The sequence below is a fragment of the Aeromonas veronii bv. veronii genome (assembly GCF_000820225.1).
GTDB classification, from domain to species: Bacteria; Pseudomonadota; Gammaproteobacteria; order Enterobacterales; family Aeromonadaceae; genus Aeromonas; species Aeromonas veronii.
The window spans coordinates 1-57,671 of sequence record NZ_CDDK01000048.1; the positions used below are offsets into that span (position 1 = coordinate 1).

General features: G+C 59.6%; 52 protein-coding genes (1 of these 52 running past the window's edge). 23 read left to right on the forward strand and 29 right to left on the reverse strand.

Going from position 1 to position 57,671, the window contains the following annotated elements; all coding sequences use genetic code 11:
* Positions 1-313 precede the first annotated feature (313 nt).
* The 16 genes from BN1139_RS19790 to BN1139_RS19865 all read left to right on the forward strand — a co-directional run bounded on the left by BN1139_RS19790 (position 314) and on the right by BN1139_RS19865 (position 19,734).
* Positions 314-718 carry an NADH-quinone oxidoreductase subunit A gene (locus BN1139_RS19790; protein ID WP_005344919.1) on the forward strand — a complete coding sequence of 135 codons (405 nt, stop codon included), beginning with the start codon at positions 314-316 and terminating at the stop codon, positions 716-718.
* 29 nt (positions 719-747) lie between these two features.
* Positions 748-1,422 (forward strand): NuoB/complex I 20 kDa subunit family protein, encoded by a 675-nt coding sequence (locus BN1139_RS19795; RefSeq protein ID WP_005344917.1) that lies wholly within the window; start codon positions 748-750, stop codon positions 1,420-1,422.
* Between the two features lie 2 nt (positions 1,423-1,424).
* Complete coding sequence (gene nuoC, locus BN1139_RS19800; protein ID WP_005351115.1) at positions 1,425-3,230, forward strand: NADH-quinone oxidoreductase subunit C/D; 1,806 nt, start codon at positions 1,425-1,427, stop codon at positions 3,228-3,230.
* A gap of 80 nt (positions 3,231-3,310) precedes the next feature.
* Positions 3,311-3,853: an NADH-quinone oxidoreductase subunit NuoE gene (gene nuoE / locus BN1139_RS19805; RefSeq protein ID WP_005344912.1), complete on the forward strand. Its 543-nt coding sequence runs from the start codon at positions 3,311-3,313 to the stop codon at positions 3,851-3,853.
* Positions 3,850-5,235 carry an NADH-quinone oxidoreductase subunit NuoF gene (nuoF, locus tag BN1139_RS19810; RefSeq protein WP_005351112.1) on the forward strand — a complete coding sequence of 462 codons (1,386 nt, stop codon included), beginning with the start codon at positions 3,850-3,852 and terminating at the stop codon, positions 5,233-5,235. Before nuoE ends, nuoF begins: the two co-directional genes overlap by 4 nt.
* Before the next feature lie 41 nt (positions 5,236-5,276).
* Positions 5,277-8,033, forward strand: coding sequence for an NADH-quinone oxidoreductase subunit NuoG (gene nuoG, locus BN1139_RS19815; protein ID WP_013723831.1), 2,757 nt, complete (start codon positions 5,277-5,279; stop codon positions 8,031-8,033).
* The gene (gene nuoH, locus BN1139_RS19820) at positions 8,030-8,998 is read left to right on the forward strand and encodes an NADH-quinone oxidoreductase subunit NuoH (protein ID WP_005337244.1); all 969 of its coding nucleotides are present in this window, start codon (positions 8,030-8,032) and stop codon (positions 8,996-8,998) included. The genes nuoG and nuoH overlap by 4 nt, the downstream gene beginning before the upstream one ends.
* Before the next feature lie 10 nt (positions 8,999-9,008).
* Positions 9,009-9,551, forward strand: a complete 543-nt coding sequence (nuoI, locus tag BN1139_RS19825) for an NADH-quinone oxidoreductase subunit NuoI (RefSeq protein ID WP_005337245.1) — start codon at positions 9,009-9,011, stop codon at positions 9,549-9,551.
* Positions 9,552-9,561: 10 nt separating this feature from the next.
* Positions 9,562-10,113, forward strand: a complete 552-nt coding sequence (gene nuoJ, locus BN1139_RS19830; RefSeq protein ID WP_005337246.1) for an NADH-quinone oxidoreductase subunit J — start codon at positions 9,562-9,564, stop codon at positions 10,111-10,113.
* Positions 10,110-10,418 carry an NADH-quinone oxidoreductase subunit NuoK gene (gene nuoK, locus BN1139_RS19835; RefSeq protein WP_005337247.1) on the forward strand — a complete coding sequence of 103 codons (309 nt, stop codon included), beginning with the start codon at positions 10,110-10,112 and terminating at the stop codon, positions 10,416-10,418. Before nuoJ ends, nuoK begins: the two co-directional genes overlap by 4 nt.
* Positions 10,415-12,262, forward strand: a complete 1,848-nt coding sequence (gene nuoL / locus BN1139_RS19840) for an NADH-quinone oxidoreductase subunit L (protein WP_013723832.1) — start codon at positions 10,415-10,417, stop codon at positions 12,260-12,262. The genes nuoK and nuoL overlap by 4 nt, the downstream gene beginning before the upstream one ends.
* 98 nt (positions 12,263-12,360) lie before the next feature.
* Positions 12,361-13,905, forward strand: coding sequence for an NADH-quinone oxidoreductase subunit M (gene nuoM / locus BN1139_RS19845; protein WP_005351073.1), 1,545 nt, complete (start codon positions 12,361-12,363; stop codon positions 13,903-13,905).
* Positions 13,902-15,365 (forward strand): NADH-quinone oxidoreductase subunit NuoN, encoded by a 1,464-nt coding sequence (nuoN, locus tag BN1139_RS19850; RefSeq protein WP_005351071.1) that lies wholly within the window; start codon positions 13,902-13,904, stop codon positions 15,363-15,365. The genes nuoM and nuoN overlap by 4 nt, the downstream gene beginning before the upstream one ends.
* A gap of 232 nt (positions 15,366-15,597) precedes the next feature.
* Positions 15,598-16,734, forward strand: a complete 1,137-nt coding sequence (locus BN1139_RS19855; protein ID WP_013723833.1) for an FIST C-terminal domain-containing protein — start codon at positions 15,598-15,600, stop codon at positions 16,732-16,734.
* Positions 16,731-18,188 (forward strand): HD-GYP domain-containing protein, encoded by a 1,458-nt coding sequence (locus tag BN1139_RS19860; RefSeq protein ID WP_005351068.1) that lies wholly within the window; start codon positions 16,731-16,733, stop codon positions 18,186-18,188. Before BN1139_RS19855 ends, BN1139_RS19860 begins: the two co-directional genes overlap by 4 nt.
* A 1-nt stretch (position 18,189) precedes the next feature.
* Complete coding sequence (locus tag BN1139_RS19865; RefSeq protein WP_005351067.1) at positions 18,190-19,734, forward strand: HD domain-containing phosphohydrolase; 1,545 nt, start codon at positions 18,190-18,192, stop codon at positions 19,732-19,734.
* 63 nt (positions 19,735-19,797) lie between these two features.
* Here BN1139_RS19865 and purL read toward each other — a convergent pair whose 3' ends face one another.
* Positions 19,798-23,721, reverse strand: a complete 3,924-nt coding sequence (purL, locus tag BN1139_RS19870; protein ID WP_005351065.1) for a phosphoribosylformylglycinamidine synthase — start codon at positions 23,719-23,721, stop codon at positions 19,798-19,800.
* Between the two features lie 149 nt (positions 23,722-23,870).
* Here purL and mltF point away from each other — a divergent pair, with 149 nt between their 5' ends.
* Positions 23,871-25,355: a membrane-bound lytic murein transglycosylase MltF gene (gene mltF, locus BN1139_RS19875; protein ID WP_005344877.1), complete on the forward strand. Its 1,485-nt coding sequence runs from the start codon at positions 23,871-23,873 to the stop codon at positions 25,353-25,355.
* A gap of 372 nt (positions 25,356-25,727) precedes the next feature.
* On the opposite strand, the gene BN1139_RS19880 is transcribed toward mltF, so the two are convergent.
* From BN1139_RS19880 to trmJ, 20 genes are all read right to left on the reverse strand, one after another.
* Entirely contained in the window at positions 25,728-25,952 is a 225-nt protein-coding gene (locus BN1139_RS19880; protein ID WP_005333789.1) for a zinc ribbon domain-containing protein, read from the reverse strand.
* A gap of 131 nt (positions 25,953-26,083) precedes the next feature.
* Positions 26,084-27,580, reverse strand: a complete 1,497-nt coding sequence (gene der / locus BN1139_RS19885; RefSeq protein WP_005333794.1) for a ribosome biogenesis GTPase Der — start codon at positions 27,578-27,580, stop codon at positions 26,084-26,086.
* A 74-nt stretch (positions 27,581-27,654) separates the two neighbouring features.
* On the reverse strand, positions 27,655-28,839 hold the full coding sequence (gene bamB, locus BN1139_RS19890) for an outer membrane protein assembly factor BamB (protein ID WP_005333796.1): 1,185 nt from the start codon (positions 28,837-28,839) through the stop codon (positions 27,655-27,657).
* Entirely contained in the window at positions 28,832-29,482 is a 651-nt protein-coding gene (locus BN1139_RS19895; protein ID WP_005351053.1) for a YfgM family protein, read from the reverse strand. The genes bamB and BN1139_RS19895 overlap by 8 nt, the downstream gene beginning before the upstream one ends.
* A gap of 3 nt (positions 29,483-29,485) precedes the next feature.
* Positions 29,486-30,763: a histidine--tRNA ligase gene (hisS, locus tag BN1139_RS19900; protein ID WP_005351051.1), complete on the reverse strand. Its 1,278-nt coding sequence runs from the start codon at positions 30,761-30,763 to the stop codon at positions 29,486-29,488.
* 138 nt (positions 30,764-30,901) lie between these two features.
* On the reverse strand, positions 30,902-32,017 hold the full coding sequence (gene ispG, locus BN1139_RS19905) for a flavodoxin-dependent (E)-4-hydroxy-3-methylbut-2-enyl-diphosphate synthase (RefSeq protein WP_005351050.1): 1,116 nt from the start codon (positions 32,015-32,017) through the stop codon (positions 30,902-30,904).
* A 10-nt stretch (positions 32,018-32,027) separates the two neighbouring features.
* Positions 32,028-32,996 carry a cytoskeleton protein RodZ gene (rodZ, locus tag BN1139_RS19910; protein WP_005351048.1) on the reverse strand — a complete coding sequence of 323 codons (969 nt, stop codon included), beginning with the start codon at positions 32,994-32,996 and terminating at the stop codon, positions 32,028-32,030.
* On the reverse strand, positions 32,986-33,777 hold the full coding sequence (tapF, locus tag BN1139_RS19915; RefSeq protein ID WP_085942042.1) for a PilW family type IVa pilus biogenesis/stability lipoprotein TapF: 792 nt from the start codon (positions 33,775-33,777) through the stop codon (positions 32,986-32,988). The genes rodZ and tapF overlap by 11 nt, the downstream gene beginning before the upstream one ends.
* An 11-nt stretch (positions 33,778-33,788) precedes the next feature.
* A complete protein-coding gene (rlmN, locus tag BN1139_RS19920) occupies positions 33,789-34,892 on the reverse strand; it encodes a dual-specificity RNA methyltransferase RlmN (protein WP_005344856.1) in 1,104 nt (367 codons plus the stop codon).
* A 167-nt stretch (positions 34,893-35,059) separates the two neighbouring features.
* Positions 35,060-35,488, reverse strand: a complete 429-nt coding sequence (ndk, locus tag BN1139_RS19925) for a nucleoside-diphosphate kinase (RefSeq protein WP_005333805.1) — start codon at positions 35,486-35,488, stop codon at positions 35,060-35,062.
* A 267-nt stretch (positions 35,489-35,755) separates the two neighbouring features.
* Positions 35,756-37,039, reverse strand: coding sequence for an aminopeptidase PepB (pepB, locus tag BN1139_RS19930; RefSeq protein ID WP_005351035.1), 1,284 nt, complete (start codon positions 37,037-37,039; stop codon positions 35,756-35,758).
* A complete protein-coding gene (gene pepB / locus BN1139_RS19935; protein WP_005351034.1) occupies positions 37,036-38,340 on the reverse strand; it encodes an aminopeptidase PepB in 1,305 nt (434 codons plus the stop codon). Before pepB (BN1139_RS19935) ends, pepB (BN1139_RS19930) begins: the two co-directional genes overlap by 4 nt.
* Before the next feature lie 173 nt (positions 38,341-38,513).
* A complete protein-coding gene (gene fdx / locus BN1139_RS19940; protein ID WP_005333808.1) occupies positions 38,514-38,852 on the reverse strand; it encodes an ISC system 2Fe-2S type ferredoxin in 339 nt (112 codons plus the stop codon).
* 1 nt (position 38,853) lies between these two features.
* Positions 38,854-40,701 (reverse strand): Fe-S protein assembly chaperone HscA, encoded by a 1,848-nt coding sequence (gene hscA / locus BN1139_RS19945; RefSeq protein ID WP_005351033.1) that lies wholly within the window; start codon positions 40,699-40,701, stop codon positions 38,854-38,856.
* A gap of 28 nt (positions 40,702-40,729) precedes the next feature.
* Positions 40,730-41,248 (reverse strand): co-chaperone HscB, encoded by a 519-nt coding sequence (hscB, locus tag BN1139_RS19950; RefSeq protein ID WP_005351031.1) that lies wholly within the window; start codon positions 41,246-41,248, stop codon positions 40,730-40,732.
* 118 nt (positions 41,249-41,366) lie between these two features.
* Positions 41,367-41,690: an iron-sulfur cluster assembly protein IscA gene (gene iscA / locus BN1139_RS19955; RefSeq protein ID WP_005333812.1), complete on the reverse strand. Its 324-nt coding sequence runs from the start codon at positions 41,688-41,690 to the stop codon at positions 41,367-41,369.
* 15 nt (positions 41,691-41,705) lie between these two features.
* Positions 41,706-42,089 (reverse strand): Fe-S cluster assembly scaffold IscU, encoded by a 384-nt coding sequence (iscU, locus tag BN1139_RS19960; RefSeq protein ID WP_005333813.1) that lies wholly within the window; start codon positions 42,087-42,089, stop codon positions 41,706-41,708.
* 41 nt (positions 42,090-42,130) lie between these two features.
* Complete coding sequence (locus tag BN1139_RS19965; protein ID WP_013723838.1) at positions 42,131-43,345, reverse strand: IscS subfamily cysteine desulfurase; 1,215 nt, start codon at positions 43,343-43,345, stop codon at positions 42,131-42,133.
* 53 nt (positions 43,346-43,398) lie between these two features.
* On the reverse strand, positions 43,399-43,902 hold the full coding sequence (gene iscR, locus BN1139_RS19970; protein WP_026035025.1) for a Fe-S cluster assembly transcriptional regulator IscR: 504 nt from the start codon (positions 43,900-43,902) through the stop codon (positions 43,399-43,401).
* A 92-nt stretch (positions 43,903-43,994) separates the two neighbouring features.
* Positions 43,995-44,717, reverse strand: a complete 723-nt coding sequence (gene trmJ / locus BN1139_RS19975; protein WP_005351026.1) for a tRNA (cytosine(32)/uridine(32)-2'-O)-methyltransferase TrmJ — start codon at positions 44,715-44,717, stop codon at positions 43,995-43,997.
* Between the two features lie 188 nt (positions 44,718-44,905).
* Here trmJ and BN1139_RS19980 point away from each other — a divergent pair, with 188 nt between their 5' ends.
* Positions 44,906-45,322, forward strand: a complete 417-nt coding sequence (locus BN1139_RS19980; protein WP_005351023.1) for a hypothetical protein — start codon at positions 44,906-44,908, stop codon at positions 45,320-45,322.
* On the opposite strand, the gene ubiT is transcribed toward BN1139_RS19980, so the two are convergent.
* Positions 45,275-45,808: a ubiquinone anaerobic biosynthesis accessory factor UbiT gene (gene ubiT, locus BN1139_RS19985; protein ID WP_005351022.1), complete on the reverse strand. Its 534-nt coding sequence runs from the start codon at positions 45,806-45,808 to the stop codon at positions 45,275-45,277. The genes BN1139_RS19980 and ubiT overlap by 48 nt on opposite strands.
* A 189-nt stretch (positions 45,809-45,997) precedes the next feature.
* Here ubiT and ubiU point away from each other — a divergent pair, with 189 nt between their 5' ends.
* Both ubiU and BN1139_RS19995 read left to right on the forward strand, forming a co-directional pair.
* On the forward strand, positions 45,998-46,993 hold the full coding sequence (gene ubiU, locus BN1139_RS19990) for a ubiquinone anaerobic biosynthesis protein UbiU (protein WP_005351020.1): 996 nt from the start codon (positions 45,998-46,000) through the stop codon (positions 46,991-46,993).
* A gap of 11 nt (positions 46,994-47,004) precedes the next feature.
* Positions 47,005-47,877 (forward strand): U32 family peptidase, encoded by an 873-nt coding sequence (locus BN1139_RS19995; protein WP_005351018.1) that lies wholly within the window; start codon positions 47,005-47,007, stop codon positions 47,875-47,877.
* Between the two features lie 65 nt (positions 47,878-47,942).
* On the opposite strand, the gene nlpI is transcribed toward BN1139_RS19995, so the two are convergent.
* The 7 genes from nlpI to queA all read right to left on the reverse strand — a co-directional run bounded on the left by nlpI (position 47,943) and on the right by queA (position 54,912).
* Positions 47,943-48,887 carry a lipoprotein NlpI gene (gene nlpI, locus BN1139_RS20000; RefSeq protein ID WP_005351017.1) on the reverse strand — a complete coding sequence of 315 codons (945 nt, stop codon included), beginning with the start codon at positions 48,885-48,887 and terminating at the stop codon, positions 47,943-47,945.
* 90 nt (positions 48,888-48,977) lie between these two features.
* Complete coding sequence (locus BN1139_RS20005; RefSeq protein ID WP_005351016.1) at positions 48,978-49,346, reverse strand: rhodanese-like domain-containing protein; 369 nt, start codon at positions 49,344-49,346, stop codon at positions 48,978-48,980.
* Positions 49,347-49,430: 84 nt separating this feature from the next.
* The gene (gene secF, locus BN1139_RS20010) at positions 49,431-50,378 is read right to left on the reverse strand and encodes a protein translocase subunit SecF (RefSeq protein ID WP_005337322.1); all 948 of its coding nucleotides are present in this window, start codon (positions 50,376-50,378) and stop codon (positions 49,431-49,433) included.
* 10 nt (positions 50,379-50,388) lie between these two features.
* Positions 50,389-52,242 (reverse strand): protein translocase subunit SecD, encoded by a 1,854-nt coding sequence (gene secD, locus BN1139_RS20015; RefSeq protein WP_005337324.1) that lies wholly within the window; start codon positions 52,240-52,242, stop codon positions 50,389-50,391.
* An 18-nt stretch (positions 52,243-52,260) separates the two neighbouring features.
* Positions 52,261-52,596 (reverse strand): preprotein translocase subunit YajC, encoded by a 336-nt coding sequence (gene yajC, locus BN1139_RS20020; protein ID WP_005337327.1) that lies wholly within the window; start codon positions 52,594-52,596, stop codon positions 52,261-52,263.
* A 52-nt stretch (positions 52,597-52,648) separates the two neighbouring features.
* Positions 52,649-53,785, reverse strand: a complete 1,137-nt coding sequence (gene tgt / locus BN1139_RS20025; protein ID WP_005337329.1) for a tRNA guanosine(34) transglycosylase Tgt — start codon at positions 53,783-53,785, stop codon at positions 52,649-52,651.
* Between the two features lie 74 nt (positions 53,786-53,859).
* Positions 53,860-54,912, reverse strand: coding sequence for a tRNA preQ1(34) S-adenosylmethionine ribosyltransferase-isomerase QueA (queA, locus tag BN1139_RS20030; protein WP_005351015.1), 1,053 nt, complete (start codon positions 54,910-54,912; stop codon positions 53,860-53,862).
* Positions 54,913-55,124: 212 nt separating this feature from the next.
* Between queA and BN1139_RS20035 the strand changes: the two genes are divergently transcribed.
* The 3 genes from BN1139_RS20035 to ahpF all read left to right on the forward strand — a co-directional run.
* The gene (locus BN1139_RS20035; RefSeq protein WP_013723842.1) at positions 55,125-55,571 is read left to right on the forward strand and encodes a CBS domain-containing protein; all 447 of its coding nucleotides are present in this window, start codon (positions 55,125-55,127) and stop codon (positions 55,569-55,571) included.
* Between the two features lie 689 nt (positions 55,572-56,260).
* Positions 56,261-56,827, forward strand: a complete 567-nt coding sequence (gene ahpC, locus BN1139_RS20040; RefSeq protein ID WP_005337335.1) for an alkyl hydroperoxide reductase subunit C — start codon at positions 56,261-56,263, stop codon at positions 56,825-56,827.
* Positions 56,828-56,951: 124 nt separating this feature from the next.
* Positions 56,952-57,671: the beginning of an alkyl hydroperoxide reductase subunit F gene (gene ahpF, locus BN1139_RS20045; protein ID WP_005351013.1), read on the forward strand. It continues 861 nt past the right edge of the window; the window shows 720 of its 1,581 coding nt (coding positions 1-720); it begins with the start codon at positions 56,952-56,954; the stop codon falls past the right edge of the window.

The window sequence follows — 57,671 nt, forward strand, 5'->3', positions numbered from 1 at the left end:
CTTGCCGCCCCCCCTACCTCACCCGCCATCACGCTCTTCTCCCGCCTGGGCCCCCTGCCCGCGATACCGACCTGATCTTGCTTCGCACGCGACATACCCCTTTCAGGTGATGACGAGGAGCAGCTCTCTGCGCTTTCCAGGCCTTTCTCGCCCGCCATAACCAACAAAAAAGTGCGCTTCTTAACAAAATTTAATTACCGGTTAACCGATTAATAATTAACCCGTAAAAATGACATGTAAATCAGTGCGAAAGTGTCATAATGCGTAACATTATTGTTAAGTCGCTTGATTAATTTGGTTAGGAAAAACCTCTATGTTTGCTGATATTTCTGCTCAACATTGGGCTTTTGCCATTTATGTCATCGGTGCCATCACCATCTGTCTGGTGATGATAGGCCTCGCCGCCCTGCTGGGAGGTCGCGCCTACGGCCGCACCAAGAACAAGCCATTTGAATCTGGTGTCGACTCGGTCGGCAGTGCCCGCCTGCGTTTTTCCGCCAAGTTCTATCTGGTCGCCATGTTCTTCGTCATCTTCGACGTCGAGGCGCTCTACCTGTTTGCCTGGTCTGTCTCCGTGCGGGAGAGTGGCTGGGTCGGCTTTATTGAAGCCACCATTTTCATCGGACTGCTGCTTATCGGCCTGATCTACCTCTGGCGCATCGGCGCACTGGACTGGTCACCGCGCAAACCGCAGTTGAACAACAAAAACAGTGATTGAACCACAGACCCTTTCCTTGAGGTTGCACCATGAAGTACACCCTGACCCGGATTGACCCGGATGCACCCGTTGAGCGCTACCCCCAGGAGCAGCGCCAGACCGTCGATGACCCACTGGCGCAAGAAGCGACGCGCGGCATCATGATGGGCCGTCTCGAGGAGGTGCTGCAAGACACAGTCAACTGGGGCCGCAAAAACTCCCTCTGGCCTTACAACTTCGGCATCTCCTGCTGCTACGTGGAGATGTGTACCGCCTTCACCTCCCCCCACGATGTGGCCCGCTTCGGCGCCGAAGTTATCCGCGCTTCGCCCCGTCAGGCCGATTTCATGGTGATTGCAGGGACCCCCTTCATCAAGATGGCACCGGTGATTCAACGCCTGTATGAACAGCTGCTCGAACCCAAGTGGGTGATCTCCATGGGCGCCTGTGCCAACTCAGGCGGCATGTATGACATCTATTCAGTGGTGCAGGGGGTAGACAAGTTCCTGCCGGTCGACGTCTACATTCCGGGTTGCCCGCCCCGTCCCGAAGCCTTTTTGCAAGCCCTGATGCTGCTGCAGGACTCCATCGGCAAAGAGCGCCGCCCCCTCTCCTGGGTAGTGGGCGATCAGGGGATCTACCGTCCCCAGATGCAGGCCGAAAAAGAGCGCAAGCGCGGCGAACGGATCAATGTGACCAACCTGCGTACGCCGGATGAGATCTGACCATGAAACTGACTCGTGATTTTCCCAGCAATTACGCCATGGCCCAGTGGCAGCCCAGCGACCACAAGGATGCCAAAGTGATTGGCGAACTGTTTGCCCACTTCGGGGCCGAGCACTTCACCGTGCAGACCACGCGCACCGGCGTGCCGGTGGTCTGGCTCCCCCGCGAACTGCTGCAGGATGTGATGGGCTTTTTGCGCAAGGTGCCCTCCCCGTTCGTGATGCTCTTCGATCTGAGTGCGACTGACGAGCGGCTGCGCAGCCATCGCGACGGTCTGCCCCAGAGCGATTTCACCGTCTTCTATCACCTCATCTCCATCGAACGTAACGCCGATGTGATGTTGAAAGTTGGGCTGGCCGAGAGTGACCTGCATCTGCCCACCATCACCAACCACTTCCCCAATGCCAACTGGTACGAGCGGGAAGTGTGGGATCTGATGGGCATCACCTTCGACGGTCACCCCCATCTGACCCGCATCATGATGCCCAAGAGCTGGCAGGGTCACCCGCTGCGCAAGGATTACCCGGCGCGCGCTACCGAATTTGATCCCTTCATGCTCGATGCCGCCAAACAGGACATGGAGCAGGAGAACCTGCTGTTCAAACCGGAAGAGTGGGGCCTGGCCCGCGGCAACGAGAATGAGGACTACATGTTCCTCAACCTCGGCCCCAACCACCCCTCTGCCCACGGTGCCTTCCGGTTGGTGTTGCAGCTCGATGGCGAGGAGATCCGCAACTGCGTGCCCGACATCGGCTACCACCATCGCGGTGCCGAGAAGATGGGCGAGCGCCAGTCCTGGCACAGCTACATCCCCTATACCGACCGGGTCGAGTATCTGGGCGGGGTGATGAACAACCTCCCCTATGTGCTGGCGGTCGAGAAGCTGGCCGGCATCAAGGTGCCGCAGCGGGTCGACATGATCCGGGTGATGATGGCGGAGCTGTTCCGCATCCAGAGCCACCTCTTGTTCCTCGGGACCTATATCCAGGACGTGGGGGCCATGACCCCAGTCTTCTTCACCTTCACCGACCGGCAGAAGATCTACACCATCATCGAAGCGATCACCGGTGCCCGCATGCACCCGGCCTGGTTCCGTATCGGCGGTGTGGCCCACGACCTGCCGAAGGGATGGCAGCGGCTGGTGCAGGACAACCTGTTGAGCTGGTTGCCCAAACGTCTGATGGATTACGAAAAAGCGGCGATGCGCAACAGCATTCTGCGCGGTCGCACCATAGGCGTCTCTGCCTACACCACCGAGCAGGCGTTGTCCTGGGGCACCACGGGGGCCGGATTGCGCGCCACCGGCCTCAACTTCGACGTGCGCAAGTGGCGCCCCTACTCCGGTTACGATCAGTTCGACTTTGAAGTGCCAGTCGGCAGCAATGGCGATGCCTACGACAGAGCCACCGTGCGGATCGAGGAGATCCGCCAGAGCATGTCGATCATCGAGCAGTGCATGAAAAACATGCCGGAGGGCCCCTTCAAGGCGGATCACCCCCTCACCACACCGCCGCCCAAAGAGCGCACCCTGCAGCACATCGAGACCCTGATCAACCACTTCCTGCAAGTGTCGTGGGGCCCGGTGATGCCCGCTGCCGAGTCGTTCCAGATGATTGAGGCGACCAAGGGGGTCAACAGTTACTACCTGACCAGTGACGGCTCCACCATGAGCTACCGGACCCGGATCCGCACCCCAAGCTTTGCTCACCTGCAGCAGATCCCCTCGGTGATCAAGGGCAGCATGGTGTCGGACCTCATCGTCTATCTGGGCAGTATCGATTTTGTTATGTCGGATGTGGACCGTTAAGTGATCCGCCCTCCCGGCCATGGCCGGGAATCGGGATCGCCGGACGAGCAGTAAAAGGACAAGCCACCAAAGGTCAAGTCATGAGCCAGCAATGTCAGTGTCACAATAATCAGACCCCACAGGGGCAAGGGGCATGCAGCAGCAAACAGGACGACTTCGTTCTGAGCCAGGCTGAACGCGATGCCATCGAACACGAGAAACACCACTACGAAGATCCCCGCGCCGCCAGCATCGAAGCGCTCAAGATCGTGCAGCAGGCCAGAGGCTGGGTCCCCGACGGTGCCATTCACGCCATCGCGGCCGAGCTCGGCATTCCCGCCAGCGACGTGGAGGGGGTCGCCACCTTCTATAGCCAGATCTTCCGCCAGCCGGTGGGGCGTCACATCATCCGCGTCTGCGACAGCATGGTCTGCTACATCAATGGCCATGAAGAGCTGATGGCCGGTCTCAAGGAGGTGATGAACCTCGGCCCCGGTCAAACCACCCCGGATGGCCGCTTCACCCTGCTGCCGGTCTGCTGCCTTGGCAACTGCGACAAAGGGCCAGCCATCATGATCGATGACGACACCTATGGCGGCCTCGATCCGGTGACATTGCTGAAAACGCTGGAGGCTTACCCATGAGCCTGCCGCAGAACAAGATCCTCGCCTCTCTTGGCACCGCCAACCGCACGGCCCGCACCGCCGAGACCCACCCGCTCACCTGGCGGCTGCGGGACGACGGCCAGCCGGTGTGGCTGGAGGAGTATCAGGCCAAACAGGGCTATGAAGCCGCCCGCAAGGCGCTCGGCCAGATGAGCCCGGACGAGATTGTCAGCACCGTCAAGGATGCCGGCCTCAAGGGGCGCGGCGGTGCGGGCTTCCCCACTGGCGTGAAGTGGGGGCTGATGCCCAAAGACGAGAGCATGAACATCCGTTACCTGCTCTGCAACGCCGACGAGATGGAGCCCAACACCTGGAAAGATCGCCTGCTGATGGAGCAACTGCCCCATCTGCTGATCGAGGGGATGATCATCAGTGCCCGGGCGCTCAAGGCCTATCGCGGCTATATCTTCCTTCGCGGCGAGTATGTGGATGCTGCCATCCACCTGCGCCGTGCGGTGGAAGAGGCCAAGGCCGCCGGTCTGCTGGGCAAGAACATTCTGGGCTCCGGTTTTGATTTCGAGCTGTTCGTCCACACCGGCGCCGGCCGCTACATCTGTGGTGAAGAGACGGCGTTGATCAATTCGCTGGAAGGGCGCCGCGCCAACCCGCGCGCCAAACCCCCCTTCCCCGCCGTCTCCGGCGTCTGGGGCAAACCCACCTGCGTCAACAACGTCGAAACCCTCTGCAACGTCCCCGCCATTATCGGCAACGGAGTCGCCTGGTATCACGGGCTGGCGCTGCCGGGCTCGGAAGATCACGGCACCAAGCTGATGGGCTTCTCCGGCAAGGTGAACAACCCCGGGGTCTGGGAGCTGCCGTTTGGCATCACCGCCCGCGAGCTGTTTGAAAATTACGCCGGCGGGATGAAGAGCGGCTATCGCCTGAAAGCCTGGCAACCGGGCGGCGCGGGCACCGGCTTCCTGCTGCCAGAGCACCTCGATGCCCAGATGTATACCGCCGGTATCGGCAAGGTCGGCACCCGGATGGGGACCGGCCTCGCCATGGCGGTGGATGACTCCATCAGCATGGTGAGTCTGCTGCGCAACATGGAGGAGTTCTTCGCCCGCGAGTCGTGTGGCTGGTGCACGCCCTGTCGCGATGGCCTGCCCTGGAGCGTCAAGCTGCTGCGGGCACTGGAACGTGGCGAGGGGCAATCCGGCGATCTGGCGACTCTGGAACAACTCTGCGGTTTCCTTGGCCCGGGCAAGACATTCTGCGCCCACGCACCGGGCGCCGTCGAGCCGCTGGCCAGCGCCATCAAATATTTCCGCTCCGAATTCGAGGCCGGGATCAAAGGCAGCGGTGATAACCGCAAGCCGGTCAAAGGGATCCAGCCCAATCTGCTGGGCGAGCGCTGGTAACGACACCACAGATTTCACAAAACAGGTTTCAGGGAAGTTGTATGGCAACCATTTATGTAGACGGCAAAGAGTACGAGGTAGACGGGGCAGATAACCTGCTGCAAGCCTGTCTGTCGCTGGGTCTGGACGTCCCCTATTTCTGCTGGCATCCGGCGCTGGGTAGCGTTGGCGCCTGCCGCCAGTGTGCGGTCAAACAGTATCAGAATGCCGATGACAAACGCGGTCGTCTGGTCATGTCCTGCATGACCCCGGCCACCGATGGCAGCTACATCGCCATCGAGGATGAAGAGGCTAAAGAATTTCGCAAGAGCGTGGTGGAGTGGCTGATGACCAACCACCCTCACGACTGTCCGGTGTGTGAAGAGGGCGGCGCCTGCCACCTGCAGGACATGACGGTGATGACCGGCCACAACAGCCGTCGCTACCGTTTCACCAAACGCACCCACCAGAATCAGGAGCTGGGCCCCTTCATCGGTCACGAGATGAACCGCTGCATCGCCTGCTACCGCTGCGTCCGTTACTACAAGGATTATGCCGGTGGCGAGGATCTCGGGGTCTACGGTGCCCACGACAACGTCTATTTCGGGCGGGTCGAGGATGGCACCCTGGAGAGCGAATTTTCCGGCAACCTGGTGGAGGTCTGCCCCACCGGCGTCTTCACCGACAAGACCCACTCCGAGCGCTACAACCGCAAGTGGGACATGCAGTTTGCCCCCAGCATCTGCCAGCAATGTTCCGTGGGCTGCAACATCAGCCCGGGTGAGCGTTATGGCGAGCTGCGCCGTATCGAAAACCGCTTCCACGGCAGCGTCAACCACTCCTTCCTCTGTGACCGTGGCCGCTTTGGCTATGGCTACGTCAATCTGGCCGACCGCCCGCGCCAACCGCTGCTCAAAGATGGCAACAACCAGCTGACCATCACAGTCGATGGCGCCCTCAACCGCGCCGCAGATGCCCTGCGCAGTGCCCGCGGCCTCATCGGCATCGGCTCGCCCCGCGCCTCGCTGGAGAGCAACTTTGCCCTGCGCGCGCTGGTGGGGGAAGCCAACTTCTACGCAGGCGTCGAGCAGGCCGAATGGGCCTGTCAGCTGAAGATGCTGCAGATCCTGCAACAGGGCGGCGTGCCGACCCCGAGCCTGCGGGACATGGAAGAGGCTGACGCAGTGCTGGTACTGGGTGAAGATGTCACCATGAGCGCCGCTCGTATCGCGTTGGCGCTGCGCCAAGCCGTCAAGGGCAAGGCTCGCGAGCTGGCCCGCAAGATGAAGGTCGATCTGTGGCAAGTCGCCGCCGTTCAGACCCTGGGTCAAAACGAGCGCTACCCGCTGCTCATCACCAGCCTCGACACCACCCGTCTGGACGATGTGGCAGCCGACAAGCTGCACGCCCCCTATGCCGATCAGGCGCGCATTGGCTTTGCCATCGCCAACCTGCTCGACCCGGCCGCACCGGCCGTGAGCGACCTCTGCCCCGAACAGCAGGCACAAGCGGCTCGCTGGACCGAGCTGCTCGGCAACGCCAAAAAGCCGCTCATCATTGCAGGCTCCAGTGCCCGCGATGTGGCGCTGCTTGAGGCGGCCAGCAACATTGCCCGCGCCCTGAAAGGCCGTGGACAGGAAGCCAACATCGCGCTGGTTGGCCAAGAGGCCAACTCGCTGGGGCTGGCCATGCTGGGCGCTCAAACCTTGTCAGACAAGCCGCTCGAAGCCGCCCTTGCGCGTATCGAGGCCGAAGAGGGGTTGGCGCTGGTCACCTTGGAGAACGATCTCTACCGCCGCGCACCGCGCAACCGGGTGGATGCTGCGCTGGCACGGCTGCAGCACCTGCTGGTCATCGACCATCAGGCGACCCCGACCGCCAACAAGGCAGATCTGGTGCTGCCAGCGGCCAGTTTTGCCGAGGCCGATGGCACGCTGGTGAACATGGAAGGGCGCGCCCAGCGCTTCTTCCAGGTCTATGCGCCCGCCTTCTACAACGCCGATATTCAGGTGCGTGAAGGGTGGCGCTGGCTAGCGGCGCTGCAAGGGGCGATCGAACGCAAGCCGCTGCGCTGGCAGAACTTCGACCAGGTCAACCATGACTGTGCCACCAGCAATCCGCTGCTGGCTACCATGCTGGAAGCGGCGCCCAACGCAGGCTTGCGGATCCGTGGCATGCGACTGGCCCGTGAGCCGCATCGTTACAGCGGTCGCACCTCCATGCTGGCGGATCAGAACGTCAGCGAGCCGCGGGTAGCGCAAGATCCCGACTCCCCCTTCAACTTCTCCATGGAAGGGTATGCCGGAGCCCGTCAGCCGCTGCCGCAAGTACCGTTCGCCTGGGCGCCGGGCTGGAACTCTCCCTCCGCCTGGAACAAGTTCCAGGATGAAGTGGGTGGCAAACTGCGTGCTGGCGATCCGGGTCGCCGTCTGCTGGAAGCAACAGACCCGCAGGCAGAAGGCAAGGAGCTGCTCGGCTGGTTCACCACCATCCCCGCCCCCTTCAAGGCCGCAGAGGCGCTGCAAGTGGTCAATTATGCCCAGCTGTTTGGCGGCGAGGAGCTCTCCGCTCGCAGCCCGGTCATTCAGGCCCGGATGACCGAACCCGAGCTGGTGCTCAATCCCCTTGATGCGCAGCGTCTGGCCCTCCACGGGGGCAGTCAGGTCTCCTTCTCCTGGGGCGGTAGCCACTGGCAACTGCGTCTGCGGCTGAGCGAGCAGCTGAGCGCCGGTCTGGTGGGGCTCCCCCTTGGGGTGAACGGCCTGCCGACGGCCCTGCAACAAGCCTCAATCACTAACCTGCAGGAGGTGATCGCATGAGCGAGTCGCTGATCGATCTGTTGCTGGAGGTGGGCAAGGCACTGATCGTGCTGGTGGGGATCGTGGGGGCTGGCGCCTTCATGAGCTTCATCGAGCGCCGTCTGCTGGCCCTGTGGCAGGATCGCTACGGCCCCAACCGGGTGGGGCCGTTTGGTCTGCTCCAGCTGGCCGCCGACATGATCAAGATGTTCTTCAAGGAGGACTGGATCCCGCCGTTCGCTGATCGGCGGATCTTTATCCTGGCCCCCATCATCGCCTTCACCGCCTTTATTCTGGCGTTTGCGGTGGTGCCCATCACCCCCACCTGGGGCGTGGCGGATCTCAATGTGGGGCTGCTCTACATCCTGGCCATCGCGGGGCTGGCGGTCTATGCGGTGCTGTTCGCCGGCTGGTCGAGCAACAACAAATACTCATTGCTCGGCAGCTTGCGCGCCTCGGCCCAGACCCTCTCCTACGAGGTGTTTCTCGGGCTATCCCTGATGGGAATTGTGATCCAGACCGGCAGTTTCAACCTGCGGGATATCGTCGAGGCACAGGCAGACTTGTGGAACGTGGTGCCCCAGATCCTGGGCTTTGTCACCTTCCTGTTTGCCGGTGTCGCCGTCACCCACCGTCACCCGTTTGACCAGCCGGAAGCCGAGCAGGAGCTCGCCGATGGCTATCACATCGAGTATGCGGGGATGAAGTGGGGTCTGTTCTTCGTGGGCGAATATATCGGCATCGTGCTGATCTCCTCGCTCATCGTGACCCTCTTCTTCGGTGGCTGGCACGGCCCCTGGCTGCCCCCCTTCATCTGGTTTGCCCTGAAGACCGCCTGTTTCATGGTGTTCTTCATCCTGCTGCGGGCCTCCCTGCCTCGCCCGCGCTTTGACCAGGTGATGTCGTTTGGCTGGAAAGTCTGCTTGCCGCTGACCCTGATCAATATGCTGGTCACCGCGGCAGTTGTACTGATAAGTACGCAGTGAGGCACTCAATATGAAAATTGTTAGCATTATTCAGGGTGTCGGCACCCAGTTACGCAGTCTGGCCATGGTCTTCTCCCATGCCTGGCGGCCCCGTGAAACCCTCAACTATCCGGAGCAGGCAGTCTATGCGGCCCCCCGCTACCGCGGTCGCATCGTGCTGACCCGCGACCCCGACGGGGACGAGCGCTGCGTGGCCTGCAACCTCTGCGCAGTTGCCTGCCCGGTCGGCTGCATCTCGCTGCAAAAATCCGAGCGGGAAGATGGTCGCTGGTATCCGGAGTTCTTTCGCATCAACTTCTCTCGCTGCATCTTCTGCGGCCTGTGTGAAGAGGCTTGCCCCACCACCGCCATACAGCTGACGCCGGATTTCGAGATGGGTGAGTATCGCCGCCAGGATCTGGTGTACGAGAAGGAAGATCTGCTGATCAGCGGGCCCGGCAAATACCCGGACTACAACTTCTATCGCATGAGCGGGATGGCCATCGACGGCAAGCCGAAAGGGGATGCCGAAAACGAAGCCAAGCCCATCGATGTCAAGAGCCTGCTGCCCTGAGGAGTCAATCATGGAACTGGCATTTTATGCCTCGGCCCTGGTGGCCATTTACAGCACGCTGCGGGTGATCAGCACCAGCAATCCCATGCATGCGCTGCTCAATCTCATCATCTCCCTCATCGCCGTGGCCATGATCTTCTTCTGCCTGGGTGCCGCCTTTGCGGGCGCCCTGCAGGTGATCGTCTACGCTGGCGCCATCATGGTGCTGTTCGTGTTCGTGGTGATGATGCTGAACCTGGGAAGTGCCCAGGCGCAGGAGAAAAAGTGGCTCACCCCCATGACCTGGGGGGGCCCTGCCCTGCTCTCGCTGATCCTGCTGGGCTTTCTGGCCCACGGCATTCTCGGGGTGACCGGGGGCCTGATAGGAGTGACCGAGGTGACCGCCAAGCAGGTGGGTGTCGAACTCTTTGGCCCCTATGTGCTGGCGGTGGAGCTTGCCTCCATCCTGCTGCTGGCGGGTCTGGTAACCGCCTATCACCTGGGTCGGGAAGAGAAGAGCGGTGAAGTGCTCTCCGTCCCGCGCTCTGCTTCCCGCTCTGCACAAGAAGGAGGTCAGCAATGAATGGTATCCCTATGGAGCACGGCCTCCTGCTGGCCGCGGTGCTCTTCTGCATCGGCTTGTGCGGTCTGCTGATCCGCCGCAACCTGCTCTATATCCTGATGAGTATCGAAATCATGATGAATGCCTCAGCACTGGCGTTTGTGGTGGCGGGTAGCCGCTGGGCCCAGGCCGATGGCCAGATCATGTATATCCTGGTGATTTCTCTGGCGGCAGCGGAGGCCAGTATCGGCCTTGCCCTGTTACTGCTGCTCTATCGTCGTTACCACACCCTGAACGTGGACACTGTGAGCGAGATGCGCGGATGAGCCTCTTATATCTGACTTTTCTATTTCCGCTGCTGGGATGGCTGGTGCTGGCCTTCTCCCTCGGCCGGTTTGGCGAGCGTACCTCGGCGCTGATCGGGGTGGGCTCCATTGGCCTGTCGGCCCTCACTACCCTGTGGGTGGGCATCGACTTTCTGGGCAACCCGCCCGAGGGGGGCGTCTATATCCAGCATCTGTGGCAATGGATGGCAGTGGGCAACTTTACCCCGAGCTTCTCGCTGGCACTGGATGGCCTGTCGCTGACCATGCTGGGGGTGGTGACCGGGGTGGGTTTCTTTATCCACCTGTTCGCCTCCTGGTATATGCGCGGGGAAGAGGGTTACTCCCGCTTCTTCACCTACACCAACCTCTTTATCGCCAGCATGCTGTTTCTGGTACTGGCCGATGACCTGCTGTTTGTCTACCTCGGCTGGGAAGGGGTGGGGCTGTGCAGCTATCTGCTGATCGGCTTCTACTACAAGGATCGCAAGAACGGAGCGGCCGCCCTCAAGGCATTTGTCGTGACCCGGGTGGGTGATGTCTTCCTCGCCATCGGCCTGTTTATCCTCTATCGGGAACTGGGCACCCTCAATATCCACGAGCTGCTGGTTCGTGCCCCGACCCTGTTTGCCGAGGGCTCCCCTGCCCTGTCGCTGGCCTGCCTGATGCTCCTGGGTGGCGCGGTCGGTAAATCGGCACAGTTGCCGCTGCAAACCTGGCTGGCAGATGCGATGGCAGGCCCGACCCCGGTCTCCGCGTTGATCCACGCCGCCACCATGGTGACCGCTGGTGTCTACCTGATTGCCCGTACCCACGGCCTGTTCCTGCTGGCGCCAGAGATCCTCCATCTAGTCGGGCTGGTTGGCGCCATCACGCTAGTGCTGGCAGGCTTTGCCGCGCTGGTTCAGACCGATATCAAGCGGATCCTCGCCTACTCCACCATGAGCCAGATTGGCTACATGTTTCTGGCACTGGGTGTCGGCGCATGGGAAGGGGCCATCTTCCACCTGATGACCCACGCCTTCTTCAAGGCGCTGCTGTTCCTCTCCGCCGGTGCCGTGATCAACGCCTGCCACCATGAGCAGAACATCTTCAAGATGGGTGGCCTGCGCAAGAGTTTGCCGCTGGTCTATGCCTGCTTCCTGGTGGGGGGCTCGGCGCTGGCGGCGTTGCCGCTGGTCACTTCCGGTTTCTACAGTAAGGACGCCATCCTGTGGCAAGTAGAAGCCTCTGGCCAAAGCGCGCTGCTGTGGGCCGGTCTGGTAGGGGCATTCCTCACCTCGCTCTACACCTTCCGGCTGATCTTTATCGCCTTCCATGGCCAAGAGCAGACCAAAGCCCATGCGGGCCACGGTCTGGCTCACCATCTGCCGCTGCTGGTGCTGCTGGTGCTTTCTACCGGCATCGGCGCGTTGATCGCCCCGCCACTGGCAGGTGTACTACCCGCAGGCCCGGGGGACCATATCGAAGAGGGTCGCCATGCACTGGAGGTAGCCTCTGGCATCATCGCCATCGCTGGCATTGTGCTGGCTGCGTTTTTGTTCCTTGGTGAGCGCCGTCTGGCCACCTCCATTGCCAACAGCGCGCCGGGCCGCCTGCTCAGCACCCTCTGGTTCAACGCCTGGGGCTTTGACTGGCTCTATGACCAGCTGTGGGTCAAACCCTATCTGCTGGCCACCCGTCTGGTCGGGCTGGATCCGCTGGACTGGATGATGGGCCTGCCCGCCTGGCTTGCCCTGCGTGGCAACCAGCTGCTGGCCTGGACCGTGACCGGCAAGTTGCGCTGGTATGCCGCCTCCATGGGGATCGGCGCCGTGCTGGTGCTGGCGCTGTTGCTGCTGGGGTAACGCGATGAACAACCGGACAATCATACAGCCAGGCTGTTTGCTCTCCCTGATGGAACAGGGAGCGCAATCTCATATGAACTTGAACGAGAGCTGATACCGTGACCTTACTCTGGATCTTGCTAATTCCTTTTATCGGCGGCTTGCTCTGCTGGCAGATGGAGCGTCTCGGCGGGCAGTTTGTCCGCTGGGTTGCCCTGCTCTCCATGAGCGCCAGCCTGCTGCTCTCCTGTGCCATCTGGCTAAGTGGTGATTTCTCCCTTGCCACGACCGGCCTCGACAGCGCGGGCGTCTCTGGTGCTGCCTCCGCTTGGGCCGCCGAGTGGCGCCTGCCGTGGATCCCCCGCTTCGGCATCTCTTTGCATCTGGCGGTGGATGGCCTGTCGCTCTTGATGGTGATCCTCACCTGCTTTATCGGGGTACTGGCCATTCTCTGTTCGTGGAAAGAGATCGTGCAGCGCATCGGCTTCTTCCACCTCAACCTGCTCTGGATCCTGGGCGGCGTGCTCGGGGTCTTTATGGCGCTGGACCTGTTCCTCTTCTTCTTCTTCTGGGAGATGATGCTGGTCCCCATGTACTTCCTGATTGCGCTCTGGGGCCACTCGGTCACTGACGGCAAATCACGGATCAACGCCGCGACCAAGTTCTTCATCTACACCCAGGTGAGCGGCCTTATCATGCTGGTGGCCATCATCGGGCTGGTGCTGACCCACCAGCATGCCACCGGTGTCTTCACCTTCAACTATCTGGATCTGCTCAATACCCCGATGAGCAAGGGCGTTCAGTGGCTGCTGATGCTGGGCTTCTTTATCGCCTTCGCGGTCAAGATGCCGCTGGTACCGCTGCACGGCTGGCTGCCGGATGCCCACAGTCAGGCACCGACCGCAGGCTCAGTGGATCTCGCCGGTATTTTGCTCAAAACCGCCGCCTACGGTCTGCTGCGCTTTGCCTTGCCGCTCTTCCCCGAAGCCTCAGCCGAATTTGCTCCCTACGCCATGGTGCTTGGCCTGATCGGGATCGTCTACGGTGCCCTCGTGGCCTTTGCCCAGACCGACATCAAACGGCTGGTAGCCTACACCAGCATCTCCCACATGGGCTTTGTGATGATCGCCATCTACTCGGGTAGCGAGCTGGCCCTGCAGGGCGCCGTGGTGCAGATGATCGCCCACGGTCTCTCCGCAGCCGGCCTCTTTATCCTCTGCGGTCAGCTCTACGAGCGGTTGCACACCCGGGATCTGCGCCAGATGGGCGGCCTGTGGGGACGCCTGCGCTATCTGCCCGGTGTGATGCTCTTCTTCTCGGTGGCGTCACTCGGCATGCCGGGCACCGGCAACTTTGTCGGCGAGTTCCTGATCCTGGTCGGCAGCTTCCAGGTTGCCCCTGTCATCACGGCAGTCGCCACCTTCGGTCTGGTGCTGGCCTCGGTCTACTCTCTCATCATGTTGCAGCGCGCCTGCTTTGGCCCCGCCAAGGATGAGAGCATGCTCAAGGGACTGGATCGCCGCGAGCTGACCATGATGATGGTGATCGCGGGCCTGCTGGTTCTGCTTGGCCTCTATCCCCAACCCGTGATTGACACCGCCAGCAGCAGCCTTATCAACGTGCTGCACTGGTATCTGCTGCCGACTGCTGGAGCCCTGCAATGACTTTCTCCGCTTCCCAACTGCTGGCACTGCTTCCCCTGCTGTTGACCACCGGGGCCATGGCAGCCCTGATGCTGGCCATCGCCTGGCGCCGCTGTGTCACCACCGCCTTTACCGTGACCATTGTTGGCCTCAACCTTGCTCTGTTCTCGCTGCCCATCGTGATGGCGCAAGGGGATCAGGGGGTCACCCCGCTGCTGCAAGTTGACAGTTACGCCGTCTTCTACATGGGACTGGTGCTCATCGGCGCCCTGGCCACCTGCACCTTCGGTCAATCGTGGCTGAAAGCCTACCCGGACAACCGGGAGGAGTTCTTCCTGCTGCTGCTGATCGCCACCGCTGGTGGTCTGGTGCTGGCCTGCTCTCGTCACCTCGCCTCTCTCTTTATCGGGATCGAGATGCTGACCCTGCCGATGTTCGGTCTGGTGGGTTACGCCTACCGCGAGCGCCACTCGCTAGAAGCGGCAGTGAAGTACATGGTGCTCTCTGCCGCCGCTACCGCCTTCCTGTTGTTTGGCATGGCGCTGCTCTATGCGCAGGCAGGCAGCCTGAGCTTTGCAGCCCTGGGGCAGACCCTGGCCGAGAGCCCGGCTCACCATCCGCTGCTGATGGGCGGTTTGGGGTTAATGCTGGTCGGCTTTGCCTTTAAACTCTCCCTGGCCCCCTTCCACCTCTGGACCCCGGATGTCTACGAAGGTGCCCCGGCACCGGTCGCCACCTTCCTCGCCACCGTCAGCAAGGTGGCGGTCTTTGCCGTGCTGCTGCGCTTCTATCTGGCGGTACCGGCGGCGAGCGATCCCATGATCCACTGGCTGCTGGCAGCCATGGCGGTCATCTCCATCCTGGTCGGCAACCTGCTGGCCCTGGTGCAGACCAACGTCAAACGGATGCTGGGTTACTCCTCCATCTCCCACTTCGGTTACCTGCTGGCGGTGATCGTGGCGAGCCGATTCGGCCAGATGCCGGTGGAAGCAGCCGGGGTCTACCTGCTGATGTATCTGTTCACCAGCCTGGGAGCCTTTGGGGTGGTGAGCATGATGTCGAGCCCCTATCGCGGCAAGGATGCCGACTCCCTGCACAGCTATCGCGGTCTGTTCTGGAAGCGCCCCTATCTGACTGCCGTACTGACGGTGATGATGTTGTCACTCGCGGGCATCCCGATGACCCTCGGCTTTATCGGCAAGTTCTACCTCATCGGCGTCACCGTCGAGGCGCAGCTCTGGTGGCTCTCCGGTGCCATCGTGCTCGGCAGCGCACTAGGTCTCTACTACTACCTCAAGGTGATGGTGACCCTCTATCTGCGCGAACCGGGTATGCAGCAGCGGGATGCCAGCGCCGACTGGGCACTCTCCTCCGGTGGAGTGGTAGTGCTGCTCTCTGCAGCGCTGGTGGTGTTGCTGGGGCTCTATCCCCAGCCAGTCATCAGCCTGGTACAAGGGTTCCAGCACGTGGTATTGCAGTAACCTTTACCGTCACTACCCCTCATTACCCGCAAAACCGGCAGCCTTGGCTGCCGGTTTTCTATTTGCGGACCGACAGCATCGCGCACTCCGCGAGCCAGCAAATGACAGATCAATCAGCTAGGGTGATGCCCATCATGGTTTTTGCCATACAACCAGAACCGGGCGAGATCCTCATACCCTCTTGAATTCCTTATTGATATATTGGTTATATTCTGGAATGGAGTTCAGATTGATGAAGCAACACTACGTTTGCCAATTTAACCCGACAGAACTGGCCGCCACGCTGGCACCCTTGCAAGGAGGCAAGCTGACCATACTGCTGGCCGAACAGGATTGCGCGCAGGTTCCCCTGTTGCAGCAGTTGTGCCGCGACTTCAACATCGCCCTGGATGGCGCCATTTTCCCCCAGCTGATCGGTGCGCAAGGATTGTTGCTGCAAGGGGCCTGGCTACTGCCCAGAGCCAACCCCTATCACGCCACACTGCTGCCACTGACACCGCAAGCCAGCGCAGCATCCCTTGCCCAACTGATTGCGGAACAGGTGGAGAACATGCTGGCCACCTGGCCAACCCCTTCGCCGCCACCAACCCTGTTTCTGACCTTCGACAACCTCATTCCCAATATCGCCTCCATTCTGGATGCGCTTTATCTGCAACTGGCCAATCGCGTCAACTATGCCGGCGCCAACGCAGGCAGCGGCAGCTTCACCCCCCTTGCCTGCCTGTTCGACAATCAACGGCAACTTGCCTACGGGGTCACCTGCACGCTGCTGCCCAGCAACAGCTTTCCCTTTCTGGAACATGGTTATCAACTCTCGGCCCAACCAATGCTGGCCACCAGCAGTGCAGCGAACAAGATTGCATACATCGATTGGCAACCGGCCTTTCAAAAATATCAGGGGCTGATCAGCCAGCAATTCCAGCACACTATGGTGCGCGAGGAGCTCTACCGTTTCGTGGTGCACATGCCACTGGGCCTGTTGCGGGCCAACGGGGATGTGATTGTCAGGATCCCCGTCGAGGCAAACGATGACGGCGCCCTGCTCTGCGCCGGCGAGGTCGCAGAGCACAGCATCCTCACTCTGCTGAAGGCGCCGGAGAGTGCCACCGAACATGCCTGCTCACTGGCCAGGCGCCTCAACCAGCAACAAACCCTCACCCGGGCACACTTGTTGGCGGTCTACTACTGCGCGGGACGCCAACTGCACTTCGACCAGCAGACGGTGACCGAGCTGCGCACCCTGCTGACCCACTCGGGGGCCGGCGATCTGGCAGGAGCCCTCTCCCTTGGCGAAATTGGCAGCGTGCGACATGGGGATTACCCCCAATTTCATAACGGCGCCATTCTCTGTAACGGGGCAGTGATATGAACAACGACCACGCCATGGCCATCGTCTGCGATCTGGCGCTCTGCATCGGGCGTGAAGTCACGCTGGATGCGCTGCTCACAAAGGTACTGCAACGTTTTATGCATCACTGCGCCACGCCGGTTGGCGCGGTATTGCAGCAACAACGGGAGGGATACAAACTGCTCAAGGTGATCGGCGACGAGCAGCTGCGCCAGCACACCGGTACCACCCTGCCCCTGCCTGGGTGGGTCAGCGAGGAGGAACACTGCCTGCTGCAACAGACGCTCCCCCTGCCGGGCAGCCGCCCCTACCAGTTTGCCTATCGGCTCAAGGTTGAAGGGGGGTATCTCATCTTGCTGCTCGCCCCCCAGCCACATCAGCAGATCGTACCCGTCTGCCATCTGTTCAGCCCGGTGCTCGGCAACCTGGCCCGCGCCATTTCCCTCTGCAAAGACAGCGAGCTGCTCGCCCTGCGTCAGCAGGCCGAACTGAAGGATCTGAAACACTTCAACGAATCCCTGCTCAAGGCCATCCCGATCCCGGTGTTCTACAAAGATATCGAAGGGCGATTTCTGGGCTGCAACCAGGCCTTCAATCAGGTGATCGGCCTCGGCAAGGAGGCGCTGCTGGGTCGACGGGTCGAGGAGCTGCTGCCAGTCGGGCTTGCCGAGGCCTACAGCATGCGGGAAGCCGAATTGCTGCGAAGTCGCCAGCCCCAGTGCATCGAACAGCAGTTGCATGACCGCAATGGCATGCGCTATCAGGTCATCTGTTTCAAGGATCTCTTCTATGACCATCAGGGGATGGTTGCCGGCATCATCGGCACCCTGGTCGACATCACCCGCCTCAAGGAGAGCGAGCGCCACCAGCGTGACCTGCTGTTCCAGACCATCAGTGCCCTCGCCAGCGCCATCAGCCACAAGGATCGCAACAGTGCGGGCCATGAGCTGAGGGTGCGCGATTTGGCACTGGCCATCGGGCAGGCCATGCAACTGCGGCAAGAGCGGCTGGATGCGCTGGGACTGGCGGCCATGGTGCACAATATCGGCCTGCTGCAGATCCCCACCGAGATCATCACCCGCCCACGTGAATTACGGCCGGTGGAGTTCGAACTGATCAAGCAGCACCCCCAGGCCGGCCACGATATTCTCAAACAGATCGACTTCCCCTGGCCCATCGCCACCATAGTGCTGCAGCACCACGAAAACCTCGATGGCAGCGGCTATCCGCAGGGGCTGGCGGGCAACACCATTTCCCTGGAGGCGCGCATTATCCGGGTGGCCGACTCGCTGATCGCCATGACCTCCCATCGCCCGTTCCGCCGGGCCATGCCCCTGAGTGACGCCTTTGCCGAACTGACCCGCTATGCCGGGATCCATTACGATGAAAAAGTGGTCAACAGCTGTATCGTGCTCTGGCAGACCGGCTACCACTTCGGCCCTCCCATCAGTCAACTTGCAGACAAGGCGGGATAAGATGTCCGAACTCCTCACCTCCTGTGCACTCCCCCACCCACTGACCGATGCGCTCCCCTCCTCGGCGCTGTTGCTGACCCAGGTGATGGATCAGCTTCCCTATCGGGTGCTGCTCAAAGACACCCGATTCAGCTACATCGCGGGCAACCGCCTGCTGGCGGCGGATCTCGCCCTCTCACCAGAGGCACTGGTGGGCAAGAATGACTGCGACTTCTTTCCCCCCGAACTGGTACAACGCTATCGGGAGGATGACGCCCGAGTCATGCGCGAGGGGATACACCAGCACATCGAAGAGCCCTATCTGAAGGGGGGAGAAGCCCGCTGGCTCAGCACCACCAAGTTTCCCCTGCGTGATGAGGCGGGGGTCATCGTGGGGGTCGGCGTCTTCTTCGAAGACATTACCGAGCTGAAGTGGCAGCAGGAGAAACTGCAACAGTACAGCTGGACCCAGCAGGCGATCAGCCGCGCCCACCACGCCCTACTCAAACCGGGCGATGAGCCGCAACTGCTGCAGGATATCTGCGATGCCATCGCCGTCGATGACCGTTTTCCGCTGGTAGCAGTGCTGCAAGGCCAGCCCGAACTCGCCCAACCGCCGAGGATCGTGGCGCAGGCAGGCAGTGCCGATGCCTCGGAACAAACGCTATGGTTGAACGATGAGGCCCTCACCCAGGCCATCCTCCACCAGCGGCGCCTCAATCAGGTGATCTTCCACGAGCGGCCCCATACCGGCCGCCACCCGTTGCGTTCCCGCCTGCTGATCCCCTTGCCACTGCAAGAGGATCTGGCCGGTGCGCTGATCATTCACAGCGACCAGCCACGGTTGTTCAGCCAGGAGGAGGAGCAACTCTTCATCCAGCTGACCGACTACCTCACCTATGGCCTGCAGGCGCGCCATACCCAGCAAGCTTATCTGCGCTCGCAACAGGAGAAGATCTTCCATGCCCGCCAGCTGGAGCTGGCACTGGAAGATGCGCTGGGTGCCATCGCCGCCGTGCTGGAGCAGCGCGATCCCTATACCGCTGGCCATCAGAAACATGTGGCCAAGCTGGCCCAAGCCATCGGCCGGGAGCTCAGGCTGGAAGAGAAGCGGCTGCGGGGGATCTATCTGGGCGCCATGGTGCACGATATCGGCAAGATCCAGGTACCGGCCGAAATTCTCACCAAACCGGAGCGCCTCACGCCGCTGGAGTTCGAGCTGGTCAAGGAACACCCCGCCATCGGCTATCTGGTGCTCAAGGATATCGACTTCCCCTGGCCCATCGCCCGGATGATCCACCAGCACCACGAGTATCTCGATGGCTCCGGCTATCCGCAGGGGCTCAAGGGGGATGAGATCCTGCTGGAGGCCCGCATCCTCACCGTCGCCGATATCGTCGAATCCATGTCCTCGGATCGCCCCTATCGCGCCGCCCTCGGCATTCCCCAGGCCCGTGAGCAGATCATCCAGATGCGCGGCCATCAGCTCGATGCGGATGTGGTGGATGCCTGCCTGCGGATCCTCGACCGGGGAGACTTTATCCCCCAACCGCTCGGCAAGCCGTAACGACACGGATAAAAAACCGGCCAATTGGCCGGTTTCTGTTTTTATGCGCTGGCGCTCTCTCTATTAACCCAGACGAACCCGGGCGTTGCGGAACATCCGCATCCAGGCGCCGTCCTCGCCCCAGTTGTCAGGGTGCCAGGAGTTGGCCACGGTGCGGAACACCCGCTCCGGGTGCGGCATCATGATGGTGGCGCGACCGTCGGTGGTAGTCACTGCGGTGATGCCGTCCGGCGAGCCGTTCGGGTTGGCCGGGTACTGCTCGGTCACGCTGCCGCGGTTGTCGACAAAGCGCAGCCCCACCAGCCCGCTGGTTTGCAGTGCGCTCAGGTGAGCGGCATCGCGCACCTCGACACGCCCTTCCCCGTGGGAAACGGCAATCGGCATCACCGAGCCTGCCATGCCGGCGAAGAAGGCCGACGGGGACTCCTGCACCTCAACCAGACTGAAGCGGGCCTCGAAGCGCTCGGAGCGGTTGCGCACAAAGCGCGGCCAGAGATCGGCACCCGGGATGAGGTCACGCAGGTTGGACATCATCTGGCAACCGTTGCAGACACCCAGAGAGAGGGTATCGCCACGCTCGAAGAAGCGCTGGAACTGCTCGCGGGCGTTGTCGTTGAACAGGATGGACTTGGCCCAGCCTTCCCCCGCCCCCAGCACGTCACCGTAGGAGAAGCCGCCACAGGCCACCAGGGTCTGGAACTCCTCCAGCTTGATGCGACCGGAGAGAATGTCGCTCATATGGACATCGACCGCCGCGAAACCGGCACGATCGAACGCCGCCGCCATCTCCACATGGGAGTTGACCCCCTGCTCGCGCAGCACCGCCAGACGGGGGGAGACCCCGCGGGCAATGTAAGGGGCTGCCACATCCTCGGACGGGTTGTAAGTCAGCTTGGCATGCAGACCCGGATCGGTGGCGTCCTGACGGGCGGCGTGCTCACTGTCGGCGCACGCCGGGTTGTCGCGCAGGCGCTGCATCTGCCAGCTGGTCTCGCCCCAGATGGTGCGAAGGGCAGTGCGGCTGGCGCGATAGACCTCCTGACCGCCCCGCTGCAAGGTGATGAGATCCCCTTCGCGCACGGTACCGAGCACATGGGAGCAGGCTGCCAGACCGTGACCGGCCAGCAGGGTCATCACCGCCTCTTTATCTTCACGACGCACCTGAATGACGGCGCCCAGCTCTTCGTTGAACAGCGCCGGCAGCAGCTCGCCGCCGATGCGATCGAGCTGGATGTCGAGGCCGCAGTGGCCGGCAAACGCCATTTCGGTCAGGGTGACGAACAGGCCACCGTCAGAGCGGTCGTGATAGGCGATCAGTTTGCGATCGGCTACCAGTGCCTGAATGGCGTTGAAGAAGCCCTTGAGCTGAACCGGATTGTCGAGATCCGGCGCCTTGTCACCCAGCTGGCGATAGACCTGCGCCAGCGCCGAGGCGCCGAGGCGCTGCTTGCCATTGCCAAGGTCGACGAGGATAAGGTCGGTTTCACCGAGATCGGTACGCAGTTGCGGAGTAACCGTGTTGCGCACATCCTCGACCCGGGCAAACGCCGAGATGAGCAGGGAGAGCGGCGAGGTGACGCTGTGCTCCTTGCCATCCTGCTGCCAGCGGGTCTTCATGGACATGGAGTCCTTGCCCACCGGAATGGTGATGCCCAAGGCCGGGCAGAGCTCCTCACCTACCGCTTTGACCGCCTCATAGAGACCGGCATCTTCACCCGGATGACCGGCAGCGGCCATCCAGTTGGCGGAGAGCTTGACCCGCTTCAGCGACCCGATGTGGGCCGGCGCCAGGTTGGTGAGCGCTTCCGCCACCGCCATGCGAGCGGAGGCGGCGTGGGAGAGCAGCGCCACCGGGGTACGCTCGCCCATGGACATGGCTTCGCCGTGATAGCTGTCGTAGGTGGCCGCGGTGACGGCGCAATCGGCCACCGGGATCTGCCAGGGGCCAACCATCTGATCGCGATTGACCAAGCCAGTCACGCTGCGATCGCCGATGGTGATAAGGAAGGACTTCTCCGCCACGGTCGGCAGACGCAGAACCCGCTCGGCCGCGTCACTCAAAGTGATGCCATCGAGCTGGAGCGCTTTGCCCTGTGCTGGCAGAGTCACCACGTCGCGGTGCATCTTGGGCGCCTTGCCGAGCAGCACATCCAGCGGCAGATCGATGGGCTGATTGTCAAAGTGGCTGTCAGAGAGGGTCAGATGCTTCTCTTCGGTCGCGGTACCGATGACGGCATAGGGGGCGCGCTCACGCTCGCACAGCGCCTTGAACAGCGGCAACTTGTCCTGCGCTACCGCCAGCACGTAACGCTCCTGGGATTCGTTGCACCAGATCTCCAGCGGACTCATGCCCGGCTCGTCGCTCTGGATGGCGCGCAAATCGAAACGACCGCCGCGCTCACCGTCGTTGGCCAGCTCCGGCATGGCGTTGGAGAGACCGCCCGCCCCCACATCGTGGATAAAGACGATAGGGTTGTCGTCACCCAGCTGCCAGCAGCGATCGATCACCTCCTGGCAACGGCGCTCCATCTCGGGGTTGTCACGCTGCACCGAGGCAAAGTCGAGATCTTCGGCTGACTGGCCAGAGGCCATGGAGGATGCAGCACCGCCACCCAGACCGATGTTCATGGCAGGGCCGCCCAGCACGATCAGCGCCGCACCGACCGGGATATCCCCTTTCTGGACATGTTCGGTGCGGATGTTGCCGATGCCGCCTGCCAGCATGATGGGTTTGTGGTAGCCACGCACCTCGACGCCGTTGTGGCTCGGCACCTCCTCTTCGAAGGTACGGAAATAGCCGAGAATGGCCGGACGGCCGAACTCGTTGTTAAACGCGGCGCCGCCGAGCGGCCCCTCCTGCATGATGTCGAAGGCACTGACGATACGGCTCGGCTTGCCGAAATCCTGCTCCCAGGGCTGCTCGAAGCCGGGAATGCGCAGGTTGGAGACGGAGAAACCGACCAGACCCGCCTTGGGCTTGGCACCGCGACCGGTTGCCCCCTCGTCGCGGATCTCGCCGCCGGAGCCGGTGGCTGCGCCCGGGAACGGGGAGATGGCGGTCGGGTGGTTGTGGGTCTCCACCTTCATCAGGATGTCGACCTGTTCCTGGTGATACTGGTATTCGCCGTTGGCCGGGCTCGGGAAGAAGCGGCCACCCTGGCTCCCTTCCATCACGGCGGCGTTGTCTTTATAGGCAGAGAGGACATGATCCGGCGTCTGCTCGAAGGTGTTCTTGATCATCTTGAACAGCGACTTGGGCTGCTGTTCGCCATCGATGGTCCAGTCGGCATTGAAGATCTTGTGACGGCAGTGTTCGGAGTTCGCCTGGGCGAACATGTAGAGCTCGATGTCGTTGGGGTTGCGACCCAACTTGGTGAAGTTCTCCACCAGATAGTCGATTTCGTCGTCGGCCAGCGCCAGACCCAGCGCCACGTTGGCCTCGGCCAGGGCTGCGCGACCACCGCCCAGCACATCCACCTGGGTGAAGGGGCGCGGCTCGTGGTGAGCAAACAGGGCGGCAGCTTCGCTCATCTCGGCAAACACCACTTCCATCATCCGATCATGGAGCACGGCGGCAATGGCGCTGCGCTGGGCGGCACTCAGCTCACCCTGCCCCTTGATGGTCAGGTAATAGGCAATACCACGCTCCAGCCGCTTGACCTGTTTCAGGCCGCAGTTGTGGGCGATGTCGGTTGCTTTGGAAGACCAGGGGGAGATAGTGCCGGGGCGGGGGGTAACAAGAAACAGCTGACCGCTGGGGGTGTGTTCGGGGATGGTCGGGCCGTAGCGCAAGAGCTGGCCCAAGGTCGCTCGCTCGGGGGGAGAGAGGGGGCTTGTCAGCTCGGCAAAGTGCACATACTCGGCATAGACATCCTCTATCTCTACTCCGCTCTCTACTCCACTCTCGTTTCTCATCTGTGCGAAGCGTTGCAGCAGTTTTTGGACACGAAAATCAGACAGTGCTGGGGCACCACGCAAGATATCCATATGACCTTTCTCACCAAGTTTTAAAGTGGGGGGGAATTGAGACGCGCGTATTATAGGGATCTGGCTCACAGCGGACAAACGTTTTTCTCACTTCGTGCAGTGTGACTCTGCGCACACTCTCTGGTATAAAGGTGCCTCTTTTTTGACAAATGCCGATTTTTTCAACAAAGGTACTCACCTACTTGCGCTGCATTTTTCGACTGTTTATCGGGCTGTTGTTGACGCTGACACTGGTTGGCTGCGACTTCTATAGCCCCTCCAGCCAGCTGGAGCAGATCCGCCAGCGAGGCGAGATCCGGGTTGGCACCATCTATGGTCCCACCTCCTATTACCAGCGTGACGACCTCGCCCAGGGGTTCGATTACGAGCTGGCGCAAAATTATGCCGACTGGTTGGGGGTGAAACTCACCATCATCCCGGTCGACACTACTGACCAACTGGTCACCCTGCTGAAAAAGGGCAAACTCGATCTGGCGGCTGCCGCCATCATGGTCACCCCCGAACGGCGTGAGTTGTTTCGCTTCGGCCCGGGCTTCTATCAGGTCTCTCCCAAACTGGTCTACCGCAACGGCAAACCCAAGCCGGCCTCATTGAACGATATCAAGGGCAAGCTGGTGGTGGCCGCCGGCTCCACCGGGGAAGATCTGCTCAAAGAGATGAGCAAAGAGAATCCGAAACTAGCCTGGAGCACCAGCGACAACGCCGATGTGGAGGAGCTGCTCAAACAGGTGGTGGATGGCAAGATTGACTACACGGTGGTGCAGGATACCGTGCTGGCCCGTACCCAGCGCTACTACCCGGAGCTCACCGAGGGGCTGACCCTGGCCCAGAAGCAGACCGTTGCCTGGGCCATGAGCAAGCTGCCCGATGACAGCCTCTATGCCAGCGTGATCGACTTCTTCGGTCAGCGCTTTATGGATGGTGCCATCGCCAAGCTCGACGAGAAGTACTTCGGCCACGTGCAGAACTTCGACTTTGTCGATACACGCACCTTCCTCAAGCGCGCCAAGAGCCTGCTGCCCAAGTACCAGCCGCTGTTCCAGACTCACGCTAAGAATATCGACTGGCGTCTGCTCGCCGCCATTAGCTATCAGGAGTCCCACTGGGACCCGCAGGCCCGCTCCTACACCGGCGTGCGCGGCATGATGATGCTGACCGAGCCCACTGCCAAGGCGATGGGAGTCAACGACCGGCTTCATCCGGAAGAGAGCATCAAGGGTGGCTCCCTCTATCTGCAACAGATGATGGAGAAGGTGCCGGATTCTGTGCCCGATGACGAGAAGGTGTGGTTTGCCCTCACCGCCTACAACATCGGTTACGGCCACATGATGGATGCCCGCCGTCTGACCAAAGAGCTTGGCAAGAACCCCGACGCCTGGAGCGACGTGAAAGAGGTGCTGCCGCTGCTGCAACAGGCGCGCTGGCACCGCAAGGTACGTTACGGCTATGCCCGTGGCAGCGAGGCGCGTAACTATGTCAACAACGTGCGCCAGTATTACCAGAGTCTGCTCTGGCTCGACAACGAGCAACAGAAGGCACATCAGCGGGAGAGTCTCGACAACGACAGCGAGCCCGAGCTGGCCGAGCGCCCCACCGCCATCGCCGAAGTGGTCAATCAGATCACCATGCGCTAACCAGCCATTATTCGGCTGTTTTCACGCAAACTTCTCTGTTACCATCGATTCACATCGGAGCCTATCCGAAATCGCATTGTTTTCATTATGTTGAGAGATTAAATAACAGCAATTTCGGATGGGCTCCATCAATGACCCAAGGCCGGGATGGCCAACTGAGTTGGGAGGAGACCAAGATGCAAAAACGTAGAAAAATCAGTCTGGTCAGAAAAGCGAAGTGCAGCTGGAGCCCCAGACGCAAACTCAAGCTTAATGACATCAAGCGCAATCTGTGGCGCAGAAATCGATCCTATACCCTGCTTATTGCAGAGCACACAGCATAAACCCGGCATTCGCCGGGTTTTTTATCTTCTTTCTCACCTGAATACTGTCTTACACCAGCGCCGCCTTGAACTGTACCGACCGCTTGGAGATCAGCGAGTTGCAGTGGTTGCAGAAGTAATCCACTGCGCCGCACGCCTTGAGACGCTCCAGCTCCTGCTGGCAGGTGGGGCAGATGGCAGTAACCCGAACAGGGGCCTGGCACTGGCCACAGGTTTGCTCCTTGCTGCGGGTATCCAGTTCAGCCTGGCATGACGGGCAAAGCAGGGCTTCCATAATCAACTCCTCGAAAAGTGGATCTGCCATGGTCTTGTTCCATGGCAGATCCCCCTCCCCTTATTCCTCACCTTAACATGGCGAGGATAACAAAGCGGCTGCCGGTGAGGGCAGCCGCAAGGGCTTATTTCTTATTTCTTCTTCATTTTCAGCAGGCGTTTGCGCTGACGTTCCTGACTCAGGGTCATGGTGTTCTTCTTCCCTTCAAACGGGTTGACCGACTCCTGGAACTCGACCCGGATCGGCGAGCCCATGATCTTGAGGGACTTGCGGAAGTAGTTGATCAAATACCGCTTGTAGGAGTCCGGCAAGTCGTTCAACTGGTTGCCGTGGATCACGATGCGCGGCGGGTTGTAGCCACCGGCGTGGGCATACTTGAGCTTGACGCGGCGACCATTGACCATCGGCGGCTGGTGATCTTCCTGCGCCATCTGCATGATGCGGGTCAGCATGGCCGTGCTGGTACGACGGGTGGCGGACTGGTAAGCCTCCTGAATGGATTCAAACAGATGGCCGACACCGCTGCCGTGCAGGGCGGAGATGAAGTGAACGCGGGCGAAGTCGATGAAGCCCAAGCGACGATCCAGCTCGTTCTTCACATCCTCTTTCACCTTCTGATCCAGACCATCCCACTTGTTCACCACCAGCACCACGGAGCGACCGGCGTGGAGCACATAGCCAAGGATGCTCAAGTCCTGATCGGTGATGGTCTCCTGGGCGTCGATCACCAGCAGGCAAACGTTGGCATCTTCGATAGCTTTCAGGGTCTTGATAACGGAGAACTTCTCCACCGTCTCGTGCACCTTGCCACGACGACGCACACCGGCGGTATCGATGACCACATACTTCTGCTCGTCACGCTCCATCGGAATGTAAACGGAGTCACGGGTGGTGCCGGGCATGTCATAGACGATGACCCGATCTTCACCCAGCATACGGTTGGTCAGGGTAGATTTACCGACGTTGGGACGACCAACGATGGCGAACTTGATAGGCAGGTCGGCGAACGGGGTCTCCTTGGTGTCCTCTTTGGTATCGAGTTCACCGGCAGCCACCATGCGCAGCAGGGCTTCTTCGTCGAAGTCCTCCTCTTCCTCATCCTGCGCATCTTCATCGGTAGCGGAGTCGACCAGGGTCTCCAGATGGGGAGCCAGGGCCAGTTCCAGCAGGCTCAGCACGCCACGACCGTGGGCGGCCGCGATCTGGTAGACCTCGCCCAGCGCCAGACCGTAGAACTCGGAGACCGCGGAATCACCGTCGATACCGTCGGTCTTGTTGGCCACCAGAAATACCTTCTTGTGGGCCTTGCGCAGGTGCTCGGCAATGGCTTGATCCGCCGCGGTCAGACCGGCACGGGCATCCACCATGAACAGCACGACGTCCGCTTCTTCGATGGCCAGCAGGGATTGCTCGGCCATCTTCAGCTCGATCCCCTCTTCGGTGCCATCGATACCGCCGGTATCGACCACGATAAATTCCAGCTCGCCCAACTTCGCCTGACCGTATTTACGGTCCCGGGTCAGACCGGGAAAATCGGCAACCAGGGCATCCCGAGTACGGGTCAAGCGGTTAAACAGGGTGGATTTCCCCACGTTGGGGCGGCCCACCAGGGCTACTACAGGAGTCATAAAAGCCTCATTCTCAAGACGACAAAGGCTCCGGGTCCGAAGACCAGGAGCCGGATATTCACATTATCGGACGATCAAGGACGCTTGAGGGCGTACAACTTGCCGTCACGGCTCTGCACATACAGGGTCTCGCCATCCACCAGCGGGGCGGCATAGAGACCACTGCTATCGAGCTGCTGCATCGCCTTGATGGTACCGTCGGTACGATCAAGCCAATACAGGTATCCTTCCACATCACCCACCACCACATAGTCACCGAAGATGACTGGTGCAGTGACAGTACGATTTTCCAGCTGGGTGTTGGACCACAGCTCCAGACCGTTGCGACGGTCGATGGCAAACAGATGGCTGCGGCTGTCGGTCAGCACGATGGCATTACCGGTCATCGCCAGATCGCGATAGCCGGAATACTTGCGCTTCCACACTTCATCGCCGGTCATCAGCTTGCGCGCCATCAGCTGACCGTTGTAGGCGATGGCGTAGAGCTCATCACCGGCAATCAGCGGGCTGGCATCGACGTCAACCATGCGGTCCAGCTCGGTGGCACCGCGCGGATCAGCCACCTTGGACTGGCGCACCGGCTGGCCGTTGCTCAGCAGGGCGATGCCCACCTTGCCATCGGCACGACCGTAAATCACGGCGCCGTTGGTGATCACCGGTGCACCGGCACTGCGCAGGGTCAGCGGCGGCTGCTCTTCGGAGAGCGACCACTGCATCTTGCCTTCATCAGTGTCGAGGGCGATCAGGCGACCGGAGGTGGTCAACACCACCACGCGGCCATCTTCCACCGCGGGGCTTGCCACCACTTCACCGGGCACATTGGTCTGCCACAGCACTTCGCCATTCTCTTCGTTCAGGGCGTAGACCACCCCGTTCTCGGAGCCGAGGAACAGCTTGCCATAACGGGAAACCAGGCCGCCGGAGAGACGAGCGCTGCGCTTGTCGGCGTTGACCGGCAAGTCGGCCAGATCGACAGTCCAGAGGCGATCGCCACTGGCACGGTCAAAAGCGCTGACATCGCCGTCACGGGCCGCCGCATAGATACGATCCTCTTCCACCACCGGCTTGAGCTGGGAGTAGAAGTCACCGATGCCATCACCCACAGTAGATGACCATGCGGTGTCGGCAGTGAAGGCTGATTCAACCTTGGGCAGCGGCGCCATCGGGTTGAGATCCTCTTCGGAACTGAACAGGGAGCAACCCTGCAGAGCGAAGGAGACCGCAGCCCCCAGCGCCACCATCTTGAATAGATTACGCATCCGGTGCCTCACCAGTCGCAACGGCCGGCAGGGCCAGATCGTCCATTTTCAGCTTGAGCTCGGCGCTACCCTGCAGGCCGCCGGCATCCGCCGCCGCCTGATAGGCATCACGAGCCTCTTCGGTCTTGCCCTGCTTTTGCAGCACATCACCACGGGCTTCGGCTACCTGCGCCTTGAAGGCCTCATTCTGGATGGTCGCCAGCTTGGCCAGCGCTTCATCTGCCTTGCCCTGATCATTCAGCACACGGGCCAGACGCAGCGCCGCGATGGGACGAATGCTCTCGTCACCCGTGGTCGCCACCAGATTCAGCTGCTCGGCAGCCAGATCCAGCTTGCCCGCCTTGACGGCAGCGGCAGCCAGTTGCAACGCGGCCAGTTCACCGTAGGAGTCACCCTTGTTGGCGGTGACAAACTGCTGTGCCTGCTCGAAACCGGCGGCATCGCCCTTGGCCAGCTGCTCAATCACCTGGTTGTAAGAGTGGGAGGAGGCCTCCATGGTCTCTTGCTGGTGCTGGTTGTAATAGCGCCAGCCGAACAGACCGACCAGACCGATCACGGTCCCGGCAATCACCGAGGTTCCGTTCTCTTTCCACCACTCCTTGATAACCTCAACCTGTTGTTCTTCGGTGGTATAGACTTCCACAGCTTACTCTCCTTTGGCTGCCAGCAGGGCAATGGCGGCGTCAACCTTGACGGTCTGTTGCTCGGCCTGACCACGCAGATATTTGATAGTGATCTCCCCGTTTTGCACCTCGGTCTCACCAAGGATCAGGGCGATTGCCGCGCCGCTCTTGTCGGCACGTTTGAGTTGTTTCTTGAAGTTGCCACCACCGCAGTGGCTCATCAGGCGCAGGTCAGGCAGGGCATCGCGCAGACGCTCGGCCAGCTGGAAGCCAGCCTGTTCGGTCCCCTCGCCCACCATCGCCAGATAAACATCTACTGCCGGGCGGATATCGGCGTTGAGCTCGAGAGTCTCCAGCATCAGCACCAGACGCTCCATGCCCATGGCAAAGCCCACGGCCGGGGTCGGTTGACCGCCCAACTGCTCCACCAGACCATCGTAGCGACCACCGGCACAGACGGTGCCCTGGGCACCCAGACTGCTGGTGACCCACTCGAACACGGTCAGGTTGTAGTAGTCAAGACCACGCACCAGACGCTCGTTCACTTCGTATTTGATACCGGCAGACTCGAGCAGGCGCTTGAGCCCCTCGAAGTGGGCCAGGCTCTCTTCCCCCAGATGGTCGAACAGACGCGGGGCACCCGCCAAAATGGCCTGCACCTTTTCATCCTTGGAGTCGAGCACCCGCAGCGGGTTACTGTACATGCGGCGCTGGCTCTCTTCGTCCAGCTGCTCCTTGTACTGCTCCAGATAGGCCACCAGCGCATCGCGGTAAGCGGCACGCTCGGCGCTCTGACCCAAGGTGTTGAGCTGCAGGGTGACATGCTCGCTGATGCCAAACAGACGCCACAGACGGTGGGTCAGCATGATCAGCTCGGCGTCAATGTCCGGCCCGTTGATGCCAAACAGCTCGACACCGAACTGGTGGAACTGGCGATAACGGCCCTTCTGGGGACGCTCGTGACGGAACATGGGGCCCATGTACCACATCCGGCGTTCCTGGTTGTAGAGCAGACCGTGTTCGATACCGGCACGGACGCAGCTGGCGGTCCCTTCCGGACGCAGGCTCAGGCTGTCGCCGTTGCGATCTTCAAAGGTGTACATCTCTTTTTCGACCACGTCGGTCACTTCACCGATGGCGCGCTTGAATAGATGAGTCTGCTCGACAATCGGCATGCGCACTTCGCTGTAGCCATAGCTGGCAACGACCTGGCGCAGGATCTGTTCAACCTTCTGCCATACCGGGCTCTGCTCCGGCAGGCAATCATTCATACCGCGAATAGCTTGGATCTGTTTTGCCACGTTGATACTCGAGAAAAAGAGGTAAAATTTGGCCGCATTATAGGGATTTTCCCCCCCAAGGTAAAATCAGGGAATCCGGATGCGGGATTTAAAATCAGTCACCTGGAAAAAGGGCCACCCAATGTGGCCCTGTTTCGCTCACTCCTTGTCCATCGGGATCCGGTTGGCGGGATCCAGCATGGCGGCGCGGGCGCGAATGCGGCGCTCCAGAGTTGGAATGAGATCCTTGTTGTCGAGCCGATCGACCCGCTGGCCCCCTTCATAGAAGGCACTCTTGTTGGCTGCACCCGCCAGACCAAGATCGGAGACCAGTGCTTCGCCCGGGCCATTCACCACACAGCCGATGATGGAAACATCCATCGGGGTGATGATGTCTTCGAGCCGCTCTTCCAGAGCATTGACGGTGGCGATCACATCGAACTCCTGCCGTGAGCAGGATGGGCAAGCGATAAAGTTGATGCCACGGGAGCGAATGCGCAGAGATTTGAGGATATCGAAACCGACCTTCACCTCCTCCACCGGATCCGCCGCCAGCGAGATACGCAGGGTATCGCCGATGCCGTCGGTAAGCAGCATGCCCAGACCAATGGCAGACTTCACCGCGCCGGCACGGAAACCGCCCGCTTCGGTGATGCCAAGGTGCAGCGGCTGCTCGATCTGCTTGGCCAGCAGGCGATAGGCACCTACAGCCAGGAACACATCGGAGGCCTTGACGCTCACCTTGAAGTCCTGGAAATCGAGACGATCGAGATAGTCCACGTGACGCATGGCGGACTCTACCAGCGCCTCTGGGGTCGGCTCGCCGTACTTCTCCTGGATATCTTTCTCCAGCGACCCGCCATTGACCCCGATACGGATCGGGATATTGAGGTCGCGCGCGCAATCGACCACCGAGCGCACCCGCTGCTCGTTGCCGATGTTGCCCGGATTGATGCGCAGGCAGTCAGCGCCATACTCGGCCACTTTCAGGGCGATGCGATAGTCGAAGTGGATATCGGCAACGATGGGGATGCGGGTCTGCAGTTTGATCAGCCGGAAGGCTTCCGCCGCTTCCATGGTGGGCACGGAGACACGGACGATATCGGCACCGACCCGCTCGATCCGCTGGATCTGCTCGATGGTGGCGGCGACATCTGTGGTCTTGGTGTTGGTCATGGTCTGCACGGTAATGGGGGCATCGCCCCCAACCGGTACATTACCAACCATGATCTGTCTGGATTTACGACGAATGATGGGAGATTCGTGAGAAGACATGGGAAACAGATTACTCCTGCGGCAGTGAGAAGCGGGCTGTACGACCGTTGTTGTAACGGCTCATATCAAACGACTGCCCCTTGTAATCAAGCTTGACGGCCATGGGCGCGCCAATGATGAACTTCAGGGGCTCGGCGCCTTCCAGCACCAGCTCGTCGTTGGCCTTCTTCAGACCACTGAACAGGGTCTTGCCGTTGGCATCCTTCACATCCAGCCAGCAATCGGCGGTGAAGCTCATCTTCAGTTGCGGCGCAGTCGCCGGATCAACGACAGCCTCTTCAGATTCGGTGCCATTGGCGCCGGATACCGCTGCATCGGTCGCAGTGCCGACAGCCGCGCTGACATCGCTCGGGGCAACAGCCGCAGAAGCAGGCGCCAGGGTAACCGTCGCATCGGAGACCACCGCAGGGGCAGCCACGTCCGTGGCGGCCGGTGCGATGGCAGCGCCTTCCACCGGAGCGGTGTTGATCGCATCGGGCGGCGTGATGGCAGGTTCAGCCGGAGTCGAACCGGTTGCACTCATCTCGGTGGCTGCCAGCGCTTCATCACCGGCGGAGCGACGGGAAGTACTCTGCCACCACCAGGCGACCGAGAGCGTAATCAACACCAGGATCACCAGCCAAGTCACCACCTTGAGCCGACTGTCGTTGGCTTGCTGGCGGGAGCGACGGGAGAAGCTCTGCATGTCGATATTGTCGGGAGGAGTCAGACCCAGCTTGTCGTAAGCGGCCAGAATGGTCTCGTCGGGGATCCCGACCAGCTTGGCATAGGTACGCAGATAGCCCCGAATAAAGGTATGGGAGGTGTGCTTGTCGTAGGTATCCGATTCGATAGCGGCGATCAGGGTCAGACGAAGGTGAATGCGGGACGCAACCTGTTCTCGTGTCCAGCCAAGCTGTTCACGGGCGTTGCGCAGCAATTGGCCTGGGCCTACTGCCTGGGAGTCGTCTTGGAAATCGTGTTGCTGTTCAATAGTCATTGGCTAAATAACGCTTGGCTTGTTGCGAAGTGGGATATTGCCTTACCAGCTCAGTCCCGAATTGGTGAAGTAATGCCGGCTTGTCCATCGCCTGTGCCAGCCGAAGTCTCAACCAGAGACTCTCATCGTTCTCGTCTGACACATCGGCAAAACGGGCGAGGTAGGACTGCACATCAGGCAGCTTGCCATCTTTCATGGAAAGCTCGGCCAAGTCCAGCAATAACCCTGGATTGCGGGGATTATACCCCAAGGCCAGGCGATAGTACTCGCCTGCTTTATCATTTCTGCGATTTTGCAGCGCACAAAGTGCCGCATTTTCATAGGTATCGGCAATTTTTACGTAGCCTGGCTGAATAACAGCCTGGTTGAACGCCTGATCTGCCTCGGCATACCTGCCGCGATCACAGAGGAAGGCACCATAGTTGTTCATTGCGTCAGCATTGGACGGATCCATGGCAAGGGCGTTCTTGTAATGGGTCTCGGCCGCCTTGAAATCCCCTACCTTCTGGTAAAAGTAGGCAAAACCGATCTGGATCTGGGGGTTGGAGGGGTCATACTGGAGGGCGCGGTCAAGATTGAACTTGGCCTGCTCGGCATTGCCCTGACGCAGGTACTGGATACCCAAGTCGAGGCGGGTTTGGGCAGCCGCCTTGAGGTCAGGACCCACTTCACGCTGGGTCGAGTTCTGGCCAGCGTAAGTGGTCTCGGTCACACAGCCTGGCAGCGCGCAGAGCGCTGCCACTACGATCAATGTACGTGTATCCATTCCCTGTCTATACAATGGCTTAGCATTTAAACCATTTTGACGGAAATCCCATCCTGTTGCATCCGATTTTTGATAGTTCGCTTGGTACGGTCAATCACGTCACCCACCAGCTGACCACAGGCGGCATCGATGTCATCACCACGGGTCTTGCGGACAATCACGGTGAAACCGTACTCCATCAGCACCTTGGAGAAGCGATCGATACGGCTGTTGCTCGGCTTGCCGTAAGGGTTGCCCGGGAAGGGGTTGAACGGGATCAGGTTGATCTTGCTCGGAGTGTCCTTGAGCACCTTGGCCAGCTCGTGAGCATGCTGCATATCGTCATTGATATGATCGAGCAGCACATACTCGACGGTCACCCGACCACCGTTGGCATTGGATTTGGCCAGGTAACGACGGACACCGGCGAGGAACTCCTCGATGTTGTACTTGTCGTTGATCGGCATGATCTCTGAACGCAACTTGTCGTTTGGCGCGTGCAGGGAGATAGCCAGCGCCACGTCGATCTGGTCACCCAGCTTGTCCAGCGCAGGTACCACGCCAGAGGTGGAGATGGTCACCCGGCGCTTGGAGATGCCAAAGCCGTAGTCATCCATCATCAGACGCATGGCGGGCACCACGTTGGCGAGGTTGAGCAGCGGCTCGCCCATCCCCATCATCACCACGTTGGTGATGGGACGCTTGCCACCGACCACGCGGGCCGCACGCCACACCTGACCGATGATCTCGGAGACTTTCAGATTGCGGTTGAAGCCTTGTTGGGCGGTAGAGCAAAACTTGCACTCCAGCGCACAGCCAACTTGAGAGGAAACGCAGAGGGTCGCGCGGTCATCTTCCGGGATGTAGACGGTCTCGACCTCCTGATCGCCCACCTGCAAGGCCCACTTGATGGTGCCATCGGCAGAGCGCTGCTCGCGGCTGATCTCGGGCGCCTTGATCTCGGCGATCGCCTTGAGGCGCTCTTTGAGCACCTTGTTGACGTTGGTCATCTGATCGAAATCATCACACCCAAAGTGATAGATCCACTTCATGACCTGATCTGCCCGGAATGGCTTCTCGCCCAGTTCGACGAAAAAGGCACGCATGGCATCCCGATCAAGATCCAGCAGGTTGATTTTTGTTTCGCTCATCAATGGCCTCAGTTCAAACACTTCATCAATTATTGGCTGACGACGTCAGGGGGCGGCATTGTACAAATAATGGGTCTGGCTTTCCACCTGGAGAATAGAGGGATATTGCGTAAACGGCGAAAACAACAAAGGGAGCCGAGGCTCCCTTGGGTCATCATCCACAAAAATCAGCCGCGCGGGCAGATCTCGTTGTCAGAGAAGAAGTAGGCAATTTCGCGGGCAGCGGATGCAGGAGCATCGGAGCCATGCACTGCGTTGCGATCGATGCTCTCGGCATAACAGGCACGCAAGGTACCAGCCAGCGCCTCTTTCGGGTTGGTAGCCCCCATGATCTCGCGATTGCGACGGATGGCGTCTTCCCCTTCCAGCACCTGCACCATGACAGGGCCAGAGGTCATGAAGCTGACCAGATTGTCATAAAAAGGCTTGCCCTGATGCTCGGCATAGAAACCGGCAGCCTGTTCACTGCTCATATGCAGCATTTTGGATGCCACCACTTTCAAGCCTGCGCTTTCGAAACGGCTATAGATGGCACCGATCAGGTTCTTGCTGACAGCATCCGGTTTGACGATAGAGAAGGTACGTTCGATGGCCATTGATATCTTTCCTTAACTACAGAGTTTTATTGTTAGAATCCATGTTCGCTGGCGATTATACGTAAACAAAAACCGGAAAAACACACAAACAAGCAACTTTTTATTAAACATCACTCCCTTGCAATCAACATCCACACTCATCTTGACCGAGCAGAGCCGGAAAATATGTGCGCTTGCGCACGATAGTTACCTTAAGCCGCCAAAACCCCATCTTTTGTTCGCAATTCGAACAGCATGAAAAAGGCACCCGAAGGTGCCTTGTCTCGCCTATTTGGCTTCCGCCAGCAAGGCCCGCGCTATGGTGCGCATCCCCAGGGTATTGGCTCCCGGCGCCCAGAGAGCATCGCCGTTGTCACTGAAGCAGGCGGCCAGATCGATATGCAGCCAGCCCATCCCTTCGTTGGCAACGAAACGGGAGAGGAAACCCGCCGCGTTGGAGGCGCCACCCGGCCCGCCCCCCTTCACCGGACGGCTGTTGGCCGTGTCGGCGTAATGGGAGGGGCACTGCTGGCGGTGCCAGGGCTCCAGCGGCAGCGGCCAGGCAGGCTCATGCTCGGCATCGGCATAGGTCATGGCCCGGCTTACCAACCCTTTGTCGAGGCCAAACAGGGCATTGTAGCGCCCACCCAGCGCCATCACGGCTGCGCCAGTCAGGGTCGCGGCATCGATGATCAGCGGTGCGCCGGACTCGCTCGCCAGTTGCAAGCCATCGGCCAGTACCAGCCGCCCCTCGGCATCGGTATTCACAATCTCGACCGTGGTACCATTCTTGTAGGTGAGGATGTCGCCCAGCTTGTAGGCGTGGCCGGAAACCAGGTTCTCGGCGCAGCAGAGGATCAGCTTCACCCGCTTGTCGAGCCCGCGCAGCATGGCCAGCGCCAGCGCACCGGTGACAATCGCCGCGCCCCCCATGTCGCACTTCATGGTGAGCATCCCCTCGGAGCTCTTCATGGAGTAGCCGCCGGAGTCAAAGGTGATCCCCTTGCCCACCAGCGCTGCCGCCACCGGCGCCTTGGGGTCACGCCCCGGGTTGAAGTCGAGCTCCAGCAATACCGGTTCGCGCGCACTGCCGCGGCCCACCTGATAGAGGCCGACCCAGCCCGCCTGTTGCAGCGCTTCGTCTTTCAAAATGCGATGACTCACCTTGTCCGGCGCCAGCTCGGTAATAAAGGAGGCCGCTTCCACCGCCAGCTCCAGCGGGCCCAACTGCTCCGGGGTGGCATTGGTCATCTCGCGCACCCAGCGGCCGCAGAGCCAACGCGCTTCCAGCTCCTCTCTGTCCTCTTCCGAGGACATGGCCCACTGCAGTTGCACCTCCGCCTTGGGGGTTTGCAGCCCTTGGGCAAAGGCCCACTGCTGTTCACGCTCCCAATGACCAGCCAGGGTCACTTTCTGGATCCCCTGCTGGCAGAGGCGACGGGCCGCTTGCTGGATATCGAGCAGCGGATTGGCCGTTACCAGATGGATCACCATGCCGTCGGCGCGGTGAGAGAGCAGCGCCCCCTCCCCCCACTCGGCCGGTGCAAATTCACGACTTAACCAGACATTCATGCGGTCACCTCCTGCAGCCAGCGGGCGATGGTACGCAGACCGTGCCCCTTGGCGCCGGTCGCCCAGAGATCGTTGCCCGATTTCTGATAAGAGGCTGCCAGATCCAGGTGCACCCAGCCCTTGCCCTCATCGCGCACGAAGCGGGAGAGAAACGCAGCAGCTGTGGTGGCACCGGCCGTGCCCTCTGCCGAGGCGACGTTGCCCAGATCGGCAAAGGCCGAGGTGAGCTGGCTGGCATGCCAGGGCTCCAGCGGCAGTGCCCACGCCTGCTCGTTTTCCACCTTGGCTGCGGCCAACGCACGCTGCTGTTCGGTCTCATCGAGGGCAAACACCGCATTATAGTCGCGCCCCAGCGCCATCTTGGCGGCGCCGGTCAGGGTGGCTGCGTCAAGGATATAAGCCGCACCGCTGTCGGAGGCCGCCATCAGGCCATCGGCCAGCACCAGACGACCTTCCGCATCGGTGTTCTGGATCTCGACCGAAACCCCATTCTTGTAAGTGAGGATGTCGCCCAGCTTGAAGGCGTGGCCGGAGACCAGGTTCTCGGCGCAGCAGAGAATGAGCTTCACCCGCTGGTTCAGACCGCGGCTGATAGCCAGCGCCAGCGCACCGGTCACCATGGCCGCGCCGCCCATATCGGACTTCATCGGCAGCATGTTGTCAGAGGACTTCATGGAGTAGCCGCCAGAATCAAAAGTGATCCCCTTGCCCACCAGCGCCGCCACCACGGGCGCATTGCGATCACCGGTCGGGTTGTAGTCGAGCTCCAGCAGCACAGGCTCGCGCTCGCTGCCACGGCCAACCGACCAGATCCCGATATGGCCGGACTCGCGCAGTGCTTCACCGGCGGTGATGCGGGCAGTAACCTGATCCCCGGCCAGACCACGAATGAGCAACAGGGCCGATTCCGCCAGACTCATGGGGTAGATCTCTTCCGGACAGCCATTGGTGATGTCACGTACCCAGCGAGCAGCCTTGAGCAGCGCATCCAGTTCACGGGCTTCCGCGTCGCTCTGCTGGCCAAAATCCAGTTCACGCGATCCCTTGGCGGCGTAGAACCCCTGGGCGAACGCGTAGCGACGCTCCAGATCCCACCCCTCACCGACCAGCGTCACCCGCTTGATCCCGCTCGATTCGAGGCGACGGGCGGCGCGCTGAACGGTGCGCAGAACATCCTTCTCCTGACCGGCGGCACCAAGATGGATCAGTGCCTCGTCGCCATTGAAACTGAGCTGGGCGCCCTCGCCCCAATAGGCGGCCGCTGCCTGGGTGGATAACGCTACCTTCATCATGTCAGCCATCGTGTTTGCTTCCTTTTTACTGGCACTATGTATAAGCACTCTTTATGGGAAAGAGCTTATTGGCAAAGAGAGAATAACGAATACAAAAAAGGCCGTGCCCACGAGGGTCACGGCCTTCCACCATATCACTGAAGCACCACAGGATGCTGCACGTGCAATTCACTCATGTGTAATTAATGGCGTTCAGAGGCAAGGTTCAGGGTGTACTTGGGCAGTTCCACCACCAGATCCTCGTCCGCCAGTTTTGCCTGGCAACTGAGACGAGATTCCGGCTCCAGCCCCCACGCCTTGTCCAGCATGTCGTCTTCCAGCTCGTCACTTGGCTCGAGCGAGTCAAAGCCCTCGCGCACCACGCAGTGGCAGGTAGTGCAGGCACAGGATTTCTCGCAGGCGTGCTCGATTTCGATACCGTTGCGCAGCGCCACATCCAGAATGGTCTCGCCGCTTTGCCCCTCGAGGGCGGCGCCATCCGGACAGAGTACGGGATGAGGAAGAATGATCAGTTTTGGCATATTACACCTTGTTGACGTTTTGTCCGGTCAGCACCTTGCGGATGGAGGCGTCCATCCGGCGGGCTGCAAACTCGCCACTGACAGCATCGGCTGCCTCAATGGCTTCTTTGATTTGATGGGTTGCGCCGCTGTTGCGCATAGTCAGCAGATGGGCGATGGCGGCATCAATCTCGGCACGCTCGGCAGCATTGAGCAGGGCATCGCCATCGGCGGCCAGCGCCGCATTGAGACTCTCGACCACCCGGTCGGCTTCAACCTGCTGCTCGGCCAGCATGCGGGCATCCATATCCTGCTGGGCGTTCTCGATGGAGGCACTCAGCATGTTGAGGATATCCTGCTCCGCCAGCCCGTAAGAGGGCTTGACCTGGATCTCGGCCTGCACGCCGGAAGATTTCTCCATGGCGCTGACCGAGAGCAGGCCATCCGCATCCACCTGGAAGGTGACGCGAATATGGGCGGCGCCGGCAGCCATCGGCGGAATACCGGTCAGGGTAAAGCGGGCCAGAGAGCGGCAATCGGCCACCAGCTCGCGCTCGCCCTGTACCACATGGATCGCCATGGCGGTCTGACCATCCTTGAAGGTGGTGAACTCCTGGGCGCGGGCAACCGGAATGGTAGTGTTGCGCGGGATCACCTTCTCGGCGAGGCCACCCATAGTCTCCAGACCCAGCGACAAGGGGATAACGTCCAGCAGCAGCATCTCGGCATCGGGCTTGTTGCCCACCAGAATATCGGCCTGGATGGCGGCGCCAATGGCGACCACCTTGTCCGGATCGATGCTGGTCAGCGGCGTACGCTGGAAGAACTCGCCCACCAGTTCACGCACCAGCGGCACCCGGGTGGAGCCACCGACCATCACCACTTCCAGCACTTCCACCTGCTCAAGGCCCGCATCGCGCAGGGCGCGGCGACAAGCCAGCAAGGTCCGTTTCACCAGCGGGGTGATGAGTTCATCAAACTGGCTACGGCTCACTGAACCCTGCCAGCCAGCAAAGGTGCACGCCACCTGCTCGGCATCGGTCAGGCCGTGTTTGACGGCAGCGGCCACATCCAGCAGCTCGCGCTGCAGATGGGCATCCAGCTCGCCGGAGAGGCCCGCTTGCTCCTTGATCCAATCCGCCAGCAGGTGATCAAAATCATCACCGCCGAGGGCGGAATCGCCGCCGGTCGCCATCACTTCAAACACACCGCGGTGCAGACGCAGGATGGAGATATCGAAGGTGCCGCCCCCCAGATCGTAAACCGCAATCACCCCTTCCTGACCGGAGTCAAGGCCATAGGCAATCGCGGCCGCAGTCGGCTCGTTGAGCAGGCGCAGCACGTGCAGACCAGCCAGACGGGCGGCATCCTTGGTGCCCTGACGCTGGGCATCATCGAAATAGGCCGGCACGGTAATGACCACGCCATCGAGATCGCCCCCGAGAGTCTGGGCGCCACGCTCGGCCAGCTTTTTGAGTATTTCGGCCGATACCTGCACCGGATTGACCAGCCCCTGACGGGTTTGTAGTTGCGGCATGCCATTGTCGGCGGCAACAAACTGGTAAGGCTGCTGGCGGGTATCGATATCGGCCAGCGCCTTGCCCATCATCCGTTTGACCGAGACGATGGTGTTGTGAGGATCGAGTGCCGCTTCGCGCTTGGCATCAATTCCGACTCGAATGGCGTCGCTTTGATAGTGCACCACTGACGGGAGCAGGTCGCGCCCTTGCTCATCGCAAAGGGTATCGGCGTGACCGCTGCGAACCGCAGCGACGAGAGAGTTGGTGGTGCCGAGATCGATGCCGACGGCACGTTTGTGCTGATGAGGAACAGCGCTCTGGCCGGGTTCGGCGATTTGCAGTAATGCCATGGGTAATGAAACTTCCAGCGTTAAAGGATCAAGACTCGAGAAGCGAGTCTTCGAATCGTTCCAGCTCTTCGAGGAGCTTGTCGACAAACTTGAGTTTGCGAACGCAATCAGCGGCAACGAGATCTCTGCCGGCGGCAAGAGACTCGGTCAGCTGCTGCATCAACATCTGGTGATCATGCCTGATCTCGCTGCGAAAATCCTTGATGGCGCGCTCAGGGTCGGCGTCATCTTTCAGATCGGCCAGACGCTCGCGCCACTCCAGCTGCTGCATCAGAAACGCGGTATCTTGCAGAGTCTGCTGTTCACCACGGATATCGGTGCCACGCAGGGAGAGCAGATATTCTGCACGACGCAGCGGCGCCTTGAGGGTGGTGAATGCTTCGTTGATCTGGGCGGCACGTTGCACCGCAGCCAGCTGCTCCCGTTCGGGGGCGGTGGCAAAACGATCAGGATGGAATTGGGTTTGCAGCTGGCGGTAGGTATCAGCCAACTGACGGGTATCGAGCTCAAAGCCTTCAACCAGCCCAAACAGCTCGAAATGATTCATGCAAACCTCTTGGAAACGTTCGCCACTACCTCACTCGCCCCTGGCAAATGAGATGTGGTTGAACGGGTCATGGGCAACCCGCTCAACCACAGACGAAGGATCATTGACGTCAAACATCTCAGACACTGAAGCTTTCGCCGCAACCACACTCGCCTTTGGCGTTGGGATTGTTGAACTGGAAGCCCTCGTTGAGGCCCTCCTTTACGAAATCCAGCTCGGTGCCATCCAGATGGATCAGGCTTTTGGCATCGACAATAATCTTGACGCCCTGCTGCTCGAATACCTGATCCTCATCGGTCAGTTCATCAACGAACTCAAGCACGTAGGCCAGACCGGAGCAGCCGGTGGTTTTGACGCCGAGGCGCAGGCCAATGCCCTTGCCCCGGTTAGCCAGAAAAGAGGAAACCCGTGCCGCGGCGGCATCTGTCATGGTAATAGCCATACTGCTCTCCGGCGCTTAGAGACCTTTCTTCTGCTTGTAATCGGCGATGGCGGCCTTGATGGCGTCCTCAGCCAGAATGGAGCAGTGGATCTTCACTGGTGGCAGAGCCAGCTCTTCGGCGATATCGGTGTTCTTGATGCCAGCCGCTTCATCCAGGGTCTTGCCCTTGACCCATTCGGTCACCAGGGAGCTGGATGCGATGGCGGAACCGCAACCGTAGGTCTTGAACTTGGCATCTTCGATGATGCCTTCGTCGCTGATCTTCAGTTGCAGCTTCATCACGTCGCCACAAGCGGGCGCACCGACCATGCCGGTTGCAACGCTGGGATCATTCTTGTCGAAACCACCGACGTTGCGAGGATTCTCGTAGTGGTCGATTACTTTTTCACTGTAAGCCATATCTCACTCCTGCTAATTCTGTTGCTCACTGACCAGATAGATCAGTGATGAGCCCATTCGACCGTGTTCAGATCGACGCCGTCTTTGTACATCTCCCACAGGGGGGACATCTCGCGCAGACGACCGATGGAGTCACGAATAAGCTTGACCGCGTAGTCAATCTCTTCCTCGGTGGTGAAGCGACCCATGCTGAAACGGATGGAGCTGTGTGCCAGCTCGTCGTTCAGACCCAGTGCGCGCAGCACATAGGAGGGTTCCAGGCTGGCGGAGGTACAGGCCGAACCGGAAGAGACCGCCAAATCTTTCAGCGCCATGATGAGGGATTCCCCTTCCACATAGGCAAAGCTGACGTTGAGGTTGCCCGGAACACGTTGCTCCAGATCGCCATTGATGTAGACGGCTTCAATATCCTTGATGCCATTCCACAGACGCTGGCGCAGAGCCAAGATACGCTCGCCTTCACTCACCATCTCTTCTTTGGCGATGCGGAAAGCTTCGCCCATCCCGACGATCTGGTGGGTCGGCAGAGTACCGGAACGCATGCCGCGCTCGTGGCCGCCACCGTGCATCTGGGCTTCCAGACGAACGCGGGGTTTGCGGCGAACAAACAGTGCACCGATCCCTTTCGGACCGTACACCTTGTGCGCTGAGACGGAGAGCAGGTCCACTTTCAGTGCTTCCACATCTACCGGGATCTTGCCCACACTCTGAACGGCATCCACGTGCAGCAGGATCTTGCGGGAACGGCACAACTCGCCGATGGCGGCAATGTTCTGAACCACGCCGATTTCGTTGTTCACATGCATGATGCTGACCAGGATGGTGTCATCACGCATGGCATTCTCGATCATCTCGATAGTGAACAGGCCGTTTGGCATCGGCTCAAGATAGGTCACTTCGAACCCTTCACGCTCCAGCTGGCGACAGGTATCGAGCACCGCCTTGTGTTCGGTCTTGGAGGTGATGATGTGCTTGCCCTTGCTGGCATAGAAGTGGGCAACACCCTTGATGGCTAGGTTATTGGATTCGGTCGCACCGGAAGTGAAGACGATCTCGCGGGGATCGGCACCGATCAGATCTGCCACTTGATTACGGGCCAGATCCACCGCCTCTTCGGCTTGCCAGCCAAAGCGGTGAGAACGGGAAGCCGGATTGCCGAACAGGCCATCCATGGTGAGACACTGCATCATTTTTTCTGCGACACGCGGGTCCACCGGACAGGTTGCCGAATAATCAAGGTAAATAGGCAGTTTCATGTTTTTCTCCGTCACAGTCCGGGTCATACAGAGTCCCGCTGTGGAAAGCACGTTTATAGTTGGACTTTCAAGCTCACATCGCCGTGTTCTGCCCGATCAACCAGGGACAACACGGTCTTCATTTGTTCATCTTGCTTGCCGGCAATGCGGCGCACATCGGCCTGGCGTACCAGCTCGGCCAAGGTAATATCCCCGAGGAAGCTGGAGATCCGCTCACTCAGGTCGCGCCACAGGGAGTGAGTCAGGCACTGGGTACCGCCGTGGCAACCGCCCTTGCCGAGGCACTTGGTTGCATCGACCGACTCATCGACCGCGGTGATCACCTGACCAACAGAAATCTCGCCTGGGGCCAACCCGAGGCGATAACCACCGCCCGGGCCACGCACGCTGCTCACCAGACCATGTTTGCGCAGGCGGGCAAAGAGCTGCTCGAGATAGGACAACGAGATGCCCTGGCGCTCGGAAATATCGGCAAGGGGGACGGGCCCCTGCTCTGCATGCAGCGCCACGTCGAGCATGGCGGTTACAGCGTAACGTCCTTTTGAAGTCAGTCTCATGTGCCTTACCGTCTTGCGAAGCAATTTAATGGGGCACATGGTCACATACCCGACCAAATCAGTCAAGTATATGGTTGAGTAAATCAGTCGGATTAATCCGGTACGTGCGCTTTCTGCACCGAGGTCAGAATACCGCGCAGAATGTTGAGCTCAGCTGCTTCCGGCCGAGCCCGATTGAACAGGCGACGCAGCTTGCTCATCACATGACCCGGATGGTCATCGGCAATAAAACCGGTCTTCATCAGGGTTTGTTCCAGGTGCTGATAAAACCCTTCCAGCTGGGCGGCACTCGGATAGACCATCTCGTCTTCAGGCTCGGCGGCCTGCCCCTGCAGCCAGCGCATCCGCACTTCGTAACAGAGGGTCTGCACCGCCATGGCCAGATTGAGAGAGCTGTAATCAGGATTGGCCGGAATGGCCACGTGGTAGTGGCACTTTTGCAATTCGTCGTTGGTGAGACCAGTGCGTTCACGGCCAAACACCAGCGCGACCGGGTGCTGCATCCCCTCGACTACCGACTTTTCGCCGGCCTCACGGGGATCGAGCATGGGCCAGCTCAGGGTTCGCGAGCGGGCGCTGGTGCCAATCACCAAACCACAATCGGCGATCGCGTCGTCCAGAGTCGGGACGATACGGGCATTGGCAAGCACATCGCTGGCACCAGCAGCCAGGGCGAAGGCATTGTCATCCGGCAAGGCTTGCGGATCAACCAATACCAGCTGGGTCAACCCCATGGTCTTCATGGCGCGTGCCGCAGACCCCATGTTGCCGGTATGAGAGGTGTTTACCAAAACGATACGAATCTGATCCAACATGCCCAGTCAATCTTCAGTCCAAAATGGCGCGCAATTGTAACATAAGAGAACACGATGTTGGCACCGTAAAAGCCGAGCCATTTCAGAACAAAACCACCTGTTTGTATAACAAACCAGCATGAGGGAAGTGAGAGGGGGGGGACTAAACTTGATGGATATCCGATAAACGGCACAGGAGACACCACGCCATGCTTCCTCCCTTTATCTATGAGAGATTGCCCAGCCTCTACCTGCTGGCAGCCATTGCCATTATTACGTTGAGTGAACAGCCCCTGCTCTGGTTTGCAGGCGCCTTGCTGTTTATCGCCGGAGCGGTGACCTGGATGATGCGCTCCAGCTACCGACGTACCGATCTGATTATCTTTCCGAGCAAACGCTGGCTACAGCCGGAGTGGCTGTATGAAGCGCAGCCCTTCATCTGGCTGGCTGCGGGGCTGGCCATGTCACAGCTGCCCGCCCCTGCGGCACTCATCGCCTTGGTGCCCTGTCTGTGGGCCTGTCGTTGCCTCTGGGCACGGCACCATTATCGTCGCCATGCCCATGGGGTGATTGTCCACTTAAGACGGGATCCCGCCCGGCGCCGTCTGCACCGGAGCCTGCGTTGACTCGGTGCGGGCGCGTTCGATAAACGTCGCCAGATCCATCAGGGGATACTTCATCAGGCTTGGCAAGCCATCGAGATCCAGACTGTCCATCAAGTTTTTCACCTCAAGGCCCAGTTCGGTATCCCCTTCTATCTTCAGCTTGCGCTGGAAAAAGAGCGAATCCGGATCCTCTTTGCGACCAGCGATGAGGATCAGGTCGTTGGCGGTACCGCTGAAGCAGACATCGGCCTTGTCACACTCGCGAGCCACCACCAGCTGGCCATTCTGCTCACTGATAAACCAGCACAGCTCCAGATCAGAGACTTCGACTTTCAGCCACTTGTCTGCCAGAAACTCGAAATCGCCATCTTCGATAGCCTCTTTGAATACCCGGGCCAGCAAACTCTCCATCAGCTGCTTTTGCAGATTGAAGGGAACCAGCTTGAGGGGATGGCGCAAGAAGCGCGGAGCCTGTTCGACCAGGCGACGTTGCAGTTGTTGAAACACGATAGACTCCCTTTTTTGCGCATTCAAACACAGGGAGAGTGGCAAGATCCTGTTGGAAATCAAACTTGTGCAGGGTTACCTCAAGAAGGGTAAAGCCACACAAAGCTGCCTCAGGTCAAAAAGCGGGAGTGCATGGCTGCATACAATCAGGGCTCGTTTGCCCTTCATATGCACTCTCGGAGCGTACCAATGGAATTACTCTGTCCGGCAGGCAGTTTGCCGGCACTGAAAACCGCCGTGGATAACGGGGCCGATGCCGTTTATATCGGTTTCAAGGATGACACCAATGCCCGCCACTTTGCCGGTCTCAACTTTACCGACAGCAAACTGGAGAAGGCGGTGGATTATGTGCATCAACATGGTCGCAAGCTGCATATTGCCATCAATACCTTTGCCCATCCCGGGGCCGATGCACGATGGAAACAGGCGGTTGATCGCGGGGTAGCCCTCGGCGCCGATGCGTTAATCATCGCCGACCTCGCCGTGCTGGAATATGCCAGCCGCCACTACCCCGAGATGGAACTCCATGTCTCGGTGCAGGCCAGCGCCACCAATGCCGCCGGCATTCGCTTCTATCAGCAGCAATTCAATGTCACACGGGTAGTGCTGCCCCGGGTGCTCTCCATGCATCAGGTCAAGCAACTGGCCCGTGAGACCGATGTTGGCCTCGAGGTATTCGCCTTTGGCAGCCTCTGCATCATGGCCGAGGGGCGCTGCTATCTCTCCTCCTACATGACTGGCGAAAGCCCCAACACCGTCGGCGCCTGCTCACCGGCCAAGTTCGTCCGTTGGGAAGAGACCCCGAATGGCCTCGAGTCGCGACTCAACGAAGTGCTGATCGACCGCTATGGCCCGAGCGAAAATGCTGGCTATCCAACCCTGTGCAAGGGGCGTTTCGACGTGGATGGCCAGACCTACCACGCGCTGGAAGAGCCCACCAGTCTCAATACCCTGGGTCTCCTGCCCGAGCTGTTCAAGACCGGGATCCAGTCGGTCAAGATTGAAGGGCGCCAACGCAGCCCTGCTTATGTGGAGCAAGTGACCCGAGTGTGGCGTGCGGCCATCGATGCCTATCAGGCCAATCCCGAGGCCTATCAGGTCAAAGCTGAGTGGGATGCCCAGCTCGCCCGCGTCTCCGAAGGTAGCCAAACTACCCTCGGCGCCTACCATCGTCAGTGGCAATAAGGAGTCCACCTATGCAATTTTCTCTCGGGCCTCTGCTCTTCTACTGGCCCAAAGCCGATACCGAATCCTTTTACCATGCTGCTGCCGACAGTCAGGCCGACATCATCTATCTGGGGGAGACCGTCTGCAGCAAGCGGCGCGAACTCAAAGTCGATGACTGGATTGCGCTGGCCCGTCAGGTGGCTAGCTCCGGCAAGCAGGTGGTACTCTCGACCCTCGCCCTTATCTCCGCCCCTTCCGAGCTCAAGGAGGTGAAGCGACTGGTCGACAACGGCGATCTTATGGTCGAAGCCAACGATCTCGGTACGGTGCAACTCGCCTGGGAGGCAGGGATCCCCTTCGTCTGTGGTCCCGCCATCAACGCCTATAACGCCGATGTGCTGCGCATGCTGCTCAAACAGGGGATGAAACGCTGGGTCATGCCGGTGGAACTCTCCCGTGACTGGCTGATCCAACTCAATCAGGATCTGGGCCCCCTACGCGACCAATTTGAGGTGGAGGTGTTTGCCTACGGCCATCTGCCGCTCGCCTACTCGGCGCGCTGCTTCACCGCCCGCTCCCTCGACAAACCGAAAGACAACTGCGAGCTCGCCTGCATCAACTACCCCACCGGACGACTGGCCAACAGCCGCGAGGGGCAACGGGTGTTCAATCTCAACGGGATCCAGACCCAGTCCGGTTACTGCTACAACCTGGGTAACGAGCTGGCTGGAATGGAAGGTCTGGTAGATGTGGTCAGGCTTTCGCCGCAAGGGATGGAGACGCTGGAGATGCTGGCCCGCTTCAAAGCCAACCGGCAGGGCCAGGCTCCCCTCTCCTTGCAGCAAGGAAGCGATTGCAACGGCTACTGGCGCCAGATCCCCGGCATGAGCCTGGTGGAGTAAACCCGCCATTTGCCCAACAAAAAGGCCTCATCGCGAGGCCTTTTTTACCACTATCTGGCAGTAGATCAGGAGGGCTGATCACCCTTGTTACGAGCGCTCTGGGCACCTGGCGGCAAGGGTTTGCGCGCCATCAACTCCAGCTCCAACAGCGCATAGCGGTGCTCGATAAAGTCATAGACGTTGTTGGATAAGGCCAGCTTGAAGTAGCTGATGGCTTCCTTGCGGTTGCCTTTGCCCAACTCGAACTTGCCCAGATAGAAGTAGGTTTCACACAGGCGCTCGGCAAGCTCCCGGTTATCCTTCACCCCTTTCACCACGTTGCCCATCAGCTGGGAAGCGTTGATCTCGCCGGTATAGAGGCGAACCAGATCCCAGTTCCAGGCGTCGTCATCGTACTTGTTGAGACGCTCGCGCATCCGGCTCATGGCGGCCGACGGGTCGAGTTTCTGCTCGGCCAGATAGAGCCAGATCACCCGATAGGGGTCTTCCGGCTGCGCCTCGTAGAAACGCTTCATATCGGCCGCAGCCAGTTCGGGACGGTTGCCGTAATAGAGGGCGATGCCACGGTTGAGATAGGCATAGTCATAGTCCGGCGCCAGTTCGAGGGCGGAATCGAACGCATCATAGGCTTCGTCGTAATTCTGCTGCTGTACCAGATAGACGCCGATGAAGTTGTAGGCTTCGGCGAAATCCGGTTTCTCCCGCAGGGCACGGTTGAAATCGAGCCGCGCGAGGGAACGCAGACCAACCCGATCAAACACCACGGCACGTTCATAGAACAACTCTGCCCGTTGCTCGGTGGTCAGTTCCATTTCACTGAGCATCTGCCCGAGTCGGGCGAGCGCCAGCTCACTCTGGTAGGAGACCTGCAGGGGGGTCGCCAACACCAGTGAAGCAGGCTGCGGCTTGGGAACCTTGGGGGTGTTAACCTGACTGCTACTGCTGCAACCCCACATGGGAAGCAACAACAGGATACCGAGGAGGTATCCAATCCCTTTCCTGACGTTCAATGAACACTCCGACGCTTACGCTTGACCCCGCATATGGTAAAGGTCAACAGCCGCTTTGTCATGTAGCTGTGCCCCTCTACCTCAAATAAATCAGGATTCGACAGGGTATCCGGCATCGCACCAACCGCGAAACCCGCCGTCGACGCTGATCACCTTGCGATAACCCATCTGTTGCAGGTTGTCCGCCGCCAGAATGGAGCGAAAACCACCACCACAATAGAGGTAGAGCTCGGTCTCAAGATCCGGGAACTGGGTCTCGATATCCCGCTCAATCACGCCACGACCCAGGTATCGGGCTCCGGGCAGATGACCCCTGGCCCACTCGCTCTCTTCCCGCACGTCGATCAGGTGAAACGTGCGCCCTTCATCCTGCCAGCGCTTGATCTGGTGAACATCGGTTTCGGTGATGCGGGAGCGGATCCCGTCAACCAGCGCCAAAAAACGGGGATTGTGATGCATGACAAACTCCTGTTGTTTAAATCATGTGCGTCAGCAAACGACACGCAGAGATAAGAAAAGAGCGCCATGAGGCGCTCTTCACTGTTACGGCAGGATTTCCTGTTGGTCCGCACCCTCTTTCTCTACCTGGGTGGGCAGCATGTGCTCGCGCTTGACGCCGAGGAACATGGCAAACGCACTCGCCACATAGATGGAGGAGTAGGTACCGAACGCCACACCGATCACCATGGCCACGGCAAAACCGTGGATCAGCGCACCGCCCTTGAGCAGCAGCGCCAGCACCACGATAAAGGTGAGGCCGGAGGTGATGATGGTACGACTCAGGGTCTCGGTCATGGAGAGATCCAGAATGTATTCGGTATCCCCTTTACGCACCTTGCGGAAGTTCTCCCGCAAGCGGTCGAAGACCACGATAGTATCGTTCAGGGAGTAACCCACCAGGGTCATCAGCGCCGCCAGTACGGTCAGGTCGAACTCGTACTGGAAGTAGGCAAAGACACCCAGCGTGATCACCACGTCGTGCACCAGGGAGAGAATCCCCCCCAGCGCCAGACGCCATTCGAAACGCACTGCCACGTAGGCCAGGATACAGAGGATGGAGGCCAGCATCGCCAGCGCACCGTCTGTCGCCAGTTCATCACCCACGGAAGGGCCGACGAACTCGACGCGTTTGAGCACTGCGCCCTCGTCGAGCTGCTTGGCCGCCGCCAGCACTTCGTTACCCTGTTGTTCTACCTTGACCCCCTCTTTCGGGGTCAGGCGGAACAGCACATCACGGCTGGAGCCAAAGTGTTGCAGGGTTGCCCCTTCAATCTTCTGCTCTTCCAGAGCGTCGTGGATCTTGTCCAGGCTCACCGACTGCTGGAACCCCACCTCGATGGTGGTACCACCGGTAAAGTCCAGACCCCAGTTCAGGCCCCGATCAAACAGGAAGAACAGGGCTACCACCATCAGCACGGAAGAGAAAACCACACCCGGCTTGGCATAGCGCATAAACGGGATCGGTTTTTCAAAATGTAGAATCTGAAACATCTCTCTATCCTCAGATGGGCAGCTTGTCGATACGCCGTCCACCCCAAGCCAGGTTGATAATGGCACGGGAAACTGTGATGGCAGTAAACATGGAGGCGGTCAGACCAATGCCCAGCGTCAGGGCAAAGCCCTTGATGGCGCCGGTGCCGATACCGAACAGGATCACACAGGTGATGAGCGAGGTGACGTTGGAGTCGGCGATGGTCGAGAATGCCCGATCAAAGCCCAGATGGATGGCTTGCTGAACCCCGCGACCGTTGCGGATCTCTTCACGAATACGTTCGTAGATCAGCACGTTGGCATCCACCGCCATACCCAGCGTCAGCACGATACCGGCGATGCCTGGCAGGGTCATGGTGGCCCCCGGGATCATCGACATGATACCGACGATCAGCACCAGGTTCATACAGAGCGCCAGATTGGCAACCCAGCCGAATGCACGGTAGTAGATCCCCATGAACAGCACGATCACCAGCATGGCCCAGCCGATGGCTTCCATACCGCTGTCGATGTTCTGTTGACCCAGGCTCGGGCCAATGGTGCGCTCTTCCACGATCTGGATCGGGGCGATCAGGGCACCGGCACGCAGCAGCAGCGCCAGGTTGTGGGCTTCGTTGGCGTTGTCGATACCTGTGATACGGAACTGGCTGCCAAGACGCGACTGGATGGTGGCGACGTTGATCACCTCCTCCTGCTTGCGGAACTTGCGCTTGCCATCCGGACCCGGTTGACCGACCGGCTTGTACTCGATGAAGACGGTCGCCATCCCTTTACCGACGTTATCCTTGGTAAAGTTGGCCATCTTGTTGCCACCCTGGCCATCCAGCTTGATGTTGACCTGGGGACGGCTGTACTCGTCGAAACCGGACTGGGCACCCACGATGTGGTCACCGGTCAGGATCACCCGCTTTTGCAGCACCACGGGACGACCATTGCGATCGTTGTAGACCTTGGAGCTGGGCGGGACACGGCCATCGGCCGCAGCCTGGATGTCGGCAGTCTCATCGACCATGTGGAATTCCAGGGTAGCGGTTGCCCCCAGTATCTCCTTGGCGCGAGCAGTATCCTGAATACCGGGCAGTTCAACGACAATGCGCTCGGCGCCTTGCTGTTGTACCAACGGCTCGGCCACGCCCAGTTCGTTGACCCGGTTACGGATGATGGTGATGTTCTGCTCGAGGGCGTACTTCTTCACTTCCTTGATCTTGGCTTCGCTCAGACCAGCCAGCAGGATGAACTCATCCCCTTTCTGCTCGGTAGTGAAGGTCAAATCAGGGTTCTGACGACGCAGATGAGAAACGGCGCGTTCCTGATCGGCTTCGTCACGGAAGATCACCTGCACCTGATCACCGACCCGGCGCACGCCGGAGTAACGGATCTTCTGGGTGCGCAGCTCGGAGCGGAAATCCTGCACCATCTGCTCTTGCTGCTTGGTCAGTGCTTCGGCCATGTCCACTTCCATCAGGAAGTGCACACCACCGCGCAGATCAAGACCCAGCTTCAGAGGCGCCGCACCGATGGCTTCGAGCCAGGCGGGAGTGGAAGGTGCCAGGTTGAGTGCGGTAATGAAGTTGTCGCCCAGCTTGTTGGCAACGATATCGCGCGCCTTCAGCTGGTCTTCGGTGTTCTTGAAACGGATCAGGATAAAACCGTGCTCGAATGCAGCATGTTTGACCGGGATCTTGGCCGCTTCAAGGGTCTCTTTCACCAGATCAAGAGTATCTAGCTTGACTTCGGCACCACGGCTGGCAGAAACCTGCAAAGCCGGATCTTCGCCGTAAAGATTGGGGGCTGCATATAGAAAACCGATGGCGATCACCAGGATCACCATCAGGTATTTCCACAGCGGATAGCGATTCAACACGCTGTGCTCCTTGGGAGATTAAAGGGACTGGATAGAACCCTTGGGCAGAACGGCAGAGACGAAGTCCTTTTTGATGGTGACTTGAGTCTGGTCGTTCAGGGCGATCACCAGGTAATCGCTGTCTGCAGCCACTTTGGCAATTTTGCCAACCAGGCCACCGGAAGTGAGCACTTCATCACCCTTGGACAAGGAGCTCATCAGATTGCGGTGATCCTTGGCACGTTTGGCCTGGGGACGATAGATCATGAAGTAGAAGATCAGGCCGAATACGGCCAGCATGATGATCATTTCCATACCACCACCCTGTGCACCCGGTGCTGCGCCTTCTGCATACGCCTTGGAGATAATGCTCATTTAACAACCTCTTATTGATGTAGATTTAAAAAAACAAAATTATATGTTGTTGTTATTTAACGTCATTTTCAGCTAACGGAGGCACAGGCTTCCCTTGCCGACGGTAAAACTCTGTTACAAAGTCGTCTAATTTACCCTGCTCGATCGCGTCCCGCAAACCCTGCATCACACGCTGGTAGTAACGCAGGTTATGAATCGTATTCAGACGGGCACCGAGGATCTCGTTGCACTTGTCCAGATGGTGCAGGTAGCTGCGGCTGTAGTTCTTGCAGGTGTAGCAATCGCACTCGGCATCCAGGGTGCTGGTGTCGTTGCGGTGCTGGGCGTTGCGGATCTTCACTACGCCATCGGTGGTAAACAGGTGGCCGTTGCGGGCGTTGCGGGTCGGCATGACGCAGTCGAACATGTCGATACCACGGCGCACCCCTTCCACCAGATCTTCCGGCTTGCCGACACCCATCAGGTAGCGCGGCTTGTCAGCCGGAATTTTCGGGCAGACGTGCTCGAGGATGCGGTGCATGTCCTCTTTGGGTTCGCCCACGGCCAGACCACCGACCGCATAACCGTCGAAACCGATCTCCAGCAGCCCCTTGAGGGAGACATCACGCAGATCTTCGTAGACCGAGCCCTGGATGATGCCGAACAGGGCGTTCTTGTTGCCCAGCGCATCAAACTTGTCGCGGGAGCGCTTGCCCCAACGCAGGGACATCTCCATGGACTTGCGCGCTTCTTCATAAGTAGCCGGGTACGGAGTGCACTCGTCGAAGATCATCACAATGTCGGAGCCCAGATCGTACTGGATCTCCATGGACTTCTCGGGGTCGAGGAAGATCTTCTCGCCATTGATGGGGTGACGGAAGTGGACGCCCGCTTCGGTGATCTTGCGAATATGGCCCAGGCTGAACACCTGGAAACCACCGGAGTCGGTCAGGATCGGGCCCTGCCAGTTCATGAAGTCATGCAGATCGCCGTGGGCACGCATCACTTCCTGACCCGGACGCAGCCAGAGGTGGAAGGTGTTACCCAGCAGGATCTGGGCGCCGGTTTCACGCACTTCTTCCGGGGTCATCCCCTTGACGGTGCCGTATGTCCCGACCGGCATAAAGGCCGGCGTTTGTACCACACCACGTTCGAAGACCAGTTGACCGCGACGGGCACGGCCGTCGGTGGTTTTCAGTTCAAATTTCATTGCTACCTCGGCTGCGTCAGATAAACAGTCTGACAATAGGAGGGCCGCTCACGGCCCGGTAAATAAGCTGAAGCTTATGCTTCAACCTGGCGACGGGTGACGAACATGGCGTCCCCGTAGCTGAAGAAACGGTACTGACCGGCCACAGCTGCCTGATAGGCCGCCATCACGTTGTCGTAACCGGCGAAGGCGCTGACCAGCATGATCAGGGTCGACTCCGGCAGATGGAAGTTGGTGACCATGGCATCGACAATCTGGAACTGGTAGCCAGGGAAGATGAAGATATCGGTGTCACTAAAGAAGGGCGCCAGCGGTTTGCCCTGTGCCAGGGTGACCTTGGCCGCGCTCTCCAGCGAACGGACCGACGTGGTCCCCACCGCGATCACCCGGCCACCACGGGCACGGGTGGCCGCGATGGCATCTACCACCTCTTGCGGCACTTCCGCATACTCGGAGTGCATATGGTGATCTTCAATCTTATCTACCCGCACCGGCTGGAAGGTCCCCGCCCCTACATGCAGGGTGACGAAGGCCGTTTCAACCCCTTTGGCCCGAATTTTCTCAAGCAGCGGCTCATCAAAGTGCAGACCGGCGGTCGGCGCCGCGACGGCGCCCGGCTTTTGATTGTAAACGGTCTGGTAGCGCTCCTTGTCGGCATCCTCGTCGGGACGGTCGATATAGGGGGGCAGCGGCATGTGGCCGATGGCCTCCAAAATCTCCAGCACCGGACGCGGGTCGAGGAAGTGGATCTCGAACAGGGCGTCGTGGCGGGCGCGCATCTCGGCTTCAACACCACCATCCATGATCATCCGGGTGCCGGGCTTGGGCGCCTTGGAGGCACGGACATGGGCCAGCACGCTGTGCTCGTCCAGAATGCGCTCGACCAGTATCTCCAGCTTGCCGCCGCTGGCCTTCTGGCCAAACATGCGCGCCGGAATGACACGGGTGTTATTGAATACCAGCAGGTCACCCGGATTGAGCTGATCCAGCACATCCACAAATTGACCGTGGCGCAGGGCGCCAGTCTGACCATCGAGCTGCAACAGGCGGCTGGCGGTACGCTCTGCCATCGGATAGCGGGCAATCAGCTCGTCTGGCAGATCAAAATGAAAATCGGATACTTGCATCTTTCACCTCGGGGGGAATCGGCGGCTAGTCTAGTTATCCCCATCTTCCAAGGCAACCCAAAAGACCAAAAACCCAAGAGAGACAAGGGGTAGCGAGCAATATTGAGACACACCTCCGGTTAATGATTCTTTAATGTTCTGTATTGACCCTGATCATGTTTTGCCAATGGGCGCTGGGCTAGGGTGAAAGCAGATACACAAGGAGGCCCACCATGATGACCCTATCCGAGATCATGACCGAACACCCCTTCACTCTGGGTCCGTCAAACAGTGTAAAACAAGCGATGGACCTGATGCAGCAGGAGCGGATCCGCCACATTCCCATCGTCGACGAGCAGCACCACCTGCTGGGGTTGGTAACCCTCACCGATATCCTGGCCACCCGGGAATCCAAGCTGCTGCTCATCAGCCCGGAGCGGGAAGCCGAATTTACCGACAGCGTGCAACTCGACGAGATCATGACACGGCAAGTGGCGAGCGTAGATCCTCACGCCGGCATCAAGGAGGCGGCACTTTACCTGCAGCGGCACAGATATGGCTGCCTGCCGGTACTCAAAGGACGCAAGCTGATCGGCATTGTCACCGAGTCGGACTTCATTGCCGTGGCCATCAACCTGCTGGAATTGATGGAAGAGCAGGAACCACCTACCGACTTTTGACAGATCTAGCTGTAATTAAATTACAATAAAAGCGTTTTCAGCCGTCAAAATAAGCTGAAATGATGAAACACTTTCATTTTGATTGAAAAATTACACCAAATACTTGCCTTGTGATCTGCGTCACACTATCATCCCTCTCATGCAATAGTTGCCGAGGGGGAGACGAGGGATTGTGCACCCATTATCTTCCTCTCATATGTCTGCAAGTTTGCACACCCCGTAGTTAGTCTTTGCTGTAAAGCATTTGTTTATATAGCCATTCCTTGTTTGATGACCCGGCCCTGTCGTTGCGATAGCGCCGGGATTTTTTTATCTGCGCCTTTCTGCCTCCCCTTGCTAGCACATCCCCATCGCTGCAAGCAGCTGCCTCAACCTCCTGCGCCACCTGTTTGCACCACCGTTATCTCATCGCGTCATCGTGGCTCTGCACACCTCTTCCCATGCCTTGAAAAGGCGATGTAGCGCACAGATATTGAATCACGACAAGGAGTTATCTCAGTAGGCTAGAGATATTCATGTTAGGTACAGCCATAGTGAGCTATCTAATAAGTAGATTTAAGCGATTCAAAATTGCGGCTTTTATCGATTAACTGAAGCCCCTATGATGAATCCATCGAAAGTTAAGCGCCTCGTCTGGCAAGACTCTTCAACACCAGACCGGCATATGTACATCACTAAGGAGCAATTACATGTCTACCTACATCAACACTGAAATCAAGCCGTTCAATGCTACCGCCTACCACAATGGCAAATTCGTTCAGGTGTCTGACGCTGACCTGAAAGGCAAGTGGTCCGTGGTCTTCTTCTACCCGGCTGACTTCACCTTCGTTTGCCCGACCGAGCTGGGCGACCTGGCTGACAACTACGCTGAATTCCAGAAGCTGGGCGTTGAGATCTACTCTGTCTCTACCGATACCCACTTCACTCACAAAGCATGGCACGACACTTCTGACACCATTCAGAAGATCCAGTACCCGATGATTGGTGACCCGACTGGTACCATCACCCGCAACTTCGGCGTGATGATCGAAGAAGCTGGTCTGGCTGACCGCGGTACCTTCGTGATTGACCCGCAGGGCATCATCCAGATCGTCGAGATCAACGCTGGTGGCATCGGTCGTGACGCACTGGAACTGCTGCGCAAAGTCAAAGCAGCCCAGTACGTTGCCTCCCACCCGGGTGAAGTGTGCCCGGCTAAATGGAAAGAAGGCGAAGCCACTCTGGCCCCGTCCCTGGACCTGGTAGGCAAGATCTAAGCCTCCCGCTTCCAAGACCGGCCCGCATAAGGGCCGGTTTTGTTTCCGGCCCCAAGCAAAGGCGCCGGTCTGCTTTCCGGCTTACATCTCACGCCGACCCGCAATCACAAGAAGGAATTCGAAGATGTTGGATACCAACCTCAAACAACAGCTGAACACCTATCTGCAGTACATCGTCAATCCCATCGAGATCAGCGTGTCCGGCAACGACAGCGACAAATCTGCAGAGCTGCTGGCACTGGCCAGCGAGATCGCCGAGATGTCCCCCAAGATCACCCAGACCTCTGGCACTGCCGCTCGCAAGCCTTCCATGAGTGTCGCGCCGCAGGGCCAAGCCCCGCGCGTTCACTTTGCCGGCATCCCCATGGGTCATGAATTTACCTCTCTGGTGCTCGCCCTGCTGCAAAGCGGCGGCCACCCCTCCAAGGCCGATGCGGCTGTGCAGGAGCAGATCCGCAATCTCAAGGGTGAGTTCCACTTCGAGACCTATATCTCCCTCTCCTGCCACAACTGCCCGGACGTAGTACAGGCCCTCAACCTGATGGCGACCCTGAACCCCGGCATCACTCACACCATGATCGACGGCGCCCTGTTCCAGGAAGAGGTCGCCGAGCGTCAAATCATGGCGGTACCGAATGTCTACCTGAACGGGCAACCGTTCAGCCAGGGCCGTATTTCGCTCGAAGAGATCGTCGCCAAACTCGACACCGGCGCCGCAGAGCGCAAAGCTGCCGAGCTGAATCAGAAAGCTCCCTACGACGTACTGGTGGTGGGCGGTGGCCCGGCCGGCGCCGCAGCGGCCATCTATGCCGCTCGTAAAGGCATTCGCACCGCCATCGTTGCC

Coding starts and splice junctions, on each gene's coding strand:
- nuoN (WP_005351071.1), top strand. CDS start 13,902: ATGACTTTCTCCGCTTCCCAACTGCTGGCACTGCTTCCCCTGCTGTTG.
- yajC (WP_005337327.1), bottom strand. CDS start 52,596: ATGAGCATTATCTCCAAGGCGTATGCAGAAGGCGCAGCACCGGGTGCA.
- secF (WP_005337322.1), bottom strand. CDS start 50,378: ATGTTTCAGATTCTACATTTTGAAAAACCGATCCCGTTTATGCGCTAT.
- BN1139_RS19855 (WP_013723833.1), top strand. CDS start 15,598: ATGAAGCAACACTACGTTTGCCAATTTAACCCGACAGAACTGGCCGCC.
- ispG (WP_005351050.1), bottom strand. CDS start 32,017: ATGTCTTCTCACGAATCTCCCATCATTCGTCGTAAATCCAGACAGATC.
- purL (WP_005351065.1), bottom strand. CDS start 23,721: ATGGATATCTTGCGTGGTGCCCCAGCACTGTCTGATTTTCGTGTCCAA.
- nuoK (WP_005337247.1), top strand. CDS start 10,110: ATGAATGGTATCCCTATGGAGCACGGCCTCCTGCTGGCCGCGGTGCTC.
- iscR (WP_026035025.1), bottom strand. CDS start 43,902: ATGAGACTGACTTCAAAAGGACGTTACGCTGTAACCGCCATGCTCGAC.
- mltF (WP_005344877.1), top strand. CDS start 23,871: ATGCCGATTTTTTCAACAAAGGTACTCACCTACTTGCGCTGCATTTTT.
- hscB (WP_005351031.1), bottom strand. CDS start 41,248: ATGAATCATTTCGAGCTGTTTGGGCTGGTTGAAGGCTTTGAGCTCGAT.
- BN1139_RS19795 (WP_005344917.1), top strand. CDS start 748: ATGAAGTACACCCTGACCCGGATTGACCCGGATGCACCCGTTGAGCGC.
- tgt (WP_005337329.1), bottom strand. CDS start 53,785: ATGAAATTTGAACTGAAAACCACCGACGGCCGTGCCCGTCGCGGTCAA.
- ubiU (WP_005351020.1), top strand. CDS start 45,998: ATGGAATTACTCTGTCCGGCAGGCAGTTTGCCGGCACTGAAAACCGCC.
- iscU (WP_005333813.1), bottom strand. CDS start 42,089: ATGGCTTACAGTGAAAAAGTAATCGACCACTACGAGAATCCTCGCAAC.
- BN1139_RS19860 (WP_005351068.1), top strand. CDS start 16,731: ATGAACAACGACCACGCCATGGCCATCGTCTGCGATCTGGCGCTCTGC.
- BN1139_RS19965 (WP_013723838.1), bottom strand. CDS start 43,345: ATGAAACTGCCTATTTACCTTGATTATTCGGCAACCTGTCCGGTGGAC.
- hscA (WP_005351033.1), bottom strand. CDS start 40,701: ATGGCATTACTGCAAATCGCCGAACCCGGCCAGAGCGCTGTTCCTCAT.
- ndk (WP_005333805.1), bottom strand. CDS start 35,488: ATGGCCATCGAACGTACCTTCTCTATCGTCAAACCGGATGCTGTCAGC.
- BN1139_RS19865 (WP_005351067.1), top strand. CDS start 18,190: ATGTCCGAACTCCTCACCTCCTGTGCACTCCCCCACCCACTGACCGAT.
- rodZ (WP_005351048.1), bottom strand. CDS start 32,996: ATGACTATTGAACAGCAACACGATTTCCAAGACGACTCCCAGGCAGTA.
- BN1139_RS20035 (WP_013723842.1), top strand. CDS start 55,125: ATGATGACCCTATCCGAGATCATGACCGAACACCCCTTCACTCTGGGT.
- nuoH (WP_005337244.1), top strand. CDS start 8,030: ATGAGCGAGTCGCTGATCGATCTGTTGCTGGAGGTGGGCAAGGCACTG.
- fdx (WP_005333808.1), bottom strand. CDS start 38,852: ATGCCAAAACTGATCATTCTTCCTCATCCCGTACTCTGTCCGGATGGC.
- nuoC (WP_005351115.1), top strand. CDS start 1,425: ATGAAACTGACTCGTGATTTTCCCAGCAATTACGCCATGGCCCAGTGG.
- iscA (WP_005333812.1), bottom strand. CDS start 41,690: ATGGCTATTACCATGACAGATGCCGCCGCGGCACGGGTTTCCTCTTTT.
- BN1139_RS19880 (WP_005333789.1), bottom strand. CDS start 25,952: ATGGAAGCCCTGCTTTGCCCGTCATGCCAGGCTGAACTGGATACCCGC.
- nuoI (WP_005337245.1), top strand. CDS start 9,009: ATGAAAATTGTTAGCATTATTCAGGGTGTCGGCACCCAGTTACGCAGT.
- BN1139_RS19995 (WP_005351018.1), top strand. CDS start 47,005: ATGCAATTTTCTCTCGGGCCTCTGCTCTTCTACTGGCCCAAAGCCGAT.
- der (WP_005333794.1), bottom strand. CDS start 27,580: ATGACTCCTGTAGTAGCCCTGGTGGGCCGCCCCAACGTGGGGAAATCC.
- ahpC (WP_005337335.1), top strand. CDS start 56,261: ATGTCTACCTACATCAACACTGAAATCAAGCCGTTCAATGCTACCGCC.
- pepB (WP_005351035.1), bottom strand. CDS start 37,039: ATGAATGTCTGGTTAAGTCGTGAATTTGCACCGGCCGAGTGGGGGGAG.
- nuoJ (WP_005337246.1), top strand. CDS start 9,562: ATGGAACTGGCATTTTATGCCTCGGCCCTGGTGGCCATTTACAGCACG.
- bamB (WP_005333796.1), bottom strand. CDS start 28,839: ATGCGTAATCTATTCAAGATGGTGGCGCTGGGGGCTGCGGTCTCCTTC.
- BN1139_RS20005 (WP_005351016.1), bottom strand. CDS start 49,346: ATGCATCACAATCCCCGTTTTTTGGCGCTGGTTGACGGGATCCGCTCC.
- nuoE (WP_005344912.1), top strand. CDS start 3,311: ATGAGCCAGCAATGTCAGTGTCACAATAATCAGACCCCACAGGGGCAA.
- BN1139_RS19790 (WP_005344919.1), top strand. CDS start 314: ATGTTTGCTGATATTTCTGCTCAACATTGGGCTTTTGCCATTTATGTC.
- queA (WP_005351015.1), bottom strand. CDS start 54,912: ATGCAAGTATCCGATTTTCATTTTGATCTGCCAGACGAGCTGATTGCC.
- BN1139_RS19980 (WP_005351023.1), top strand. CDS start 44,906: ATGCTTCCTCCCTTTATCTATGAGAGATTGCCCAGCCTCTACCTGCTG.
- nuoL (WP_013723832.1), top strand. CDS start 10,415: ATGAGCCTCTTATATCTGACTTTTCTATTTCCGCTGCTGGGATGGCTG.
- pepB (WP_005351034.1), bottom strand. CDS start 38,340: ATGGCTGACATGATGAAGGTAGCGTTATCCACCCAGGCAGCGGCCGCC.
- trmJ (WP_005351026.1), bottom strand. CDS start 44,717: ATGTTGGATCAGATTCGTATCGTTTTGGTAAACACCTCTCATACCGGC.
- nuoG (WP_013723831.1), top strand. CDS start 5,277: ATGGCAACCATTTATGTAGACGGCAAAGAGTACGAGGTAGACGGGGCA.
- rlmN (WP_005344856.1), bottom strand. CDS start 34,892: ATGAGCGAAACAAAAATCAACCTGCTGGATCTTGATCGGGATGCCATG.
- nuoF (WP_005351112.1), top strand. CDS start 3,850: ATGAGCCTGCCGCAGAACAAGATCCTCGCCTCTCTTGGCACCGCCAAC.